The sequence below is a fragment of the Aquisalimonas asiatica genome, from assembly GCF_900110585.1.
Taxonomy (GTDB): Bacteria; Pseudomonadota; Gammaproteobacteria; order Nitrococcales; family Aquisalimonadaceae; genus Aquisalimonas; species Aquisalimonas asiatica.
Genome location: NZ_FOEG01000006.1, coordinates 1 through 56,808 on the forward strand (window position 1 = coordinate 1; position 56,808 = coordinate 56,808).

Here is a 56,808-nt window from a genome sequence, read left to right on the forward strand (position 1 = left end):
CGCACCTCGGACCAGGGCGCCCGACCGGTCAGGGTCAGTACGCCGGCAATCAACACCGCCAGCAAGGCGGCGTAGATCAGCCACCGCAGCGAGGCCGGGAGGAGCAGAGCGACGGCCGCCAGGCCATGGACAGAGCGGCGCCAAAGGAGGGAGTGCTGAGGGTGTTCGGCCACGGGGACATCCTTGTCCGGAAGGCGTTGTCAGTTCGGTCAGTCTAAAGGAACCCTGACCACAGGTGAACGGCTCAGGGGTGGAAGTGCTCGCGCCGGGCGGTGTAATCGTCGATGAAAGGCTGCATGCGGGACTCATCCCAAGGCTGGAGGCCACTGATCACCACCTTCTTGGAGCCTTCGCCCACCACGTGATCCCCATCGACCACCTGGAAGCGCAGCCACTCTTCGCCGCGCTTGCCGTTGACATCCAGGCTTGCCGTCTCCAGCACCATGTCGAGACCCGCCGTGACAGCGCCCTTCAGCTCGAACGCCATGCTGTCGTAGAGCACGAGCGGGCGGTCGGGGTTGAACATCATCTCCCGCTGGCGCATCAATGGTTCGAGAAACTCCGGGAAGTTGCGCCCGGAGAAGGCCGAGTACCGGCGCACGAAAGCGTCCACCACCTCGGCATCCCGAATCACTGCGCCGCTGCGCTCCACCTCCAGGTAGACCTTGCCGTCCACGTCCGCAATGGTCAGCGGGCCACCCTCGTCGGCCTCCGGAAACACCAGCGGCACGTCATCCCCCACCATACCGCGAAAGCGGAATGCCATCCGCTCCGACACGCCGTAGTAGCCGAGCACCAGGGCGAACAGCAGATCCCCGGGAACGCAGAACCGGCGCGCATCGGCGTCGTGAATCGGGTTGAAATCGCCAGCGACTTCCTTGGCGAAGCGGCTCGCCTGGCTGGCGGAAATCCGCACCACACCGTCCTGGAGCGCGTGGTAAGCATCGAGAAACATGGTCAAGGCCAACTCCCTGGTCGAGGTCGGGGTGAGCGTCAAGTGAGGAGGAGCGCGCTTAAGCCCCGCCTGGCACTGGCCCGGGAAAAATAACCGGCCAGTCGGTCAGTCACAACGTTGGAATGCCAAAACGGACCGGCTCGATTATAGTCGAGGATCGGGGATCACCATACGGGGTGGGAGGTAGCGCAATGAACGGTTCTTTTCTCAACGACCTGCTCACCAGTGTAACCCAGCGCTATGCCGGGCGCTTCCGGAGCCGGGCGGACCGAGCCGGACACGGCGCCGACGCCCTGCTCGAACAATGTGATGACCTGCTGGCCAGCGACGGTGAGGTCTCCGGCCTGGGCCGCGCACGCACCGCGCTCGCCACTTACGAGACGCTGGGCGACACCGAGCGACTCGCGTTCTTCCGCGGCCTCGCCGCACGCTACGCCCCGGCTCCCGAGCATGTTGCCGCCGCCTACGCCCGCTATACGGACAACCCCGACAGCAGCAACGCGCAGGCTCTCAGCATCGCGGCGCGGTCGGCACGGTCCGAGCTGCTGCGCCGCCTGAACACGCCCCCCGGGCATACGTTCGGCCTGGTGCGCATGCGCGCCGATCTGCAGCGCTACCTGCGTGAGGCGCCGGAGCTGCAATCCGTGGACACGGACTTCATGGAGTTGTTCCGTTCATGGTTCAACCGCGGTTTCCTGGTGATGCGCCGGATCGACTGGACCACGCCGGCGCATGTGCTCGAGAAGATCATTGCTTACGAAGCGGTGCACGCCATCCACACATGGGATGACCTGCGGCAGCGCGTCGGCCCGGACAACCGCCGCTGCTTCGGATTCTTCCACCCGGCAACCGGCGATGAGCCGTTGATCTTCGTGCAGGTGGCGCTCACGCGCGGGATACCGGATCGCGTCCAGCCCCTGCTGGGCGGCCCGACAGCGGAGGACGCGGCCGACACTCCCGCCGCCGACGCGGACACGGCGACGTTTTTCAGCATCAGCAACTGTCAGTCGGGGCTGCGCGGCATCTCGTTCGGCAACTTCCTGATCAAGCAGGTGGTCGAAGAGCTGCGCAAGGAGCTGCCCGGGCTGACGCACTTCGTGACGCTGTCGCCGATGCCGGGTTTCGCCGACTGGGTCCGCGCACTGCCACCGGCCGCACTGGAGGGGTTCGACGCCGCGGAACAGGAAGCCATCACGGCACTGGTCCGCGGCGACCCGGCCGCGACCCTCGGCGGCAGTGCCTCTGTCCTGCGCAAGCCCTTGATGCAACTGGCCACGCGCTACCTGGTGCTGGAGAAGAACCGGGACGGGCTGCCGCTGAACCCGGTGAGCCGGTTCCACCTGGGCAACGGCGCGGAGGTCCATCGGGTCAACTGGCTGGGAGATGCCTCCGCCAACGGGCTGCAACAAAGCTTCGGCATGATGGTGAACTATCTCTACCGCCTCGATGACATCGAGCGGAATCACGAGGCGTACGCCACGGAAGGCCGGGTTGCCTGCTCCAAGGACGTGCAGCGGCTGACCCGGCAGGCGAAGGCCATGCCGGTGCCCGCCTGAGGCGGAGCACGATCGGCTCAGCCGCCGACGTGGGACATCTCCACTTTCCACTGCAGCGGCGTGGCCTCGATGGGCGCCGTGTTGTTGGTGCGCATCTCGGAGTAGCGGTCCCGGCGGTTGCCCCAGATATCGCGGATGATCGCCGCAAGCTGGGCGTCGTCCACGGAGGGGTCGCGCAGGGGGGTGCGCAGGTCGTGCCCCTTGCCCGCGAACAGGCAGGTGAACAACTGCCCCTGGGAGGCCAGGCGGGCGCGGGTGCAGGTGCTGCAGAACGGTTCGCTCACCGACGAGATGATGCCGATCTCGCCGCCGCCGTCGGCATAGCGATACCGGCTCGCCACTTCGCCGGTGTAATTCGGATCCAGCGGCTCGATGGGCCATTCTGCGTCGATGGCGTCGCGGATCTGCGCGGCGGTGATGACGTCATCCAGGCGCCAGCCGTTGCTGTTGCCCACGTCCATGAACTCGATGTAACGCAGAATATGCGGCGTGTTCCGGAAATGCTCGGCCATGGGCACGATCTGGCCCTCGTTCATGCCCCGCTTGACCACCATGTTGACCTTGACCGGATTGAGCCCCACCTCCGAGGCCGCCGCGATGCCGTCCAGCACCGGCTGCACCGGATAGTTCACGTCATTGATGGCCTTGAACACGTCGTCGTCGATGGCGTCGAGACTGACGGTCACCCGGTTCAGGCCGGCGTCCACCAGCGACTGGGCGTGCTGGGGCAGCAGCGTGGCGTTGGTGGTGAGCGTGATGTCGTCGATGCCGTCGATATTCGCCAGCATCTCGATCAGCTCCGGGAGGTCTTTCCGCACCAGCGGCTCGCCACCGGTGATGCGCAGCTTGCGGACGCCCTGCTCGGCAAAGACGCGCGTCAACCGGGTGATCTCCTCGAAGCTGAGCAGCTCCCTGCGCGCAAGAAACGGGTAGTCCGAGCCGAAGATCTCCTTCGGCATGCAGTAGACGCAACGGAAATTGCAGCGATCCGTTACCGAAATGCGCAGATCCTGCAGCGGGCGTTCGTAAACGTCCTGCGTGGCCATGAAGCCGCCTCCCGACACGGTACGCCGCCGTGCTGAACCGATTAGCCGCACTCCCTGCACCCTTGAGCGGCGATCCGTCACCTGTCAGCGTCAGTGTGACACAGACATGTACCGGAAATGAATCAAACGTGCACCGCGCTGGTGCTTCCCGAACGGGCAGGATAACAGACACGGTGGCAACTCAGTCCTGCCCCCGGTAACGCCGCACGTGGGCCGGGTCATAGAGGGCGCTGTCGCGGAACAGCCCCGGCCCCAGCGCCGGCCCCACCAGAATCAGGGCGCTACGCCGCAGCGTCCAGCCCGCCGTGACCGCGGGCAGCTCGCCCAGGGGCGCCCGCACCACGGTCTCGTCCGGCCACGTCACCCGCAGTGCCACGGCTGCCGGGCAATCGGCACCATAGTAAGGCGTCAGTCGGGCCACCACGTCGTCGAGCGCGTGCAACGACAGGTGCAGGGCCAGAGTGGCGCCGGTGGCGGCGTACGCCTCCAGGGTCTCGGTCGGCGGCATGGAGGACGCCCGCCCCTGGGTGCGGGTCAGCACCACGGACTGGGCCACCTCCGGCACGGTCAGTTCCCGCTGCAGCGCCGCGGCGGCGGCACTGAACGCGGGCACGCCGGGCGTGAGGGTGTAGTCGATTCCGGCGGCGTCGAGCCGGCGCAACTGCTCGGCCACGGCGCTGTAGACCGACAGATCCCCTGAGTGCAGCCGCGCCACGTCGAGCCCCCTGGCGTGGGCATCGGTGAACTCCGCCATGATGCCGTCCAGGGTCATGGGTGCGGTGTTGACCAGCCGCGCATTCGGTGGCGCGTGAGTGAGGATCTCTTCGGGCACCAGAGAGCCGGCATACAGACACACCGGGCAGGCGGCGATACGGTCGCGCCCGCGCAGGGTGAGCAGGTCCGGGGCGCCGGGGCCGGCGCCGATGAAGTGAACGGTCATGGCGTCTCCGTTATCCAGTGGTCGGCATCAGTCAGCGCCAGGGCGCAGGTGGCGGGACCAGCCGTGCGGCGGGGAATGAGCAGCCGCGCGCCGGGGCCGGCGGCAGCCAGTGCGGCCGCCTCGGCAACGGCGGGCAGCCCCACCGCCGCCTCGGCCAGTCGCGAACGGGTGACCGTGGCCGGCTGCCACGCCGAGAGCTGGTCCCGGGTGACATAGACCGGTGACAACCCCACCCGTCCGGCTACCGGTTCCAGCAACCCGGCCGGCCGCTTGTGCGCCGGCGCCGCAAGGCGGGCGACACCCGCGTGGGCATCCAGCAACCCGGGTACCTCTTCCAGCACGGCCATCACCACTGCGGCCAGCTCGTTCTCGGTGCAGCGGCTGGCGAACCCGACCCCCAGGGCGATCACGGCCGCACCAGCGTCCAGATGGTCACCGGCCGCAGGGGCTGCCACCCGTGGAACCCGCCCAGGGGCTCGCTGCGGCTCACCGCGAGGCGGGTCAGCTCGCCGCCCCAGCGCGCGACCGCATCCGCGAGCACGGCATCGCCCTCCACGGTCACGCTGTTGGCCACCAGGCGGCCACCGGATGGCAGCGCCTCGTGGCAGGCGGTCAGCAGGCCGGCGGTGGTCAGGCCGCCACCCACGAATACCGCATCAGGCCGCGGCAACCCGGCCAGCGCTTCAGGCGCCCGGCCATTGACGCAGGCAAGATCGGGCACACCGCAGGCCCGGGCATTGGCCTGAACGCGCTGCGCACGCTCCGGATCCGGCTCGACCGCAACAGTGTGGTTGTGAGCATCCGCCAGCATCCACTCGATGCCCACGGCGCCGGACCCGGCTCCCACGTCCCACAGGGTCTCGCCACGGCGTGGCGCCAGTTGCGCCAGGGTCACGGCCCGCACCTCGCGCTTGGTGATCTGGCCGTCGTGCTCGAACAGGGCGTCCGGCCGCCCGGCCGTCGCGGATAGCACTCTCGCGCCGGAAGCGGCCTCGCAGGCAATGGCGATGGTATTGAGGTCCGCCGTGCGCGGCCGGTCCCAGGTCGCCGCCGTGGCCTCGATGCGGTGCTCGGCGCCGCCACCGAGATGCTCCAGCACGGTCATGGTGGATCCACCGAAGCCATCGGCGCATAGCAGCTCCGCCAGCGCCGCCGCAGTGGTGCCGTCCCAGCTGAGCACCAGCAGGCGTGCACCGGGCTGCAGCCAGGGACGCACCCGCTCCAGGGCGCGGCCGTGCGCCGACAGGCAGCGGGTTGTCTGCAGCGGCCAGCCCATGCGTGCCGCCGCGAGGCTGAAGGCGGACGGCGCCGGGTGGACCATCATCTCCGCCGCCGGCACCTCGTGCGCCAGGGTGGCGCCGATGCCGTACCAGAAGGGATCGCCACTGGCGAGCACGCAGGTGGGACGGCCGCGGCGACCGGCAATCCAGGGCAGGGCATCGCTCAGCGGCGATGGCCAGACGATGCGCTCCTGCCCCTCACGGGCCGGGACCAGATCCAGATGGCGCTGACCGCCGAACAGAGAGTCCGCCCCGGACAGCGCTTCCCGGGCGGCCGGCGCGAGACCGTCGACGCCATCCTCGCCGATGCCGATAATGGTGAGCCAGGGGGGTATGGTGGCGACGTCAGTCATGACGGCTCCCTGAGCGTTTCCACCATGCCTGTGGGAGCGGCTTCAGCCGCGACCGGTTTCCCCGTGGTGCCAGAGTCGTCGCGGCTGAAGCCGCTCCCACAAGGAGACGTTCCACAAGGCCCAGCGCGGGAGCACACTCATGCAGGTCCTCATCCTTGCCGGCACCAGCGACGGCAATGCCCTGGCAACGGCGCTGGCCGGGCACCCGGTGATCCGGGCGCAGGCATCGCTGGCCGGCCGCACGCGCACGCCCGGCAACCTGCCGGTATCCCACCGCGTCGGCGGATTCGGCGGTGCCGAGGGCCTCGCAACCCACCTGCGCGCTGACGGCATCGATGCGCTGGTGGATGCCACCCACCCCTTCGCCAGTGGCATCACGGCCAACGCGGCCGCGGCCGCGCGGCAGACGGGCATTCCCCTGGCCATCCTGCGACGGCCGTCGTGGACGCCCGGCCCGGGCGATCACTGGCTGCCGGTGCCGGACCTCGACACCGCCGCCGACGCCCTGCAGGACCTCGGCCACCGGGTGCTGGTCACCACGGGCCGACAGGGACTGGCTGCGTTCGAACGCACCCCGGACAAGCACTACGTCATCCGCACCATCGATCCGCCCGAGCCGCCACCGGCCCTGCCCGACGCTGTCTACCTGCAGGCGCGCGGCCCGTTCCGGCTGGCGGACGAACAGGCACTGATGGCCGGGCACGGCGTCGAGGTGCTGGTTTCCAAGGCGAGCGGCGGCGATGCCACCTGCGCCAAGCTCGGCGCCGCAAGGGCGCTGGGCATCCCGGTGGTGATGGTAGAGCGACCGCCGGAACCCGTCGGCGTGCCGGCGTTCACCGACGCCGCGGAGGTTGTCCGCTGGCTGGAGGGACTGCGTCGGTAACGGCCCCGCCGGGCCGCGGTTGGTGGACCTGAAGGTCCACCCTACGGGTTCGACGGGACCTGCGGGGCTGGGCATCGTCATGCACGCTCCTCCGGGTAGTACCGCGGCGTATACACGTACCGCCGGCCGCCGCGCTCGATCACGCGCGTTGTGGACGCCCCCACCAGCACCAGGGTGCGCATGTCCGCATCCGCCGGGCTCACATCCGCGAGCGTTGTCACGTGCACGCGCTCGCTCTCGCCCCGGCCGACCGCGGTCGCCAGCATCACCGGCGTGTCCGGCGCATGCACCGAGCGCAGCACATCCAGCGCGGCGCCCAGCTGCCAGGGCCGCGCCTTCGAGATCGGGTTGTAGAACGCCATGGCGAAGTCGCCCTCCGCCGCCAGGCGGATGCGCCGCTCCACCAGGGACCACGGCTTGAGATTGTCCGACAGGGACAGCACGCAGAAGTCGTTGCCCAGGGGCGCGCCGAGCCGGGCCGCGGCGGCCTGCATGGCGGAGACGCCGGGTTCGACGGTGACCTCCACCCCGGACCACCGGCCGTCGCGGTCGGCGTCCAGCGCTTCCATCACCGCCGCAGCCATGGCGAACACCCCGGGGTCACCACCCGAGACCACCGCCACCCGGCCGCCTTCACGGGCCAGATCCAGGGCGTGCCGGGCGCGGTCCAGCTCCTCGCGGTTGTCGGAGACATGGCGACGGGCGCCGGCGGTGCCAACCCGGTCCACGTAGGGGCCGTAGCCCACCAGATCCGTGGCGTCCTGCAGGGTGTTCGCCGTCTCCGGCGTAAGCCAGTCCGGCCCCGCCGGGCCGACGCCCACCACGCGCAGCCAGCCGCTCATCGCCGCTCCCCGGTGCCGGGCACCACGATCATGGAGAAATAGGGCGCCCTGTCCACACTGGCTTCCGGGAGCCGGCAGCAGTACTCGGCCGCCATGCTGGAGCGCTCCACGTACCAGGCGCGCTGGCACATGCCCAGCCGCTCGAGCACGGCGACGATGCGGTCGAGATTGCTGCCCACCTTCATGATCACGGCGGCATCAACGCTGGAGAGGCGTTCATGGAGCGCATCGTCCGGGAGCGTGCCCGGCACCACCGAGAGCACGTCGTCACGCATGGTCAGGGGGGTGGGCAGGAGCGCGGCACTGCTCATGATCGACGGCACGCCCGGGATGATCGTGGAGGGGAAGCGGTCCTTGAGGCGCAGGTAGACGTGCATGAAGGAGCCGTAGAAGAACGGGTCGCCCTCGTTGAGAACGACCACCGAGCGGCCCGCGGCAAGATGCCCGGCCAGCATGTCGGCGGAGGCATCGAAGAACGCCTCGATCCGGTCCCGGTAGGCCTGGGAGGTATGCGGCAACTCCGTGGTCACCGGATAGACCATGGGCTCTTCGCGCTGCCCGCCATGGATATGCGCGTCGGCGATGTCCCGCGCATTGCCCCGTTTGCCGCGCTTGCAGAAATAGGCCACCACGTCCGCCGAGGCGATCAGCCGCGCGGCTTTCAGGGTGATGAGCTCCGGGTCACCCGGCCCCGTACCGATGCCGTAGAACCGGCCACCTTCAATACTGTTCAGGGTCGTCATGCGTTCACCACCGATCCGTTGCCAGCGCGTTCACCGCCGCGGCCGCCATGGCACTGCCGCCCCGGCGACCGAACACCGTCAGGTATTCAATCTCCGGCGCACGCGCCGCCAGCGCCTCCTTGCTCTCGATCGCGCCGACAAAACCCACGGGAATGCCAAGCACGGCCGCCGGTCGCGGCGCGCCGGCTTCGAGCATCTCCAGCAGCCGAAACAGTGCCGTCGGCGCATTGCCGATGGCCACCACGGCGCCGTCGAGCTGATCCCGCCAAAGCTCCATGGCCGCCGCCGAGCGGGTGTTGCCGATGCGCTCGGCCAACGCCGGGACCCGTTCGTCCCGAAGGGTGCAGACCACCGGATTGTCCGCCGGCAGCCGCGCACGGGTGATACCGTGGGCGACCATCTGGCTGTCGCACAGGATGGGCGCACCGGCATCCAGGGCGCTCCGTGCGGCCGTCGCCACACCGGGCGAGAAGCCCACATCGGCGGCCAGATCGGTCATGCCGCAGGCGTGAATCATGCGCACCACCGCCGGCACCACGTGCTCCGGGAACCGGGTCAGATCCGCCTCCGCCTGAATGATGGCGAACGATTCCCGGTAGATGGCCGGTCCGTCCTTGATGTAGTCGTCGTGCACGCTGTCAGGCATGCCAGTCTTCCTCCTCCACGCGCCGGACCACACCATCGCGGCCCAGCCTGTTGATGAGATCGTTCAGGGTCTCCTGCGGCGTCTGCCGCTCCCGTGCGAACACTGCGTCCAGCGCCATGAGGCGGCGGTGCACCACAGCCAGCGGCGCCGCGGGCCAGTCCGGCGCGGCGGCGATACCACCGCTCAGGGTCACAGCGTAGTGCTCCCCGTCCGCGACCAGCATGACGGCGGCGCACGCCGGCGCACCGCAGCCCTTGCCGCAGCCGGAGACGTGCAGCCGCTCGCCGGCGGCGAGCAGCGCCGGCATCGCCGCCTCCAGCACCAGGGCGTCGTTCCGGGTCGCGGTGGTACCGGACGCACAACCTGGCGCACCGACGCAGGCACCGAGCCCGAGGCGGGGATCGGCCGGTTCGGTGATGACACCCAGCGCAGCCAGCGGCTCCAGCGCGGCGACGCCGACCCCCGCAAGCAGAACACTGCGCCAGGGCGTCAGTCGCAGCGTGGGTGTGCCGCCCGTCGCCGCGTGCCGCTCCGCCACCACGGCCAGCTGCCGCAGCTGCGCTGCATTGAGCGCACCGAACGGGAACGCCGCGTGTACCCAGGCCCCGTGGGGCGCGACTCCCGGTGCCGGAGGCCCCACCGCGGGCACCGGCACCGTGCCGGCGGGCTCGGCCAGCTCAGCCAGTGCGTCCTGGAACGGCGCGACACCGCGCTCGGCCAGGGCTGCAGCCATCCGCCGCGGCGGGTCGTCGTCCAGCAGTCGCGCCAGCACGCGCCGGGCAGCAACGGCGGCCTGCTCCGGAGCAACCCGTCCCAGCGGCACCGCGTCCGCCCCCCGGCCGCCAATGCTCAGCCGATAGCGCAGGCCACCGTGATCACAGGTCACGGCGTCCAGGCGCAGGTCGGCATGGACGCAGGCGATCCCTGTCACGCCACCGCCATCCACGACCACGCCGGTCTTGGCCGGCAGGCGGTGAAGTGCGGTGTCGGCGGCGATGCCGTCGGCCACGGCCCGCGCCACCGGCGTGATGTCGGTGACGGCATCGGGGTCCAGGTCGGTCGCGGGGGCGGCCAGCACGTTGCGTACCGCCTCCCGGTCGGGGTCACTGTCGGCGACGCCGGCCGCCACGAGCGCGTTCTGGGCGCCCGTCAGGGTTGCCGGGCGCACCCCACGCAGCTGCAGGTTGCCACGGACGGTGAGCTCCAGCGCGCCGTTGCCGTATTCTTCGGCCACCTGCGCCACGGCGCCCACCTGCGCCGGCGTCCAGCCACCGATGGGATGGCGCAGGCGCAGCAGCAGCCCGTCGCCACTGGCCATGGGCGCGGCCACCCCCGGGCAGGCACCGCGCACGGCGCCGTTATGGTTGGCGCGCGCCCCACTCATGGTTTCACCCGTGTGCCCCGGGCCACCAGCGTCAGGGCCACGGCGCCGGCGATGGCGGTGGCCACGCCGAGCATGGCAAACGTGGCCCACCACGGCACCGCACTGGTGCCGAGCAGGCCGTGGCGGAAGCCCTCGATCAGGTAGTACATGGGGTTGGCCAGCGACAGGCTCTGCCACGGTTCGTCCAGGCGGCTGACGGGGTAGAACAGCCCGCCCAGGTAGATCAGCGGCGTCAGCACGAACGTGGTGACCACCGAGGTGTGGTCGAAGGTGCGCGCATAGATACCGTTGATGAGCCCGGCAAAGGAGAACAGCAACGCGGCAAGCACCGCCATGCCGGCAATGCCCACCGGGTGGTGGAACTGCAGCCCGGTCAGTGGCAGCGCCAGCGCGGCCACCAGCAGCCCCACCAGCAATCCGCGCAATACGCCGCCGGTGACGAAGCCGGCAACGATCAGCCACGGTGGCATGGGCGCCACCAGGAGCTCCTCGATGTGACGCTGGAGCTTGGCGCCGAACACCGCCAGGGTCACGTTGCTGTAGGCGTTGGTGACCACTGCCAGCATTACCAGGCCGGGCATCAGGAACTCCGTGTAGCCCACGCCGCCGAGGGTGCCGATCTCCCGCCCGACCAGCTGGCCAAGCACCACCAGAAACAGGGCCGCAGTCACCACCGACGGCAACAGTGTCTGGATCCAGGTGCGCACAACGCGGCGAAGCTGCTTCACCACCATGCCGCGATAGGCATTCCAGTAGAGCGCCGCTGTCATGCCGGTGCCTCCTGCCGGCTGCGCAGGCGCTCCAGGAACAGCTGCTCCAGCCGGTTGCTCTTGTTACGCAGACTGATCACCTGCACCCCGGCCTCGGTGAGCGACGCGAACAGGGTATTGAGATGCCGGCCCCGGGGCACGTCCACCTCCAGGGTGCGGCTATCCACGGCGCGGACCGTGACGCCATCGAGACGGGGCGGTTCCGGGCAGTCAGCGGCCAGATCCAGCACCAGGGTGTCGTGGTCCATCCCCTGCAGCAGCGCAGTAGGGCTGCCGCGGGCGATGAGGCGACCGTCGTCGATGAAGGCGAGGTCGTCGCAAAGCTGCTCCGCCTCCTCCAGGTAGTGCGTGGTGAGCAGCACCGTGGTGCCGGCGGCGTTCAGCCGCTGCAGCACGGCCCAGAGGTCGTGGCGGGCCGCCACGTCCACCCCGGCGGTGGGCTCGTCCAGCACCAGCAGGCGCGGCTCGTGCGCCAGGGCGCGCGCGATCATGAGCCGCCGCTTGAGGCCACCGGACAGCCCCCAGGCGGTCTGCCGGGCACGGTCGGCCAGCCCCAGCAACGACAGCACGACGTCGGTGCGCTGGCGCGCGCGCCGTGGCGAAAGACCGTAGTAGGCAGCCTGGGTAGCGACGATCTCCGCCACCGGCTCGAAGCTGTTGAAGTTCACCTCCTGGGGGACCAGTCCGATGAGCCGCCGCGCGGCAACGGGCTCCCGCGCCAGGTCATGGCCGAACACGCGCACCGTGCCCTGTTCCAGCCGCACCAGCGAGGTCAGCAGGCCGATCAGCGTGGTCTTGCCGGCGCCGTTGGGGCCGAGCAGGCCGAAGAAACGGCCGGCATCCACCGTGAGATCCACCCCCGCGAGACCGGTGCGACCGCTGGCGTAGTGTTTGGTCAGGCCTTCCAGGGCGATTGCCGGCGCGCTCATGCCGCCACCCCAGTGGTCGCCGTGCCCACCAGGCGACCGCCTCGATCCACGGCGCAGACATCAAGCATAACGGCGTCGGGCAGCGTGCGGCGGGCCTGATCGTAGGCGCGGGCACAGATCCGGTCCGCCAGGGGAATCCCGGCGTTTTGACACAGCGAGAGGGCCTCGATGCTGGTGTTACAGGCTGTCATGCGTATGCGCAGGTGGGTGTCGGCACCCAGGGCCGCCGCTTCCCTGGCGAGGCCGTCAAGGTCGATGGCGCACTTGCGGCTATGGGTGTCGGCATGGCCGGCGGCGAACTTGCTGAGCTTGCCGAAACCGCCGGCCAGGGTGACCCGCGGCACCGGATGACGCTTGATGTACTTGAGCACGCCCCCGATGAGGTCACCCATCTCGATCAGTGCCATGTCACCGAGGCGGTAGCGCGCACGCGCCATGGCCTCGCTGGAGCCGCCGGTGCAGCAGGCGAGGTGGGTGATGCCGTTGGCGCGGGCCACGTCGATGGACTGGTGAATGGAGGCGATGTAGGCCGCACAGGAAAACGGCCGCACGATGCCGGTGGTACCGAGGATCGACAGCCCGCCCTGGATCCCCAGACGCCCGTTCATGGTGCGCTCGGCAATACGTTCGCCGTCGTCCACGCCGACAAAGAGGGAGAACCCCCCGCGATGACCCAGGGCGGCGGCGCATTCAAGAAGATGGTCGGTCATCATGCGCCGTGGCACCGGATTGATGGCCGGCTCGCCCACCGCGACAGGGAGGCCGGAGCGCGTGACAACCCCGACGCCGGCACCGGCATGGAAAGTGATACCCGACTCGCGGCGAGGCTCGACGCGTACCCACACCCGGGCGCCATGGGTGGCATCCGGGTCATCGCCACCGTCCTTGATGACGCCCGCTTCGGCGCCCTCCCCGGTGCGCCGGAGGTCATTGAGGACCAGCTCCACGCGCTTGCCCTTGGGCAGGACCACGGACTGGCGCTCGCCCACCTGATCCCCCAGCGCCAGACGCGCGGCGGCGGTCGCCGCGGCCGTCGCACACACCCCGGTGGTCAGGCCGGTACGCAACCGGCCATCGCCATCACGGCTCTCCGGACGCATGGAGGGCGCGCCGGTGGTTGTCTGTGGTTGCTGCGCGTCAGTCACGTCTTGCGGTCCCACGCCGGATGATTGCGCGACGGGAGCGGTGGCAGGGTGGATACCGATCTTGGGGGACAGGCGATCACCACCCGGTTCCGCCGCACCCCGCGGCACCAGGGAGTTCAGGCCGGTCTCCGGACTCGTGGCGCGGGGTCCGTCCCCGGCGGATCGCCTTCCCGACGCACCCGGGCGGGCATCGTCAGTGGCCTGTGATCCGGTTGTCACCACATACCGTTGCGGGGGCAGCGCCGGCCTTGCACAAAAAGGATGCGCACCGGCTTCCCGATTATCCCCGGCTGCACTCGGGGCACCTGAAGCTGGCTGTACCTTATGGGACCCCCGGGGGGTGGTCAACCGGGACTGCCAATACAATCTGCTTACACTAGTTATGCAATACTGATCATCCAAAGACGAATCCGAGAGCGGCATGCCATGGCAGACGACGACGCGCACGACCGGACAGTGGATGCGGATGAACTGGCGCGCTACCGCGCACTCGCGGACATGTGGTGGCAACCCGACGGCAAGCTGTGGCCCCTCCACGTACTCAACAGGCTGCGAACCGGGTACATCCGTGACCACCTGTGCGAGCGATACGGCCGCGACCCTGCCGGCCCGGCACCACTGGCGGGCCTGCGCATGCTCGACATCGGCTGCGGCGGCGGACTGCTCAGCGAGGCCATGGCCGGGCTCGGGGCCAGCGTTCACGGTGTGGACGTATCCGACAGCAACATCCAGGTGGCGCGCCTGCACGCCCGCGAACAGGGTCTGGCCATCACGTACGAGACTGCCACGGCCGAAGCGCTGGCCGGACGCGGCGCCCGCTACGACGTGGTGCTGAACATGGAGGTCGTGGAGCACGTGGCCGATCTGCCAGCGTTCATGGCTGCCGTGAACCGTCTGATATCACCGGGCGGACACACCTTCGTGGCCACCATCAACCGCAACGCGGTCTCGTTCGTCGTGGCCATACTGGGCGCGGAGTACATCTTCCGGTTGCTGCCAAGGGGCACGCACCAGTGGTCCCGCTTCCCCACGCCGGGGGAAATGGAGACGCTCCTGGAGCGGGACGGCATCACGACGGTTCGGCGCACCGGCGTCAAGGTCAACCCATTGACGCGGCGCATGTGGCTGTCACCCTCTGAGAGCGTCAATTACATGCTGCTGGCCAGGCGCCAGGCAGAGGGGGAGATATGAGTGACGAGCCACGGCCCGTCGCCCTGGTAACGGGCGGTGCGCAGGGCATCGGCCTTGGCGTGTCGCAAAAGCTGCTGTCGTCGGGGTGGCGCGTCTCGGTCATCGATGTGGACGGCGAAGCACTGGCGGCGCTGGACGAGGACAGCCGGGATGACGGGCGGCTGTTCACGGTGCAGGCGGACGTCGCCGACGAGGCGGCCGTGGAGAGCGCCGTGGATGCCACGCTGGTGCACTTCGGCCAGCTCGACGGCCTGGTGAACAATGCCGGCGTTGCCGATCCGCTGAGCGGGCCGGTGGAGGCGCTGGCCCTGTCAGACTGGCAGCGCTGGCTGGACGTCAACCTGACCGGCACCTTCCTGCTCAGCAAGCACTGCACGCCGCATCTGGCAGCGCGCCGGGGTGCCATCGTGAACATCGCCTCCACCCGGGCGTTGCAGTCGGAGCCCGACAGCGAGGCCTATGCGGCGAGCAAGGGCGGCGTGCTGGCGCTCACCCACGCGCTGGCGGTGAGTCTCTCCGGACGGGTTCGTGTCAACGCCATCAGCCCGGGCTGGATCGCGGTGGAGGACTACCGCAAGCCAAGCCTGCGCACGCCCCCCGCGCTGACTCCCGGAGACCATGCCCAGCACCCCGCGGGCCGGGTCGGCCGACCGGACGACGTCGCGGATCTCTGCGCCTTTCTGCTCTCGGACGCCGCCGGTTTCATCACCGGCGAGAACATGGTGGTCGATGGCGGCATGACCCGCCGCATGCAGTACGCCGACTAACCGCCGGTCACTAGCCCTCGGTCCGGTGCCCGGATTCCGAGGCATCGGCCTCCGGACGCGCCTCGATGATGCGCACCTGGCGACTGTCCACGTCCACGTCCAGGCGGTAGACACCCGGTTGCAGCACGTCGGTATCCAGCACCGACTCCGCCACATCCTGCTTGGCCTCCGGAAGGGCGTCGCCGCTCTCGGTCTCGAAGCGGATATCCTCCATCGCCACCGCCCCCAGGGACAGTGTCAGCCACCCGGCTGCCACCACCAGTGCGCCCGGGCCGGGCGTCGGTCGACCTGCTTTCATATCACGCTCCTCCTGGATGTGCTCATTCGAGGGCCCGTCACCGATCGTCCGTTGACCGTTTCCATGACAGGGCGTTCCGCATTCCTGCTATGGTCGGGTCTCCAACAAGAACGAAGAGGCCGCCCACCGTGGACACCAACGCCCGCCCTAACGCCGTGCTCACCGTGCTGTGCGGCGCCTTCACGGGATTGGTCGTGATCGTCTTCGCGCGCCTGGCCTTCGGCGTGCTGCTGCCGCCCATGCGGGCCGACCTGGGCCTCACCTACCAGCAGGCGGGCACCCTCGGCACCATCACCGCACTGGGGTACCTGCTGTTCGTGCTTGCCGGGGGTGCCGCCGCCGCGCGCTGGGGGCCACGCCGGGCCGTGGTATTCGGCCTGATCACGGTGGGCATCGGCTTCGCCGGGCTCAGCGTCGCCACGGCCTATCCGGCGCTGCTCGCACTCAAGGCGCTGCTCGGGTTCGGCACCGCCTTCAGTTTCGCCCCCATGGTCTCGCTGCTCGCCGCATGGTATCCGGAGAAGCGCGGCTTCGTCATCGGCTGCATGTCGGCCGGGATCGGCGTGGGCACGCTCCTGATCGGTTTCATGGTGCAGTGGCTGCAGACCCTGTTCGGCGACGCCGCCTGGCGGGTGAGCTGGGGCCTGTTCGCGGCGGCAGCCGCAGCCGTGGCGGCGCTGGTCATCGTGGTGGTCAGGGATCCGCCAAGCACGCGGGTCGCGGCGGGGGAGCGGCCGCCCTCAGCGGAGAAGTGGCTGATCTACCGCCACCCGCGCATGCTCATCGTCGGCAGCGTCTACGGCCTGATCGGGCTGACCTATATCGTGCAGGCGGTGTTCATGGTGAGCTTCGTGGTGGAATCGGGCCACCCGGAGCGGACCGCCGGCCAGCTACTGGCAATGATGGGCCTGCTGTCGGTGGCCTCCGGACCTGCCTGGGGCACACTCTCGGACCGCTGGGGGCGTGGCAATGCCCTGCTGACGGCCATGCTGCTGGTGACCGTCGCCACCATGCTGCCGCTCATTGACCAGAGCCTGCCCATGTTCTTCGCCCACTACCTGATCATGGGCTGCGCCGTGAACGGAACCTTTGCGCTGATCCAGGCGAGCAGCACCGATCAGGTGGCCCCCCGGTACATTCCCATTGCATTCAGCTTCGCCACGCTGGTGTTTGCGGCCGGTCAATTCGTCGGGCCGGCCATCGCCGGGTGGCTGATCGAGACCACGGGCGATTTCCGGTCGGCGTTCCTGTTCACCACGGCCGGGCTGATTCTCGGCTGCATTCTCACCGCATGGATCCGCCGTTTCCCGCGTGAACTGGCGGTCGGAGACCCGCCGGAGCCCACGGCATCCACGGCCCGGGACGGCTGATCAGAGCGCACTGAGGATTGCGCCCACGGCGGCCGCGGCCGAGACGCCCAACACCGCCGGGCGCAGCCAGTCCCGATCGAGCCAGCGCGCAACGCGGCCGGAACCCAGAAAGCCGAGCGCAATGGCGGGCAGCAGACTGACTCCCATGATCAGCTCCGCAAGCCCGAAGTGACCGGCCAACGCCAGGGCCGTGAGCACGATCACGCCACCGGGGACGAACACCGCCGACAGCGTGCCGCGCAGCCGGGCGCCGGAGAAACGCTGAAACGCCAGGGCCAGGGGCGGGCCGCCAATGGATGTGGTGGTCGCCATCAGCCCGGCAAGCCCCCCGGCCCCGAACAGGTGCGGCGGGCGTGGGCTGGCGACCCCGCCGGCCAGGCTCAGGACCACGGCCAGCAGCACCAGTGACCCGAACACCAGCCCCAGCATGTCCTGCGCGACGACGCCCAGAACCAGCCCGCCAAGGGCGGCGCCCGGCACCTGGCCGACCACCGCCCAGCCGGCATCGGGAAAATGCACGGCGCGCCAGTCACGCATGAGAATCAGTACCGGCAGGCACATGCCCGCCACCACCATGGCGCCGGGAATCAGCGCGGGCTGGATCAGGTACAGCAGCGGCGCCCCGACCATTCCGAGCCCGAAACCGATGGCGCCCTGCAACAGCGACCCGGCCAGAATCACGGCGCTGGCCAGCGCCCACTCACCGAGGCTCAGTGGCAACTCCACCCTTGCTCCCTGGACTGTTCCGACGACGCGTTGGAGTCTACCGGGGTTCGCGCGCGGCGGCGATGGCCGGGGCGGCAGCCGCTGATGCCGGTCGTCGCCCGACGCCTAACGGGCGTCCAGGAATCGGGTCAGGGCAGCGACCGTTGCCTCGGGCTGCTCCACGGGCGGCAGGTGGGCCGCGGCGGGGATGATCTCGAGCCCGGCGCCGGCGATGCGCGCCACAATGGCCTCGGAAGCCGCCACCGGCGTGCCCGGGTCGTTCTCGCCGACCACCACCAGCGTCGGCACATCAATGGCGTCCACCTGCGGCTCCAGGTCCATGCTGCCGATGGCCTCGCAGCAGCCGGCGTAGCCTTCGGGCGGCGTGCGCAGGAACATGTTGCGGATGCCGGCAACGGGGGTGGAGCCGAGGAAGGCGGGGGTGAACCAGCGCTCCATGGCACCGTCCACCAGGCCGTCCAGCCCGTCGGCCCGCACCTGGGCGGCGCGCTCGGCCCACATGGCCGGCTCCGGCATGCGCATGGTGGTGTCGCACAGGATCACGCTGTGCAGCCGCTCACCGTGGCTGCCGGCCAGCTGCTGGCCGACCATGCCGCCGATGGAGAGCCCGCAGAAATGCACCCGGTCCAGCCCCAGCCCGTCCATGAGCGCCACGCAGTCCTCCGCCAGCCCGGCAATGGTGTAGGGGCCGTCCGGCACCGAGGTCAGCCCGTGCCCACGCATGTCGTAGCGCAGCAGGCGGTAGCGGCCCCGGAGCCGTTCGGCGACGGCATCCCACATGCGGAGGTCGGTGCCCAGGGAGTTGGCGAACATCACCACCGGCGCATCGGCGGGGCCTTCGAGGGTGTAATGGATGACGCCGTTGTCGTGTTCCAGAAACTGCATGATCGGCTCCTGCGCTCAGCGGGTATATCCCGGGACGGGCCGATTCGGTGGACCTGAAGGTCCACCCTACGAGCCTGTGCCCCCAGCCGGGACGTATGGGCGTAGGGTGGACCTTCAGGTCCACCAACCGGAACCCGAACCTACTCCGGATCCTGCAACGGCGGCCGCACCGGCGGCAGGTCGGCGAACTCGCCGGGCCGCTGCTCGGCGTTGGCCTGCATGGCCTCGCGGATCTCGGCGTGCTGGAGCATGCTGGCGTTCCACACACCGATGTAGTCCAGGCTGTCCGCCACCGAGTGATCCCGGGCATAGTTGGCCATGCGCTTGGTGCCGTGAATGGCCAGGGGCGGCTTGGCAGCGATCTCCCGGGCGATGCCCATGACACCCTCCAGCAGGCTGTCCTGGTCCGGGAAGACGCGGTTGACGAGGCCCACGGCCTGCGCCTCCTCCGCGGGCATGCGCCGGCCGGTGTACGCCAGCTCCCGGGCCACGCCTTCCGGGATCAGCTTGAAGATGCGCGGGAACGTGCCCACATCGGCGGTCATGCCGATGTTGATCTCGTGGATGGTGATGAAGGCGTCCGCCGTGGCGTAGCGCATGTCGCAGGCGGTGATCAGGTCCACACCGCCGCCGATGCAGCCGCCCTGGATGGCCGCCAGCACCGGGACCCGGCATTGCTCCAGGCAGGAGAAGGTGTCCTGCATGGCGCGGACCGTGTGCTGGAATCGCAGCCCGGCCTGCCGCTTGGCCATGGGATCATCGTCACCACCGGCAATGGACTCGAACGCCTTGATGTCCAGCCCGGCCGTGAAGTGCGGCCCGGTGGACGAGATCACGATCACCCGGGCGCGGGCGTTGTGGTCGATATCGCGGATGATCGCCGGCAGCTCCGTCCAGAACGCCGGGATCATGCTGTTGCGCTTGTCCGGGCGGTTGAGCACCAGATGGGCGATGCCGCCCTCGATGGTCACCTGGAAGCAGTCGTGGCTCATGGCCGTCTCCCTTGCAAGGCGTCAGTACCCGCGCAGGCGGGCGAAACGCTGTGCGTGATAGCGCTGATCGCCGAAGGTCTGCTGGGCGGCGCGGGCACGCTTGAGAAACAGACCCACGTCGAACTCGTCGGTCATGCCCATGCCGCCGTGCAGCTGCACGCCCTCGTTGGTGGCCAGCTCGGCCACTTTCGAGGCCCGGGCCTTGGCGAGGCTGCAGAGCTGATCCGCATCGTCGTCGCCTTCGTCCAGTGCCGACAGCGCCGCGATCACCGTGGACTTCAACAGCTCGATCTCGCTGAACAGGTCCGCCGCCCGGTGCTGCAGCGCCTGGAAGGAGCCGATGGCGACGCCGAACTGCTTGCGCTCCTTGAGATACTGCACGGTGCGCTCGAACACCTCCTGGGTGAGACCAAGCAGCTCCGCGGCCAGGTGCGCGTTACCGATATCCAGCAGCTGCTGGAGCACGGGCAGCCCGTCGTCGACCTGCCCGAGCACCGCCTCAGCGGGGAGTTCCGCGTCGTTGAAGCGAACCTCCGCAGCATTGCGGGAATCCACCATGATGGTCCGCTCCACCTCGACACCCGCCGTGCCCGGGTTCACGAGGAAGAGGGTCACGCCATCGGTGGCACGGGCATCCCCGGACGTGCGCGCGGCGACGATCAACCGGTCCGCCACGTGGCCATCGAGCACGAACGTCTTGCAGCCGTTCAGGGTGTAACCGCTGCCATTATGCTCGGCGCGGGTGCGGATGCACGCGGGGTCATGCCGGCCGGATTCGTCCACGGCCAGTGCCAGCAGCAGCTCGCCCTGACCCAGCGCCGGGAGGAGCTCAGCCTGTTGCGCCTCGGACCCGGCCAGGGTAAGGGCGGAGACACCCAGCACGGCCGAGCTCAGCAGCGGCGACAGTGCCAGCGTCCGCCCGCTCTCCTCCATGATCTGTCCCATGCCGACGTGGCCAAAGGCGAAACCGCCGTGCGCCTCCGGGATCAGCGTGCCGGCGAAGCCCTGTTCGACCATGGCAGCCCAGACCTCGCGGGAGAACCCGGTGGCGTCACGCGCATCGCGCAGACGACGGAACTCGGTAACCGGCGCTCGCTCCTGCAGAAAGCCGCGCGCGGCATCCTTGAGCATCTGTTGTTCTTCATTGAGTACCAGCGTCGCCATGTCAGCCAAGCTCCAGGATGTTCTTTGCGATCACGTTGAGCTGGATCTCCGACGTGCCGCCCTCGATGGAATTACCCTTGGATCGCAGCCAGTGCCGCGGCAGGGACCCGTCAAAACTGCCCTTGCCTTCCCAGTACAGGGCGTCGGTGCCGTTCAGCGCCATGAGCAGCTCCTGCCGGCGCTTGTTCAGCTCGGTGCCGTAGTACTTGAGCATGGCCGAGGCCGCACCCACACCCTGGCCGGCCTTGGCCTGGGCGGAGACCCGCTCGGCGGTCAGCTCGAAGGCCCGGGCGTCCAGATCCCACTGGGCCACCTCGGCGCGCAGCATGTCGTCGGCCAGCCGGCCGTTGTCCAGGCCGACGGCGTCCACGGCCTGCTCGGCCAGCGTCTTGCTGCCGGCAGCCGTACGGCCGAAGCCGCCGATCATCTCGCGCTCGTGGGTAAGCAGGTACTTGGCGATGGTCCAGCCCTGATCCACCTCGCCGACCACCTGGTCCTTCTCCACGCGGACGTTGTCCAGGAACGTCTCGCAGAAGGGCGAGCTGCCGGAGATGAGGGTGATGGGCCGGGTGCTCACGCCCGGCGTTTCCATGTCGAACAGCACCAGGCTGATGCCCGCCTGCTTCTTGGCATCCGGGTTGGTGCGCACCAGGCAGAACATCCAGTCCGCCTTGTCGGCGTAGGAGGTCCAGATCTTCTGGCCGTTGACGATGAAGTGATCGCCCTTGTCCTCCGCCTTCGTCTGCAAGCCGGCCAGGTCGGAGCCAGCGCCGGGCTCGCTGTATCCCTGGCACCAGCGGATCTCGCCACGGACGATGGGCGGCAGGTGCTGGCGTTTCAGCGCCTCGGAGCCGAACTTCAGAATGGCCGGGCCGATCATCCACACGCCGAAGCTGTTCAGCGGCGAACGCGCCTGAATCCGCGCCATCTCCTGGCGCAGGATCTTGTGCTGGTCCTTGTTCAGGCCACCGCCACCGTATTCCGTGGGCCAGTCCGGGGCGGTCCAGCCGCGTTCGGCCATGCGCTCCAGCCACAGGCGCTGGTCCTCGCTCTTGAACGTCCACTTGCGCCCGCCCCAGCAGGCGTCATCGTCGCTCTGCATGGGGGTGCGCATGCTCTCGGGACAGTTCGCCTCCAGCCACTCCCGCGTCTCGCGGCGGAAGGTGTCAAGATCCGTCATGCCAATGCTCTCCTTCATGAGTCCACGCCGGAGCATGCCACGGCGAGACCGATTCGCGAACCCCTTCACCATCAAGACACTTTCGCGGATTCAGTCAATACTCCACCCAGTCATGCATTAACGCGTCCGGGGAGTTATCGAACCGACCGAGATGTCAGACTGCGTGGGCAGAGACGTCATACCCCCGCCGGGCAAGGCGCCGGGCGTGACATAACAACGATCCGTCACCAACGGAGGAGGACACAATGCGCGGACTCATGATGGACCGCCCGCTACTCATCTCGCAGATCATCGAATACGCGGCGAGCAACTTCCCGGACCAGGAAGTGGTCTCCCGCACGGTGGAGGGTGAACTGCACCGCTACACCTACCGGGACGCCGCCCGCCGCAGCCGGCAGCTGGCCCACGCGCTGCAGAAGCTGGGCGTGCAGAAGACCGACCGCGTCGCCACGGTAGCCTGGAACACCTACCGCCACCTGGAGATCTACTACGCCACCTCCGGGATCGGCGCCATCTGCCACACCATCAATCCGCGGCTGCCGGCTGACCAGTTCACGTACATCGTCAACCACGCCGAGGACCAGTACCTGTTCGTGGATCTGACGTTCGTCCCGCTGCTGGAGAAGCTGCAGGACCACCTCAAGGGGCTCAAGGGCGTGGTCATCATGACCGACCGCGCGCACATGCCCGAGACCGGCATGAGCAACGTGCACTGCTACGAGGACCTCATCGCCGACGAACCCACCGAGTTCCAGTGGCCGGAGTTCGACGAGCACACCGCCTCGTCCCTGTGCTACACCTCCGGTACCACGGGCAATCCCAAGGGCGTGCTCTACTCGCACCGCTCGACGGTGCTGCATTCGTTCTTCGTGCTCTCGGTGCCGGGCCTGACCATGGACGAAGAGAGCGCCATGCTGCCGGTGGTGCCCATGTTCCACGTCAACGCCTGGGGCGTGCCCTATTTCGGCCCCATGGTGGGCGCCAAGCTGGTGTTCCCGGGGCCGCGTCTGGATGGCGAGAGCCTCGAGGAGCTCATGAACAGCGAGGGCGTCACTGACGCCTGGGGCGTGCCCACGGTCTGGCTCGGTCTGCTCAAGCACATGCGCGATGCCGGCAAGCGCTTCAAGAGCCTCAAGCACGTGCTCATCGGCGGCTCCGCCGCACCACGCGCCATGCTCAAGGAGTTCAAGGAGACCTACAACGTGGAAGGCCTCCAGGGCTGGGGCATGACCGAAATGAGCCCCATCGGCACCGTGTCGCTGGTGCGTCCGGGCGATCAGGGCCGTTCGGCGGAAGAGCAGCTGGACATCAAGTGCAAACAGGGCCGTGCCGTGTTCGGCGTGGAGATGAAGATCGTCGATGCCGACGGCAACCGGCTGCCCCACGACGGCGACGCCTTCGGCGAGCTGCTGGTCCGCGGTCCGGCGATCCTGTCCGGCTATTACGAGAACCCCGAGGCCAACGCCAAGGCGTTCGACGACGAGGGCTGGTTCCGCACCGGGGACGTGGCGAAGATCGACCCCGAGGGGTACATGGAGATCGTCGACCGCACCAAGGACGTGATCAAGTCGGGCGGCGAGTGGATCAGCTCCATCGACCTGGAGAACGCCGCCGTGGGGCACCCGGAGATCGCCGAGGCCGCGGTTATTGCCGCCGCGCATCCGAAGTGGGACGAGCGCCCGCTGCTGGTGTGCGTGCGCGTCGAGGGCGCCAGCGTGGACAAGGACGGCGTGCTGGAGTACCTGAGCGAGCACGTGGCGAAGTGGTGGCTGCCGGACGACGTGGTATTCGTGGAGGAGCTCCCCCACAGCGCCACGGGCAAGCTGCAGAAAGCCCGGCTGCGGGAGGACTTCAAGGACTACACCCTGCCCACTGCGTGACGGCCTCTGGCGGGCTCCGGCGGCTTGCCGGAGCCCGCACCGCCCGGCGCGGCACCGCCCATGCAGCTTGGCGGCCCCATCGGGCTTGTGTACTCTCAAATAGGTAGACTGGCGCGGGCAACCACCGAGGCACCGAATGGTCATCAACTGGCAGGCGTACGAGAATCCCGGGTTTCACGACGAGCTCATCGATTCCAGCGGCCAGGTCCGCCCCCCCGCGCGGGAACTCCTCACCTACCTCGACTCCCTCAGCACCGACGAAATCCACGAACGCCAGCACGCCGCGGAACTGGCCATCCTGGAGATGGGCATCACCTTCACGGTGTACTCCGAGGGCGAGAACATCGACCGCGCCTGGCCCTACGACATCATCCCGCGGATCATCGATGCCGCCACGTGGCGCCGCGTGGACGCCGGGCTGCGGCAACGGGTGAAGGCGCTGAACCTGTTCATCGCCGATATCTACGGCGAGCAGGCGGTGATCCACGACGGCGTGTTCCCCCGCACCCTGCTCGAGAATTCCGCCAACTTCCGCAAGGAGTGCGTGGGCGTGCGGCCGCCCCAGGACGTGTGGGCCCACATCTGCGGCTCGGACCTGATCCGCGACCATGAAGGCCGCTTCATGGTGCTGGAGGACAACCTGCGGGTGCCGTCGGGCGTCTCCTACATGATGGAGAACCGGGTGCTCACCAAGCGGGTATTCGGCGAGCTGTTCGAGAACACCAGCATCCAGCCCGTGGGCGACTACCCCACCAAGCTGTTCGACATGCTCGCCGCCCTGTCACCCCGCCCCATGGACTACCCCGAGGTGGTGGTGCTGACCCCGGGCATCTACAACTCCGCCTATTTCGAGCACTCGTTCCTGGCCCAGCACATGGGCGCCGAGGTGGTGGAGGGGTCGGACCTGGTGGTGGGCAGCGACGACTGCGTCTACATGCGCACCATCGACGGACCACGGCGCGTGGATGTGATCTACCGCCGCATCGATGACCTGTTCCTGGACCCGGAGGTGTTCCGCAAGGATTCCGTGCTGGGGGTCCCCGGGCTCATGCGCGCCTGGCGCAAGGGCAACGTGGGCCTGGCCAACGCGCCGGGGGCCGGTGTTGCCGATGACAAGGTGGTCTACGCCTTCGTGCCGGACTTCATCCGCTACTACCTCAACGAGGAGCCGATCCTGCCGAACGTGCCCACCTACCGCTGCTACCTGGAGGACGAGCGGCAGTACGTGCTCGACCACCTGGACGAGCTGGTGGTGAAGCCGGCCAACGAGTCGGGGGGCTACGGCATGCTGATCGGGCCCACCGCCACCAAGAAGGACCGCAAGCACTTCGCGCGGCTGATCCGCAACGAACCGCGCAACTACATCGCGCAGCCGCTGATCCGCCTGTCCACAGTGCCCACGGTGGTGGACGGCAGCGTCGAGCCGCGCCACGTGGACTTGCGGCCGTTCATCCTTCAGGGCGACGACATGTACGTCACCCCTGGCGGCCTCACGCGCGTGGCACTGCGCAAGGGCTCCACCGTGGTGAACTCCTCCCAGGGCGGTGGCAGCAAGGATACCTGGATCGTGGACAACGGAGACGCCTGAGCCATGCTGTCGAGAGTTGCGGAACGGGTTTACTGGATGGGGCGTTACCTGGAGCGCGCCGAGAGCATGGCGCGGCTGGTGAGCGCCCACAGCAACGAAGTCATGGACCTGCCGGTGAGCATGCGCGGCGGCTGGGAGAGCCTGGCGGACATCACCGGCGCGCGGGACGCCTTCGCCGGCCATTACAAGAACTACGACGAGCGCAACGTGGTGAAATTCCTGCTCGCCGACACGTTCAACCCCGGCTCGGTGCTGACCTCGGTGCGCGCCGCACGCGAGAACGTACGCACCACCCGCGAGCTGCTGCCCACGGAAGCGTGGGAGGACATGAACCGCCTCTATCTGTACGTCCGCGACCACGTGCAGCGCTCCCTGGCCCGGCGTCACCGGTTCGAGTTCCTGCACACGGTGGTCTTCCGCTGCCAGCAGATCAGCGGTGCGCTGGCGGGCACCATGAGCCACGACTCGGCGTACGACTTCGTGCGGCTGGGGCAGAGCCTGGAGCGGGCGGACATGACCACGCGTATCGTCGACAGCGCCGTGGCCGTGCTCATGCCCCGGGAGGATATCCCGGAGGAGTACGCCAACGTGCTCTGGGTGCACGTGCTGAAATCCCTGTCCGCCTACCAGATGTACCGCCAGCACGTGCACCCGCGGGTGGTCAGCCACGACGTGGTGCGGTTTCTGCTGCAGGACACGCCCTTCCCCCGCTCCGTGGACCACAACATCACCGTGGCCGAGGCGTGCATCCAGGCCCTGCCCCGCAACGAGGCCACCCTGCGCCGCGTGGGCCGGCTGCAGCGGCGCATCAACGAGGCGGAGCCGCGGGACATGAGCATGGACGACCTGCACGCCTACATCGATGTGCTCCAGGCGGGGATCGGCGAAATCCACGAACAGCTCACCAGTACCTGGTTCCATCTGGATCCGGACACGGTGCCCGTGGACGCCTGACAGGTAGCACACGCCCGCCCCATCCACGTTATGCTGTCCGGACCACCGCCGCACGGCCAGCACGCCCATGTCTGCAATACCGTCGTCCACGCTCCTGTCCGGCTACCGCCCCCTGCACGGGCATCACGACGAAATGGTCGACGGCAGCGGGCAGGTGACGGATACCTGGCGCTATCTGGCGGACGCCCTGGATGCGCTGGGCCCCGACGCACTCCGGCAAAGGCGGGAACAAGTCCGCCGCATGCTCAGGGAACGGGGGGTCACCTACAACGTCTACAGTGACCCCCACGGCCTGCAGCGGACATGGGACCTGGACCCGGTCCCGGTGCTGCTCGACAGCACGGAGTGGGGCCGGGTGGAGCACGGCCTGCAACAGCGCGCGGAGTTGCTGAACCGCATCCTGCAGGACCTGTACGGCGAGCAGGAGCTGCTGACCCGCGGCCTGCTGCCGCCGGAGCTGGTGCACGGACACGACGGCTTTCTGCGCCCCTGCCACCCGTACCGCACCGACCTGGCGCACCCGCTCACGCTGTACGCCGCCGACCTGGCACGGGGGCCGGACGGCACCGTGCGCGTCATCGGCGACCGTACCCAGTCGCCGTCCGGTGCGGGCTACGCGCTGGAGAACCGGGTCGTCATGGCGCGGGCGCTTCCGAGTCTGTTCCGGGAGTCGCACGTCCACCACCTGGCGCTGTTCTTCCAGAATCTGCGCGCCACCCTTGCCGGTCTCGCGCCCGATCGTGACACCGACGACCCGCACGTGGTGGTGCTGACGCCAGGCCCGCTCAACGAAACCTACTTCGAGCACGCGTTTCTCGCCAGCTACCTGGGTTACACCCTGGTGGAAGGGGGCGATCTCACCGTGCGCGACGGCCGGGTCTGGCTGCGCTCCATGGGCCGCCTGGAACCGGTGGACGTCATCCTGCGCCGCCTCGACGACGACTACTGCGACGCCCTGGAGCTGCGACCCGACTCGCTGCTGGGCGTCCCGGGACTGACCGAAGTCGCCCGCCGGGGGCGAGTCGCCATCGCCAACCCGCTCGGTTCGGGCATCCTGGAGAACCCGGCGCTGAACGCCTTCCTGCCGGCCATCGCACAGCATCTGCTGGGCCAGGAGCTGGCGCTGCCCGGCCTGCCCACCTGGTGGTGCGGTGACAGCGAATCCCGCGAGCACGTGCTCTCGCGGCTGGACTCCCTGGTGGTCAAACCCATCGACCGGCGCTCGGGTGAGCCCACCATTTTCCCGGGAACCCTGGATGCCGCCGGGCGGGACGCTCTGATCGCCCGCATCCGCCAGGCTCCCCATCGCTACGTGGGCCAGGAGCAGGGCCGCTTCTCCTCGGTACCCACGCTCGGCGAGCCCGGGCTCGAACCCCGGCTGGCCGTGCTGCGGACGTTCCTGGTGGGCCGCCCCGACGGCTACACCGTCATGCCCGGCGGTCTCACCCGGGTCGCGGGCCACCCCCACGACGCCAGTGTCTCCAACCAGGCCGGCGGGCTGTCCAAGGACACCTGGGTGATCGCCTCCGAGCCGGTGCGCGAAGCCGCGCTGCTGACGCCGGAAGTCACCGAGGACGGGCCCATCGACCGTTCGGCGGCCCTGCCCCCGGCGGCCACCGAGAACCTGTTCTGGATGGCACGCTACGCCGAGCGCGCGGAACAGAGCCTGCGCCTGCTACGCACCATCCGCCGCCTGCGCGCCGGCGGCGCGACGGCAGACGCCTGCCAGCGGCAGCTCATCGCCGGCCTGGGCGCCATCAGTGGCCAGGCCGTGGACGCGCGACAGGGCGACGGCGATGACTCGGCGCTGATCGCCCTGCTGCAGGACGACAGCCGGACCGGTACCGTGGCGTTCAACTTCAACGCCATGATGGCCGCCTCCCACGCCGTGCGCGACCGACTCGCCCCCGACACCTGGCGGGTCATCGGCACCATCCGCCGCCACCTGGCGGAGTTGCCATCACCACTGCCGGTGGACGACCTGCCGACGGTGCTGGACACGTTCATTACCCTGCTGGCCGCACTGCGGGGCCTGCAGGAGGACACCATGGTGCACAGCCGCTCCTGGAGCTTCCTGGAGACGGGCCGCTGCCTCGAGCGCGGCCTGCTGACCAGTGCCTTCCTGCGCGCGGTGCTGGTGACACCACTGGGCGCGCGGGACGAGCCGCGCCTGCTGGATGCAGTCCTCGAGCACCTGGAGAGCCTCAATGCCTACCACCGGGAACATCATCGCCAGCCCCGACCCGGCACCGTGCTGGAGCTGGTGCTGTTGAGCGAGAGCAACCCCCGTGCGGTGGGCTTCCAGCTGGCGCGGCTGGAAGCCCGGCTCGCCTCCCTTCCAGGGGCCGGGGCACCCGACCGCCTCACCGCCCATCAGCGCCCCGTGCTGGAGGCGCGCACCAGCCTGCGTCTGAGCGATCCCGAGACGTTGCTGCAGGGGGACGGAACCCGCCGCGACGCGCTGGACGCACTGCTCAGGCAGACCAGTGCCCGGCTCGATCACGCCGCCCGTACCCTGGCCAGCGTCTACTTCTCCGATCCACAGGGACCGCGCCAGCTGGATCCGGTGCGCAATCGCGGGGGCGAGCCGGCATGAAGTACCGCATCACGCACCGCACCGAATACCACTACCCGCGGGCCATCAGCCGCAGCTACAACGAGACGCACCTGGCGCCCCGGACCACCCCCGACCAGCAGGTCCTGGCGCACAGCCTGACCATCGCCCCGCGACCCGACTACACGTCGGAGCGCACGGATTACTACGGCAATCGCGTCACTCATTTCACGATCCAGCGACCACACGACCAGCTCGCGGTCACGGCCACCACCGATGTCGCCCTGGAGGCGCCCGCCGACCCGGTCGCCCACGGGCAGGGACTGCCATGGGAGCAGGCAGTGGCGACCACGGGCAGCGGCACTGCAGCCACGGCACTGGCGGTGCGCGAGTTCCTGCTGGATTCACCACTGGTGGAAACGCGGCCGGATCTCACCGACTATGCCCGGGCGTCGTTTGCGGCCGGCCAACGCCTGCCCGAAGCGGTCCACCACCTCATGGGCCGGATCCACCGGGATTTCGCCTACGACCCCATGGCCACCACCATCAGCACCCCGCTCGAGCGGGTGTTCCGTGAACGCCGCGGCGTCTGCCAGGACTTCGCCCATCTGGCCATCGCCTGCCTGCGCGGTCTCGGCATCGCCGCTCGCTATGTTTCCGGCTACGTGGAGACGGCCCCGGCGGACGGCACCGCACGGCTGATCGGCGCGGATGCGTCACACGCGTGGTTCGCCGCCCACGACCCGTCGCTGGGCTGGATCGACTTCGACCCCACCAACAATCGCATGCCCGGGACACAGCACATCACCACGGCCTGGGGGCGCGACTACGCCGACGTGTCACCGTTGAAGGGTGTCATCTTCGGCGGTAGCCGGGGCCAGCGGAGCCACGTGGCCGTGGACGTGCAACGACTCCCCAGCGAGGACGAACCATGACTGCAGCACGGGAACTGACCATCGGCGTCCTCAGCGGCGACCCGGACCTGCCCTACAGCTACGGCGTCGACGGCCGCTTCAGCGCGGAGGACATCGCCGCGGCAACGACCGTGGCGACGACGGTCAACGCCCTGGACGGCTACCGCGCCGTGGCGTTCAACAATCACTCGGAGCTGCTGGACACCCTGCGGCAGAATCCGCCGGATCTGGCACTCAACTTCTGTGACACCGGTTACCGGAACCTGCTGCACCATGAGCCCAATGTGCCGGCGCTGCTCGAGCTGCTGGACATCCCCTACACCGGCGCCACACCTGCCAGCATGGCCCTGTGCGCGGACAAGGCCCTGGTGCGGCTGCTGGCCGCGAGCCACGGGATTCCGGTGCCCAACGAGACCGTGGTGGACCTGCACGCCGACCCGCTGGTGCTGCCGGACCTCTACCCGGCGATGATCAAGCCCAATGACGGCTGCGGCAGCCTGGGTGTGTCGCCGCAGTCGGTGGTGCACGATGCCGCCGAGGCGCAGGCCTGCCTGCGCCGGCTGGCGGAGGAGGCCACCGCCGTCAGGCCCCGGGCGCTGATCCAGGACTTCCTCACCGGCGCGGAATACACCCTGGGGCTGGTGGGCAATCCGGACACGGGCCTGACCGTGCTCCCGCCCCTGGAGATCGACTACAGCCAGCTGGATCCGTCCCTGCCACCGATCCTCTCCTACGGTTCCAAGGCCGATCCCGACTCCCCCTACTGGCAGGCGCTGCAGTTCCGGCGCGCGGAGCTGGACACCGGCACCCGGGCGGCCATGGTGGAGCAGGCCATCTGGCTGTTCGAGCGTCTGGGGTTCCGCGACTACGCGCGACTCGACTTCCGCGCCGGCGCCGACGGTGTGCCCCGGCTGCTGGACGCCAACTTCAACCCCACGTGGAACCACGACGGCAAGATGGCGATCATGGCCGGCTGGGCGGGCCACAGCTACGGCGACCTGCTGCGCATGATCCTGGAGGCGGCACGCCGCCGCTACGGCCTGTAGAGGCCGTGACGCCGCCCGGGCGCGCCGGAGGCCGTGGTTACAGCAGCTGGCGCGGCACCACCTCGTCCCATTCGCGGCTGGAGATCCGCTCGCCGGACTCGAACGCGTCCTGGGTCGCCTGCACCCGGAAGTTGTGGGCATCGGCGCTGAGCGTGGTCCGGCACTCGATGCGCACCGACCACGCGCCCCGGCGCAGGACGGTCTTCTGCTCCACCTCGGCCCGGGCAGAGAGCGGGTCGTGTTCGCCGATGCGGAACGTCCGGCGGATGGTGTAGCCGATGGTGAGGTCGATATCCTCGATGCGTGCCAGCGCCGCGCCGCCGAAATCGCCGCCGTCGCCGAAGGTGGTGTAGACCGTCTCGTCCGTGGCCAGATCCAGCTCCACCATCCGCTGCGCCTGGGCCCACTCCAGCGGCGTATGGTCGGAGACCGGGCCGCGCTCGGGTGCGTCGAACGGGCGCAGCGTCTCGTCATCGACCCGCGGCGGCCGCACCGGCAGCGCCAGGGTGCTGGCGCCGGTGAACAGGGTCAGCTCCACCGGCTCCGGCGCCGGCCACAGCATGGGCCAGTAGGTGGTGGACACGGCCACGCGGATGGTGTGGCCGGGCGCAAACGAGTAACCGATATCGTTCAACCGGATGGGCACGCGGTAGCGCTGGCCCGGAACCAGCGGCTCCGGGTGCTCGTGGCTGTTGCGATGGGTGAGGTTGAGCACGCCGTAGCTGACCCGGCTGGAGCCGCCGTCCGGCGCCACATCGTTGAGGCGGACGATGACGAAGGCCACCGGCTGGTCCACCGCGAGATCGAGGGTGACCACCGGCGCGCCGAGGATCTCCACCGGCTCGGCCAGCGGATCGGAGTCGAACACCAGCGACTTGCCGTCGTCGGCCCGCTGATCCAGGGGCGCGTCGCCGTCGGCGCCGTAACCGTAGAAATCGCCGCCCCGCAGCCCCGTGGTCTGCGGCGCACGCACCCGTACCGCGTCCTCGTCGGCAGCCGTGTCGCCCAGCGACAGCACGTTCAGGAACCACTGCCGGGTGCCGATGCGCGGCGACGGCCAGGCCTCCTCCGCCACCCAGCGCCCGGGCCGTTCGGCGTGGTAGGGCGCGGGCTGGATCCAGCTCTCCATCCAGGCACGCACCATGGGCTCGTCCATGATCCCCGTATCAATGCCCTTCAGCCAGTAGTCCCACCAGCGCACCGCCTCCTGAAAGAATCCGATCTGCGGCCCCGGCTCCGCCGCATGGGGGAAGGCGTGTGGCCACGGACCGATCAGCGCCTTCTTCGGGGCGTTCAGGCCCTCCATCAGCCGCGGGATCGCGTTCACGTAGCCGTCCGCCCAGCCGCCCACGGCGTAGACGGCGCACTGGATGGCGTCGTAGTCCTCACAGACGGAACCGTGCTTCCAGTAGTCGTCCCGGTGGGGGTGGCGCATCCACAATGCCGGGAACAGGCGGTTCTTCTGCAGCCGCTCCAGCCATTGCTCCCGCCAGCGGTCGCCACTGATCACCGGGTCGGGCGGGCACGCGTTCAGGGAGAAGAAGGCGGAACCCCAGACGAAGTTCTCGTTGAGCAGGCAGCCGCCCTTGTAGTGGGCATCGTCGGCGTAGCGATCGTCGGTGGAGCACATGGTGATGATCGCCTTCAGCGCCGGCGGGCGACGGGCAGCCACCTGCAGCGAGTTGAAGCCGCTCCAGGACAGCCCGATCATGCCGACGTTACCGTCGCACCAGGGCTGCCGGGTGAGCCAGTCGATGGCGTCCACGGCGTCGTCCTGCTCCTGCTCCAGGTATTCGTCCCGGAGAATGCCTTCCGAGTCGCCGGTGCCGCGCACATCCAGGCGCACACCGACGTAGCCGTGGCCGGCAAAGTAGTGATGCAGGGGCTCGTCGCGCAGACGGGTGAAATCGCGCTTGCGGTAGGGCATGTATTCGAGCACCGCCGGCACCGGGTTGTCTTCGGCGTCCTCCGGCATCCACAGGCGGGCGGCCAGGTGCACGCCGTCACGCATGGGAATCCAGACGTTCTCGATCACCTTCACCCCTTCGGGGAAGGACTCAACCACCTTCATGGCGCTTCTCCTGTAACGATGACCCGCCCCGCCAGGGTGCCGGGGGATGCCGGACGGACGCTACCGGCACCGCTACGGAACCGCGTCGTCAGGGACGAGCTTCATGGTCGCCGGGTCCATTTCCAGCAGGCGCTCGGTGGTCTTCACCAGCGTGCGGGCGACCTTGTAGGTGGCTTCCAGGGAGACGGACTCGTTGGGGGCATGGGCCAGGTCGATCTCGCCCGGCCCGTAGATGACCGTCGGCACACCGGCCAGCCGCACCCAGCCCGACATGTCGCAGCCGTAAGGGACCGCGGCCACCTCGGGCGTGCGACGGAACTCCTCCTCCGCCGACTCGGCCAGCGCTTCCACCAGCGGATGGTCACGGCGCGTCTGGGCGGAGCCGAACCCGGATGCCAGCCGGGTGATGCGGGGCGGATTCTCCCGCAGCCACGGGTCGTCCTTGATCTGCGCCATGACGCCGTCCCGGAACCGCGCCTCCGCCTCGTCGATGGTCTCGTCCAGGGCGACACCCACGCGCACCTGCGCCTCCAGGTGATCCATGACGCTGGATGACCACAGACCGCCCTGGATGGTGCCGACGTTGGTGGCGTAGGGCAGGGGATGCACGCCCATGAGGGGGTGTTTCTCGCGCTCGTTGAGCCGGCGCTCGTCCTCGCGCATGGCCTGGTAGATGGTGAAGAAGTGGTCCAGGGCGCTCTCGCCCTGCAGCCGCTTGCTGGCATGCGCGGACTTGCCCGGCACCTCGACCTTGAGCGACATGGCCCCGGCGTGAGCGATCACCAGCTCCGGCACGCCGCTGGCACCGGTGGTGGGCTCGGGGATGATACAGGCGTCGGCCTGCCAGCCGCCGCGGATGGCGGCCAGGGTGCCAAGCCCGCTGTCCTCCTCCGCCGGCACGGCGGCAAAGATGATACGCCCCGGGAAGTTGCGGCCGCTCTCGGCAAAGGCCTCGAAGCAGGCCATGGCGGCCACCAGCCCGGATTTCATGTCGGAGGCGCCGCAGCCGAACACCCGGTCGCCGCGGGTGACCCCGGAGAAGGGCTCGTCCTGCCAGCGGGTGTAGTCCCCGGGCGGCACCACATCCACGTGCCCGGTCAGCAATACGCTCGGCCCGGGCTGCTCACCCCGCAGCACCCCCACCACCACCGGCGCCCAGGCGCGCTCCACCTCGTGGCCGGGATAGCGCGGGTCTCGCTGGAGCGAGGCGATGCCGTCGTTCCAGTAGTCGATCTCGGCGTCGAACTGCTGTAACCAGTTGGCGATGTGGGAGACGATGGCGTCTTCCTCGCCGGTGATGGAAGGAATGCGGATCAACGACACCAGGCGGTCGCGAATCCTGTCGATATCAACATAGGAGCTTCGTCTCGCCATGGTGCGCAATCCTCGTCAGGGGCACGGCTTCCAGTATTGGTCGGACCAGGCACGGCGGTCAATTTCCACGGGGCGCGGCGGTGGTATCCTGACGCCATGAGCAGTGCAGACACCGACTCCACCACCCCGCCGCCGATCCGGCGCGGCGCCATGACCCTGCGAGCCACCACGCCGGAGGACTGCCCCTTCGTGGTCGAGGTGGAGCGCCATCCGGACAACGCCCCCCACGTTGAGCAGTGGAGCGAGGCCGAGCACCGTGCCGCGCTGAGCCGGCCGGGGGTGAGGCACTGGCTCATCGAGCACCGCGACACGCCCATCGGCTACGTGGTGCTGGAAGACACGGATGACCCCAACGGCAGCATCCTGCTGCGGCGCATCGCCATTATCAGCAAGGGGCGCGGCCATGGCCGCACCGCGGTGCTGCTGGCCGCGCACGACTGCTTCGACGTACTGGGGTGCCACCGCCTCTGGCTGAACGTCGCCCGGAACAACCGCCGCGCCTTCAACCTCTACCGCCGGCTCGGCTTCGTGGAGGAAGGCATCGCCCGCGAGAGCGTGCGCAAGGGCGACCGGTTCATCTCCATGCACGTGCTCTCCATGCTCGACCGGGAATACCGCGCCACCCATCAGCTGTAGTTGGTGGGCACCACGTCGGCGAACTGGAAGTCCAGCACTTCCATCACGTAGCGGAACTTCTCGTGCATCTGCTCTTCGGTCTCCGCCCCCAGGAAGACATCGGCGATCTCGAAGCTGTAGCTGTCCTGGGCGACCAGCTCCGACAGGCGCATGCCCTCGGTTACGCCGACGTGGACAATCACCTCCGGGTGCTGCTTCTGCAGCATGGCGATATCGTCCGCCGACGGCACCCGCGTGACCACGGTGTCGCCGAACACCCGGGGCATGAACTTGCCGGCCATGGGGAAACGCCCCTCGGCGCGGGGAAAATCGGGCTTGCGACCAAGAGCGATGTCGATGGCCACCTCGTGGTGCGACGACCCGGTGGCGATCTGGAAGATGGGGCAATGGGACTTGGAGATGCGCGGGTTGATCTCCAGCAGCCAGAGCTTGTCCGTGGCCTCGTCCCAGAAGAACTCCATGTTGAACGGCGTGTGGTCCATGCCGATGTGATCCAGAATCCGGCCCGCATGGGCGATCATGCGGTTCTGCACCCCGGGCGGCAGGTGTGACGGATACTGGTAGCTGTAGAAGCTCACCTGGTTGGACGCGCGCAGCGAGTCGATCACCGCGTAGACCACCACCTCGCCATCATAGACATACCCCTCCAGCGTGCACAGGCGCCCGCTGATCAGCCCTTCGGCGATGCAGGTGGCACCACTGCCGCGGTTCGGCAGTGCCCCGGGGTTCTCGCAGGAACGCATGATGGTGTCGAAGGGCTCCGCGAACACGTGGATCCGCTCGCGGATGGTCTGCATGGCCTGCAGGTACTGCTGCTCGTTCTCGATGCGAAAGCCCAGGTAGGACGAAAACGCCACGGAGGGCTTCAGCCAGAAGGGGTAGTCCATGTCCAGGTCGCCCAGGGGGTCGTCGGAGTAAGGGTCCAGCCCCTGAAAGTCCGGCGTGCACTCTGGCAGTGCCTCTTCCCCGGCCAGCCGGTTCCAGTACTTGTTCTCGCAGTAGAGCACGCTCTCCAGGGTCGGCGTTGGCAGCCCCCACTCGCGCCGGAGTATCGGCAGCATGGAGGTGGTGGGGAAGTCCCAGTGACCGATGATGGCGTCCACGGCCGGCGCGGCGGCCAGGGTCTCCCGGGCCTCCGCCATGATGGCGTCCATGGGGTAGCTGGGCGGGTTGACCATGGTGTCGTAGTCCACCAGGCCGTGGAAGGTGTAGTCCCCGGCGTTGTGGACCGTCTCCAGCTCGCTGAGGTTGAAGTCGTCCAGGCCGATCACGAAGATGTGCTTGCTGTCGGTCATGCCAATGAGCTCCCTGAGCAGTGGGCCTGCCTTGAGCATACCCCCTATCGGGCGAGGTGACAGCGGCGGGCACAAGTGATCGACAACGCCGGTCAGTTGGGGTAGCGTCCAGAGTCTACTCGCCGGAGCGCGTCGCGCTTCAGGCACCATGGCCGCTCTGGACGAGCTCGATGATCCGGCGCCGATGCCGTGTACGGAGCACTCAGCCGTCATGCACCAGCCCCACCGGCCGCCGTCAGACCCGCCCCGAAAGGGCGCCGGAGGAGGCGGCGGAGGTAGCGACAACCCGGCGTTTACCGCCGACGAACTGGCCGCGCTCCTGGGCAGCACCCGCGAACGACTTCTGCTGCTGGACGGCAGTGGCCGGCTGCGCAAGCGCGCTCCGGGCGATGAAGACCCCGCACCGGCAGACGACGCCACCATTCCGGCCGCGGACCGTGAGCAGATCGCCCGGGCGGTGGCCGGGTGTGTCGCCGACGGCATGCAACGGGAAGTGACCTACCGCACCATTCACGGCAGCCGGCAACACCACTTCAGTGCCCGGATACAACCCGCCGGCAGCGACCGCGTGCTGTTCGCGTCCCTGGATGTCACGGCCCACCGCGACGCCGAACACGCCCTGGCCACGGGCTATGCCATCGATCAGCTGGTGGCGCGCCTGGCGGACGAATTCATCAACATGGCCCCGGATACCATCGACGGCGCCATTGATACGGCCCTGGCCGAACTGGGCCGGTACAGCGACGCCGACCGGGCCCATCTCTACCAGCTCGTGGACGGCCACAGCCGGATCGTCAATACCCACGGCTGGCGCAGGGCCGGCGTCAGCAGCCACGGCGAGCATTACCGGCGCATGCGCAGCAACCAGATCCCGTGGATTCTGCAGCGCATGCGGGAGGGGGGGCTGCTGCGCCTGGAGTCACTCACCCAGGTCCCGGCGGACTCGCCCGACGAGCGCCTGCTCGCGGCCACCGGCGTGCGTTCCACGGCGCTCGCACCCATTACGTTCGGCGGCGAACTGCAGGGCTGGATCGCCATCGAGACCGTGACCGAATCACGCCGCTGGCGCGGCGACCAGATCACCCTGCTCACCCGTCTGGCATCGGTGTTTGCCACCGCCCTGCTGCGCAAGCAGTCGGAGCAACGTATCTTCCGCCTGGCCTACTACGACCAGCTCACCGGTCTGCCGAACAGGATGCTGCTGCGCAACCGGCTCCATGCGTTGCTGCGCAACCGGCGGCGCGCCTTTGCGCTGGTGCTGATCGACCTGGACGACGCCAGCGTGCTCAACGACCTCATGGGCCACGACGTGGGCGACCTGCTGCTACGCACCCTCAGCCACCGGCTGGACAGCCTGGCCAGCGCCGGCGAGACCCTGGCCCGCTGGGGAGGGGACGCTTTCATGCTGACCATTCCCCTGGAGCGCAACGATATCGCCGCAGCGGCCGCCAGCCGTCTCAAGACGATCCGGCGGACGCTATCCTCACCCGTGCGCATCGACGGCCACGAGCTGCGCCTGTCGGCGTGCATGGGCATGGCCTGTCACCCTCTGCATACCGACGACGTGGACGAAATGATCCGGTTCGCGGAGCTGGCGCTCCACGAGGCCAAGCGCCAGGGCCGGGACTCGCTGGTCGTCTTCGACGGCACCATGCAGGAGCGCGCCGCGCGCCGCAGCTGCATCGAGCACCGGCTCCGGCGCGCAGTGGATGAGCGCGCCTTCGACCTTCACTACCAGCCGCAGATCTGCCCCGATACAGGCCGCCTGGTTGGCACCGAGGCGCTGATCCGCTGGTTCGATCCGGAACTCGGCCATGTTCCACCGGACGAGTTCATCGAGCTGGCGGAGGACACCGGCATGATCCTCCCCATCGGCGAGTGGCTGGCGGAGCGCGCCTGTCGCGACATGGCACAGTGGCGACGAGAAGGCCTGCACGTGCCGTGCGTGGCCATCAACATCACCACCCAGGAGTTGCTGGATGAGCGGCTGCCCGAGGCGCTTGCGGCCGCACTGGCCCGCCATGACCTCCCGGCCACCGCGCTGGAGCTGGAGATCACCGAAAGCGCGCTGATGGAACGGCGCGACAGCAGCGTGTCGCTCCTCAATCGACTGCGCAAACTGGGGATCGGCATTGCCATCGACGACTTTGGCACCGGTTATTCGTCCCTGAGCCAGATCAAGCACCTGCCCGTGACCAAACTCAAGATTGACCGCTCATTCATCCAGGACGTGGTCAGCAACCGCGATGACCAGGCCATCGTCGCCGCCATTATCGCCATGGCGCACCAGCTCGGGCTGCGGGTGGTCGCGGAAGGAGTGGAGACCGACGAACAGCTCCGCTTTCTCAGCCGGCAGGGCTGCGACGTGGTACAGGGATACATCTACGGGCAGGCCACCGCACCAGCGAGTTTTCTGCGCCGCATGCGGCCGGGGACGCCATCGTCACCGCGGCGCTCCCGCGACCACAGGCGGCGCTGATGCATTCCCGGGCGGTGAACCCGCAACCACCGATGCGAGTAGCGACACACACGCTCACGGCGGCCGACGGCGGCCGTTTCGAGGTGACCCGGGTCGCGGCTGAGGCCCCGGCGCACCATCAACCCATCGTCTACCTGCCCGGCATGTTCAGCGGCCGCCGTTTCTGGTTGTCTGATCGAGGGGTCGGCCTCGCGGCCCACCTGGCGGGATACGGGTTTCCCGGCCTGATCGTGGAGCGCCGCCGGGGCGGGCCGGGGCGGCCCGGGCTGGAGGATCACCTGCAGCACGACCTGCCGCTGGTGCGGGACTGGATCCGCTCCGAGTGGAACCGGCCCGCGTTCTGGATCGGGCACTCCTTTGGCGGCGTTCTCGCCAGCCGCGCCGCCGCGGAGCTGCTGGACGCCGGGGACCTGGCGGGGCTGGTGCTGTTCGCCGCCCAGTTCGAGGACGGTAAACGCATGCTGGACTGGCCCGGCAATCTGCTGCTGTCGGGTTTTCTGCGTATCCAGCGACGCTTCCCCGCACCACTGCTGGGTATGGGACCCAACGACGAGCCCAGGGCGGCCATGCGCGACGCCATGCAGCTGGTCACCCGCGGCCGCCGGGAACCGGGCCTGCGGGAGGCGCTCGCCCGCATCCACGCCCCGACGCTGGCCCTGTCCGGACTGGGCGATACCGTCGACCCGCCAACCGGCTGCGAGAAGCTGATCATGCACTTCGGCAGCGCGGACCGGCGGTTCATCGCCGCGGGCCGAGCCACGGGATTCCGCGAGGACTACACCCACCCGGGCATCGTGGTCAGCAAGGCGGCCCAGGCCGAGATCTGGCCCCTGGTGACGGACTGGCTGCTCGCCCGCGCAGGTGCCGGCCCACTCAGGGCAGCAGAATGATCGACTCGGGCAGGCGCACGTCCATGGCCACGGGGAGGTGGTCCGAGACCGCGTAATCCAGCACCTCGGCGCGCTCCACGGTCAGCGACGATGACACGAGGATGTGATCCAGGTGGTGGAGGGGCCGCCAGCTGGGGTAGGTGGGCAGCAGCAGCTTCGGTTCCGAGAGATTGGTGTTCACCAGCAGCGCCTGGAACTCCGGGCTGTCCACGGCGCAGTTCAGATCGCCCATGACCACCACGTGTTCGAGACGCTCGATGAGATTCCCCACGTAGGCCAGTTGGCGCATACGCGTCCGGGAGCCCAGTGCCAGGTGCAGCAGGATCACGTGCAGGGAGTCGCCGGGGCCGCCAAAGGTCATGTGCAGCGCCCCGCGCCCCGGGATCATGCCGGGGAGCGCATGCTCGCGGATCTCCAGCGGGCGGAAGCGGCTGAGAATGCCGTTGCTGTGCCGGGCCAGCCGGCCGATGTTGCGATTGGTCTGGTCGTGCCAGTAGGGAAAGCCGCCGGCCCGGCTGACGAACTCCGTCTGGTTCATGAAGCCGCTGCGGAGGCTGCCGCCATCGACCTCCTGCAGGCCCACCAGATCGTAGCCGCGCGTGACCCGGGCAAAACGCCGCAGGGTGCGCGGCCGCTCCGCGTGGGGGAAGAGGTGCTGCCAGCTGCGGGTGAAGTAGTGCCCGTAATGACTGCTCTGAATGCCGGTCTGGACATTATAGGTCAGCAGCCGCAGCCGATTCGGTTGCTCCTCGTCCGGCTGCGGCGCCTCGCGCGGCTCCAGTTCGGCGCTATTCTCGCTCACTCGTCGGTCACTGGGCTTGTTCGTATTCCTTCTCGACCAGGTAACGGATGATCTCGATCATGCGTTCCTGCCCACCCGCATCACGCACGTCAACCAGGTACTTGCCGGCCACGGCAACGGTGGGCGTGCTGCGTACGCCGTATGTGCTGGCGATACGGTCACCCTGGCGCATGGCCGAGTCGACGGAGAACGAGTCCCAGGCATCGCGAACGGCGTCTTCATCCACACCCTGCTCGCCCATGACCTCCGCGACATCATCGACCCCGCCAATGCGCCGGTTGTCCTGGTGCAGGGCATTGAACACGGCGTTGTGGGTGTCATCGGTCACACCCAGCGCGCGGCTGGTGTAGTACGCCCGGGCCAGCGGCTCCCAGCTGCGGTTGAACACCACCGCCGTGTGCACCAGCTCGGCCTTGTCGTCCAGATCCGCCATCAGGGACTGGATCAGCGGGTTGAACGTATGACAGTGAGGACACGCGTAGGAGAAGAACTCCCGCACCTCGACCTTGCCGTCCTCCACATCCGTGGATACGGGCTCGTCGAGCTCCTGATAGTGGTTACCCGCCTCGAAGGACTGCCCCATCACCAGCGCCGGGGCCAGCAGCAGCCCGGCCAGCAACGCTCGAATCACGGTCATGCAGTTGCTCCTCTCCGTCTCAACCGGCGCCCGTTGCGCCACAGGATCAGACCGTGCCGGAACGCAGACGTTCCGGCCGCCGTCTTACAGTTCGCCGTACGAGTGCAGGCCACTCAGGAAGATGTTCACACCGAGAAAGGTGAACGTGACCACGAACAGGCCGGCCACGGCCCACCACGCCATGGGCGTGCCACGCCAGCCCTTGGTAAAGCGCAGGTGCAGCCACGCCGCGTAATTCAGCCAGGTGATCAGCGACCAGGTCTCCTTGGGATCCCAGCTCCAGTAACCACCCCAGGCCTCCGCCGCCCACAGGGCGCCCAGAATGGTGGCAATGGTGAAAAAGGCGAAGCCCAGGGCGATGTTCTTGTACATCAGGTCGTCCATGACCTCCGCCGACGGCAGGCCGCGACGGGCCCACCCTTCGGGAAAACGGGCCTGGATCAGGTAGGCGACGCCGATCATCGCCGCGATGGCAAAGGCGCCGTAAGCAACGAAGTTGGTGGGCACGTGGATCTTCATCCACCAGCTCTGCAGCGCCGGAATCAGCGGATCGATCTCGTAGGCGCCCTGGACGAAGTGATACCACAGGAGAAAGCCGATGGACGCGCTGATGATCAGCCCGACGAAGCCGCCCATGGCACGAGTCTGGTAGCGGTACTCGTAGTACAGGTAGATCAGCCCCGTGGTGAAGGCGAACAGGACGAAGACCTCGTAGAGGTTGGTCACCGGGATCCGCCCGATGTCCGGCCCCATGAGGTAGGACTCCCACCAGCGCACCAGCAGCCCCACCAGGCCGGCACCACTGGCCAGCCAGGTCAGCGCGGTGCCCAGCTTGTTCAGAAACTCGGAGCGTAGCAGCAGCCCGGCGAAGTACACGGGCGTCGCCGCCAGGAACAGGGCGCACATCCACATGATGGCGGCCTGGCTCGAGAGCAGGTAATTCAGGAAGAAGTCGCTTTCGCCGGCGGCCAGGTCCGGGTAGCGCATGACCGCGAACAGGGTCACCACCGCCACGGCAATGGTGTACACCCGTGCAGGCTTCCACATCCAGCCGATGGCCACCGTGGACGCCCACGTGATGTACAGGATGGCGTGCTCGTAGCGGTCCATCCATTGCGCGAAGTGATAACTCGCGTAGATGCTGCCCACCAGCAATGCCGCCGCCCATAGCCAGTCGAACCAGGACAGCCGTGCAAAGAAACCGCGGTCGTCAAAGGTCTCCCGCCCCAGGACCTGTTGTGTGCTCATGACCTTTCTCCATTCGTGTCAGCCGGGGGCTGCCCGTCGCCGCCAAGACGGTGATCCAGCTCTGCGCCGAGGCTATCGAACGCCTTGGCGAATCCCAGCGGATCGCGTTGACTGCTACCCGCCAGCAGCACCCGGGTCCCGTCACCTTCCGGCCGGATCAGGCACCACGCGCGCCGGTGCGATACGTAAAACAGCAGAAACAGGCCGATGGTCAGCAACAACGAACCGAAGTAGACGATGTTCTGACCCGGCGCCCGGGCAATCTGCAACCCGGTGGCCTGCCGGTGATCATAGTCGGTCAGTTCCAGGAAGACCGGCGCATCGTAATCGGCCAGCGCAGTCATGGCCGACAGGGCGTCACGGTAAAAGACCAGATCCTCGTCCGCGGGTTCCCCGGGATCAATACCTTCGTCCGCGAGAACCTGGGCGTACCCTTCCCAGAGCGTGCGCTCGATGATCATGCGGTAGAAATCCATCAGCCGCTCGGGGGTCTCTCCGCCGCGTTCCTCGGCCCGGGCCTGCTGTTCCGCCATGACCGCGTCGAACCCGGATTCCAGCAGCGTGTCGATCATGTCGTGGACCTCGGCGGCGATGCGGCCGCGAACCTGGTCGTCTTCCACGCCGATGGCGTCGAGGGCCCGGTCAGCGGCGGCGGCAACGCCCTCAGGCTGGCGCAGCTGCTGCAACAGGCCCATGAAGCGGTCAAGCCCGCCGTTGGGGTCGGCCGGGATGTACAGGTAGCGAAAGTCCTCGGCCGGCGACCGTCTTACGCCGCTCAGGAAATACCGCCCCCCGTCCATCTCGATGGGCAGCATGTAATTCTCGTACTCCAGCGCCTCACCGGTCGGGCGCCGCAGCCGGAAAGTGAAACTGGGGCCGACGTTGCGCACCTGCCGGCGGTCCGTTGCCTCCGGCTCGGGGTGAATGTTGAAGACCTCGAAGTCGGTGATCTCCACGCGCCGCGCACCCCGCTCGCCGTCGATCTCCAGTTCCTCGTTGACCCGTGTCTCGAGCTCTTCCGGATCGCCTCCATCCAGGGGCCAGGCACGCAGACCGAGCCGGGAGCCCCCGTCACCGAAACTGGCCTGGTAAATGGCATGGCCGTTGTGGACGAGCGGCTCGTTTACGCGAATGGTCTGGCGGATGGGTTCGTCCAGCTCCGGATCATGCAGCACCAGATCGCTCTCGTAGGAGCGGGGCTCTCCCGTATCATAGTGCTCGATCCGGAAGTCCTCCACTTCGATGCGGAACGGGAGTTCCTGCACCACGTACCCCTCACCGAGCTGCAGGAACACCACGCTGGCACGCCCCTGCTCGGGAATGGTCACGTTGCCGCGGAACGCGGTCTGCCGGGGTGGCAGCTTGCTGCTGTCATCGATCTGGGAGACCGGGATGTTGCGGGTCTCCACCAGCAGGTCGCCGGTCCAGTACTTCCATTGCATCAGCAGGTTGCCGTCGATGAGGCCGCCGATGCAGATGATGACGATCGCCAGGTGGGTGAAGATGTAACCGAGTCGGTTGCTGGTGCCCCGCATGGCGGAGACCAGCCGGGCGTCCGGCTTGTTCTTGTGGCGTGTACGATAACCATTGCGGCGGAGCGTGGCGTCGGCCGCGGCTGCGGCGTCCTCCGGCGACATGGCCACGAACCACTCCCGCTTGTGGCTGAATGCCCGCAGCGAGCGCTCCTGCTGATGATCGCGGAAGCGGGTCATCTCCTTCCACATCACGGGCGTATGCCGTGTCAGGCAGACCGAGGTGGACACCACCAGGAAGGCCAGCATGAACAGGAACCAGGGCGCACTGTAGACGTCGTAGAGCGACAGCCGCTCGTACACCTCGAACCAGAACGGCCCGAACTTGATCAGGTAATCCTGATACGGCTCGTTCTGGTGCAGCACCGTGCCGATCACCGAGGCAATGGCCACGGCAACCAGCAGGGTTATCGCCAGATTCATGGAACCGAGGAACGTCAGCAGGATGGATGCAGTGCTCTTGCGCTGCCGTCCACCTCGCTTCGTGCTGTCAGCGGCTGTCGCCATACGCTTGGATCACCCGGTGCCGTGGAGCCGGCGCCTGAGACGCGGCCGCCAGAGTGGCGGCTGCTAGATGATGAACCACGCCCGGGAGCGCGGCGTGTCGAACCGGGCGCCCGTCAGCGCGGGCGCCCCGCAGGAGCGCTTACTCCGATTCCCGCTTGTGAAGGCCGGAAATGTAGGAGGACACGGCCTCGATCTCCTCATCGGACATCCGCTCGGCGATATCACGCATCATGCGGTTGCGGTCGGTGGTGCGCTCACCGTCCTTGTACTTGCGCAACTGGTCTGCCGTGTACTCCGCGAGCTGACCACTCAAGCGGGGGTACCCGGCACCGGCCATGCCTTCACCGGCCGGGCCGTGGCAGGCCATGCAGGCAGCGACGCCCTCGTCCGGAAGGCCGCCACGGTAGATGGATTCACCCAGGTCCTTCAGGTCCGGGTCCACGCCGCCGGAGATGCCGCCTTCCTGCGAGGCGAAATAAGCCGCCAGATCCCGCAGGTCCTGGTCGTCCATATCGGCGACCTGACTCTGCATCACGGCGTTTTCGCGGTCACCGCTCTTGTACGCCTGCAGCTGCTCGTACAGGTAGCGCTTGCCCTGGCCGTGGATGATCGGCCATTCAGGGTTGTCCGTGTTGCCTTCGGCAGCGTGGCAGGCCATGCACTGGCCGGAGAGGTCTTCCCCGCGTGACACGTCGCCGGCCTGCAGGAACGGGGTGGCGATCAGCGCCGAACCGGCGATAACAACCTTGATCCAGTTGTTCATGGAATTGGTTACTCCTGGCGAAGCGGAATCTCTGGATATGAGAGTCTCTGGTGCCGGGCCGATGCCCGCCACTTCACGGGAACGGCACCCTGACGTGTCTGCGGCACCCGACGCTGTCAGCAAAACGACCCGAAGTTATACCAGCCACCCCCGACACGGTCAATTTAGCCCACCCCATGGTAGTGGATGGATACCCTGGCAGTGCAACGGGTAGCATACCCCAACCGTCATCCCGCAAATCCGGAAGAAGGTCACACCATGTCAGACCGCTACACCCAGACCCGGTTCCTCAAGAGCGCCAACGAGCTCTCACAGCTGCCCCCGGATACCGGGCTCGAGGTGGCCTTCGCCGGACGCTCCAATGCCGGCAAGTCGAGCGCCCTGAACGCGCTGACCGGGCAGAAGCGCCTGGCCCGGATCAGCAAGACGCCGGGGCGGACGCAGCTCATCAACATCTTCCCGGTCGACGAGGATCGGGCACTCATCGATCTGCCCGGCTACGGTTACGCCAAGGTGCCGGCGGCCATCAAACACCACTGGGACCGGGTGCTGCCGCAGTACCTGGATCGCCGGCAGGCGCTGCGCGGCCTGATGCTGATCATGGATATCCGCCACCCGCTCAAGGACTTCGACCGCCAGATGCTCGCCTGGTGCGATCACGCCGGCCTGCCGGTGCACGTGCTGCTGAACAAGGCCGACAAGCTCAAGCGCGGCGCGGCGGCGTCCGCTCTCATGGCAGTGCGGCGCGCACTGGAGGAGGAGTTCCCGGACACCTCGGTGCAGTTGTTCTCGGCCCTGCGGGCCACCGGCGTGGAAGAGGCACGGGATGTTCTGGATGCCTGGTTCGCGGCGGATCCGGACTGATGCCGGCCCGGAATTTCCGCGATGAAACGGGAACTTCCGATACATGAAATGGTCTGACAAAGTGCGCCAGTGCCCGGCGCCGCCCGCTCACCCCCCTGTATGCTGAGCGGGCTGACGCGACTCTCCCCAGAGTCGCATGTTGGTCCCGGTCTTTCCCCCCGAGAGCCGGGACCTTTTCTTTCATTGATCAGCATAACCTGTCCGCTGCAGCGGATTCAGTGCGCTTCCTCCCAGTTCTGCCCCACACCGATGTCCACGTCCAGTGGCACGTCGAGGGTGGCGGCGTCGACCATGAGCTCCCGCACGCGTGCCGCCACCGCATCCACCTCGCTCTCGGGGACTTCGAACACCAGTTCGTCGTGGACCTGCATGACCATGAGCACATCCGGCTCGTCGGCACGCAGCCATTCATCCACGCGGATCATGGCGCGCTTGATGATGTCAGCCGCCGTCCCCTGCATGGGTGCGTTGATGGCGGTGCGCTCGGCGTACTGCCGCCGCTGCTGGTTGCTGGCGTTGATCTCGGGCAGATACAGGCGGCGGCCGTAGACGGTCTCCACGAAGCCCTGTTCCCGGGCCCGGGCGCGGGTGCCGTCCATGTACGCCTTCACGCCCTGGAAGCGGTCGAAATAGAGATCCACGTATTGCTGCGCCTCACCGCGCTCCACGCCGATCTGCCGCGCCAGCCCCCAGGCGGACATGCCGTAGATCAGGCCGAAGTTGATCGCCTTGGCGGCGCGGCGCTGCTCGTCGGTCACCTGCCCGGGGCTCGCGCCGAAGACCTCCGCGGCGGTGGCTCGGTGGATGTCCTGGCGCTCGGCAAAGGCGCGCTTGAGGGTCTCGTCGCCGGAGAGGTGCGCCATGATGCGCAGCTCCACCTGGGAGTAGTCCGCCGCCATCAAACGGTAACCGGGCGCGGCAATGAACGCCTTGCGGATGCGCCGCCCCTCCTCGCTACGTATCGGGATATTCTGCAGGTTCGGATCGCTGGAGGAGAGCCGGCCGGTGGCGGCCACCGCCTGATGGTAGGAGGTGTGCACCCGGTTGGTGTGCGGGTTGACCATCTGCGGCAGCTTGTCGGTATAGGTGGACTTGAGCTTGGACAGGCCACGGTGCTCGATGATGAGCCTGGGCAGCTCGTAGTCCGCCGCCAGCTCCTGCAGCACCGACTCGGCGGTGGAGGGCTGCCCCTTGGGGGTCTTCTGCAGCACCGGCAGCCCCTGGCGCTCGAACAGGATCTCCTGGATCTGCTTGGGCGAACTCAGGTTGAAGGGGCCACCGGCGGCGTCGTGAGCGGCCTGTTCCAGCCGCTGCATGCTCTTCGCCAGCTCGGTGCTCTGGGTGCGCAGCAACTCGCGGTCCACCAGCACGCCGTGGCGCTCCATGCGCGAGAGCACCGGCAGCAGCGGCACTTCGATTGCCTCGTAGACCGCCTGCAGCGACGGAATGGCCTGCACCCGCGGCCACAGGGTCTGGTGGAGCTGCAGGGTCACGTCGGCGTCCTCGCAGGCGTAGTCCGTGGCCTCGTCCACACCCACCTGGTTGAAGGTGATCTGCCTGGCTCCCTTGCCGGCCACGTCTTCGTACTTGGTGGTGCCGCGCCCCAGGTACTTGAGCGCCAGGGAGTCCATGTCGTGGCGGGTGGCGGTGGAGTCCAGCACGTAGGACTGGAGCATGGTGTCGTGGCGCACACCCTGCAGATCGATGCCGTAGCGGGCCAGAACGCTCATGTCGTACTTCAGGTTCTGGCCGACCTTGGGGTGCTCCGGGTCTTCCAGCAGCGGTTTGAGGGCGTCCAGCACCTGCTGGCGGTCGAGCTGCTCGGGCGCGCCCGGGCCGTCGTGGGCCACGGGGATGTAAATCGCCTCACCGGCCTCGATGGCGAACGACAGGCCGACGATGTTGGCTTCCATGTAGTTGAGGCTGTCCGTCTCCAGATCGAAGGCGAACAGCCCGGCATCCCGCAGCCGCGCCAGCCAGGCGTCGAACTCCGCCTGCTCGGTGACCATGCTGTAGTCGCCGCCGGGCGCATCGGCGTCGCCCGCCTCACCGCCGTCATCGCCGAGCTGGGACAGCCAGCCGGAGAACTCCTGCTGGCGGTAGAGTTCGCGCAGGCTGGCGGTGTCCGGTTCACCGCGCTGCAGGTCGTCCGGGCTCTGGTCCAGATCCAGTTCGCAGCGGATGGTGGCCAGATCCCGCGACAGGGGCAGGTCGTCCAGGTGCTCGCGCAGGCTTTCACCCACCTTGCCCTTGATGGCATCGGCGTTGGCCACCACGCCGTCCAGATCGCCGTAGGCGTCCAGCCATTTCACCGCGGTCTTGGGCCCTACCTTGGGGATGCCGGGGATGTTGTCGGAGGTGTCACCCACCAGGGCCAGGTAGTCGATGATGCGCTCCGGCGGCACGCCGAACTTCTCGCGCACGCCGTCCATGTCCAGGGACGTGCCGCTCATGGTGTTGAGCAGGGTCACCCGCTCGGTGACGAGCTGGGCCATGTCCTTGTCACCGGTGGAGATGATCACGTCGCGGCCGTCGGCGGCGGCCTGCCGGGCCAGGGTGCCGATGACGTCGTCCGCCTCGACGCCGCCCACCTCCACCAGGGGCAGCCCCATGGCGCGGACGATCTGCTTCAGGGGCTCGATCTGCGGGCGCAGATCCTCGGGCATGCCCGGGCGGTTGGCCTTGTACTGCTCGAAGAGGTCATCCCGGAAGGTGCGCCCCGGCGCATCGAACACCACGCCGATGTGGGTGGGTTCGTACTCTGTCAGCAGCTTGCGCAGCATGTTGACCACCCCGTAGACGGCCCCGGTGGGGTCGCCCGCGGAGTTGGTCAGGGGTGGCAGAGCGTGGAAGGCCCGAAACAGGTAGGAGGAGCCGTCCACCAGAATCAGGGGTTGCCCGTCGCTGCGCTCTGCCATTGGTCCTCATCCGTTCAGAAGCGTGCCGAGACCCCCATGTAAGGGCCTTCGATGGTGAGGTCGGCGTCCATGTCGTCGAAGTCGTCCAGGCGGATGTTCTGGTGTTTCCAGCCACCTTCCACGGCCACGGACGCGAGACCGATGCCGGTACGGTACCCGGCGCGGAGAGCAAGATCCACAATCCGATGGCCATCGAAGCTCAGATAGCTCACCTCGCCGCCGCCGAACAGGCCGGTGCCGGGCAGGCGCGCCTCGGTGCGCACGTACAGCAGCGGCAGCGGGCCGTCGAAGGCGACGCGCTCGCGATCACCTGTGGTGCTGTCCTCGACCTCCACCTCGCCGTCGATGTACTTGACGTTCAGGCCGACGTCCAGATCCACGAACAGGCTCCAGGGCGACCAGTAGATGATGAAGTCGGTCTGGTCCAGGGTGATCTCGGATTCGTTATCGCTGGCGAACGTCTCGCCGGCGAACTCAAACTCACTGTCACCCTCGCCCTCCAGGTTCACCGGCGTGTGCTGCAGCTTCAGCCGCGGCAACAGGGGCACCGGGTGGCGCAGATCCGCCCAGACGAAATAGCCCAGCTCGGAGTCCATGTCCAGGTCATCTTCCACGTCCACGCGATTGCCGTCGGACTGCACGTGGCCGCTGGGCGACTGGTTCCAGATGCCCACGCCGACGCTGGCGCCGGTGAGGCCCGCCTTGGCGGACAGGGGCAGCGCCATCAGCACCGCTACCAATACACCCTGTTGCACAACTCGCATATGCCCTCCCATGGAGCGTTTCTTGTTGATTGCCGGCATCCACACCGCGCCGGATGCCACACAGGCGGCGCCATGTTACATAATGGGGCGGCGGCCTCGCCGTGCACGGCTCACGGTTCGCGACCGCGTCGCATCGATTCGCAACAACGGCGCAAGCCACTGGAGCAGCATGATCACACCCGACAAGTTCGCGGGGCGCGCCCCGATCAATGATTCCCTGATGACGCGGGAGTCCTGGAAGATCTTCCAGGTCATGGCGGAGTTCGTGGAGGGGTTCGAGCGCCTGGCGCAGATCAAGCCCTCCGTCAGCCTGTTCGGCTCCGCACGCACGCCGCCGGACCACCCCTGGTATGCGCTGGCGGAGGAGACCGCGTATCAGCTCTCGGAGGCGGGTTTCTCGGTGGTCAGCGGTGGCGGCCCGGGCATCATGGAGGCCGCCAACAAGGGCGCCTACCGCGGCAAGGCGCCCAGCATCGGCCTGAACATCCAGCTGCCCATGGAGCAGGGGGGCAATCCGTATCAGGACATCAGCCTGAACTTCCGCCACTTCTTCTCGCGCAAGGTGATGTTCGTGAAGTACGCCTCCGCCTACGTGGTGCTGCCCGGAGGGTTCGGCACCCTGGACGAGCTGGCGGAGATTCTCACCCTGGTGCAGACGGGCAAGACCCGGCGCATCCCCATCATCCTGGTCAATGAGCAGTTCTGGCGCGGGCTGGTGCAGTGGTTTCAGGACGTGCTGGTGGCCCAGGGCACCATCAACGCCGAGGACATGGATCTGTTTCACGTGGTGGAGGAGCCGAAGCAGGTGGTGGATGCCATCTTCGACCACTACGAGGAGCGCGGCTTCGAGCCCTCGGCGCGGGAGCGGGAGATTCTGCTGGATCTTTAGACATGATGGTGGACCTGAAGGTCCACCCTACGCACTCTCCAGCTTGGCGTAGGCCGCCACCAGCCACTTGGTGCCGGCGTCGGTGAAGTTCACCTGCACGCGGGCACTGGGCCCCTGGCCTTCGTACTGCAGCACGATACCGTCGCCGAACTTCGGATGGTGCACCCGCTGCCCCAGGCTGAACGCCGTGGCGTCACCGCCGGCATGCTCGTCCAGCCCGGAACGCACGGCCATCTGGGGCCGGCTGACGGTCATGCGCGTGCGCACGTGCTGCAGGCAGTCCTCGGGCATTTCGCTGAGAAAGCGTGAAGGCGCACCGAAGGTCTCCTTGCCGTGCAGTCGCCGTTTCTCGGCCCAGGTGAGCACGGCGTGCTGGCGCGCGCGGGTAAGCCCCACGTAGCAGAGCCGCCGCTCTTCCTCGAGCCGGTCCGGATCCTCGGCGGACATCCGGTGCGGAAACAGCCCCTCTTCCAGACCCGTGAGAAAGACCACCGGGTACTCCAGCCCCTTGGCGGAGTGCAGGGTCATGAGCTGCACGCAGTCTTCCCAGGCGTCGGCCTGGCCCTCGCCGGCCTCCAGCGCCGCGTGGGAGAGAAAGGCGGTGAGCACGGCCATGTCGCCGTCACCTTCCCACTCCTGCTCGAAATGCCGGGCGGCGCTGACCAGTTCGTCCAGGTTCTCCAGGCGCGACTCGCCCCGGTCGCTGCCGTCCTTCTGGAACAACTCGCGCAGGCCGGAGCCGCGGATCACCACGTCGATGCGCTCGGCCAGGGGCTGGTCACCGGCTTCCTCGGCCAGGGCGTCGATCAGCGCCAGGAACTTCGTCACCGCCGTGGCCGCGCGTCCGGGCAGGCTGCGATCACCGATGGCGCCCCGGGCGGCCGCCCACATGCTCACGCCGTGGCGACGGCCCAGCTCGCGGATGGTGTCCACGGTCTTGCTGCCGATCCCCCGGGTGGGCGTGTTCACCACCCGTTCGAAGGAGGGGTCGTCGTCGCGGTTGTCGATGAGCCGCAGGTAGGCGAGCGCATCCTTGATCTCGGCGCGCTCGAAAAAGCGCAGACCACCGTAGACGCGGTAGGGCAGGCCGCGCGCCAGCAGCGCTTCCTCGAACACGCGGGACTGGGCATTGGAGCGGTAGAGAATGGCCATCTCGCGCCGCGAGAAGCCGTCGTCCAGCAGCGAGGCGATGCGCTCCACCACGTAGCGGGCCTCGTCCAGTTCGTTGAAGGCCGCGTAGACAGCCACCGGATCGCCATCGGCCCCATCGGTCCACAGGTTCTTGCCCATGCGACCGCTGTTATGGGCGATGAGCGTGTTCGCGGCGTTGAGAATGGTCGCGGTGGAGCGGTAATTCTGCTCCAGGCGCATGACCCGCGTGCCGGGGTAGTCATGGCTCAGCTGGCGGATGTTCTCCACCCGGGCACCGCGCCAGCCGTAGATGGACTGGTCGTCGTCGCCCACGATGAACAGGTCCGCCTGCTCGCCCGCGATCATGCGCAGCCAGCTGTACTGGATGCCGTTGGTGTCCTGGAATTCGTCCACCAGCACGTGGCGCAGCTGCTCCCGGTAATGTCCCTGGATGCCCGGGTTGTCGCGCAGCAGCTCGAAGCTGCGCAGCAGCAGCTCGGCGAAGTCCACCTGGCCGGTGCGTTCGCACGCCTCCTGGTAGGCGGCGTAAATCCGGACCATGCGGTCGGTGTGCGGATCGTTGCCCTCGCCGATGTCACCGGGGCGCTGGCCGTCATCCTTGCGGGCGTTGATGTAACCCTGGACCTGGCGCACGGGGAACCGGCTTTCGTCGATCTCCAGCAACCGCATGACCCGCTTCACCAACCGGCGCTGGTCTTCGGAGTCCAGGATCTGGAACGCTTCCGGGAGCTTCGCTTCACGCCAGTGGCGGCGTAGCAGGCGGTGGGACAGGCCGTGGAAGGTGCCCGTCCACATGCCGGCGGCCGAGTAGCCCAGCAGGCTTTCGATGCGCCCGCGCATTTCCGCCGCCGCCTTGTTGGTAAAGGTAACCGCCATGATGCTGTAGGGGGACGCGTTCTCCACGCGGCCCAGCCAGGCGGCGCGGTGCACCAGCACGCGGGTTTTGCCGCTGCCGGCGCCGGCCAGCACGAGATTGTGGCCCAGAGGCGCGCTCACGGCCTCGCGCTGGGCATCGTTCAACGGGTCGAGAATATCGGAGACGTCCATGGGGGCGCAGTGTAGCAAGTGCGGCGCCGGAGAGCAGTGACTACCGTTCCCAGAGCGCGCGTACTTCCGGGAGCCCACGGATGACGTCGGCGATCGCCCGCACTGTCGGCTCCCGGGCGGAGCCCTTGCGCCAGAGGATGGCCACCTGGCGGCGCGGCTCCGGGGCGCTGAAACGCCGCAGCAGCAGCCGACCATTGCCCATCGGGTTCGCATCCGCCAGAGCGGCCATCTGCGGCAGCAGGGTGATGCCCGCGCCGGCGGCCGCCATCTGCCGCAGCGTCTCCAGGCTGGTGGCGCGGAACTCCCGCGCCTCCCGGGCGCCCACGGTCTGGCACACGCTCAGTGCCTGATCCCGCAGGCAGTGCCCCTCCTCCAGCAGCAGCACCCGCTCATCCGCCAGATCCTCCAGGGTGATGGCGCTACGCTCGGCGAGCGGGTGGCCGGCGGGTGCGGCCAGGACAAAAGGCTCGTCGTACAACGCCACCTGCGCGAAGGCGTCCGCGCCCTCGAAGGGCACCGCGATGACGGCCACGTCGATGGCACCGTTGCGCAGTTTCTCCAGGCAGGCGGCGGTCTGCTCCTCGCGGAGCAACGGCCGCAGGCGCGGCAACTCGCGCTCGAAGGCGGGCGCCAGATACGGGAGCAGGTAGGGCGCTACGGTGGGGATGATGCCCAGGCGCAGGTCACCGGCGAACGGGTCGCTGGCAGCGCGGGCGACCTCCACGATGTCATCGGCCAGGTTGAGCATGCCCCGTGCGCGGCGGGCCACGTCGTCGCCGATGGCGGTCAGCATGATCTGCTTGCTGGAGCGCTCCACCAGCTGGACACCCAGGAACTGCTCCAGCTTCTTCAGCTGGGCGCTGAGGGTGGGCTGACTGACGTGGCAGGCTTCTGCGGCCCGGCCGAAGTGACGGTGGTCGGCGACGGCGACCAGGTAGCGGAGGTCGCGCAGATTCATACAGCCCTCCCTTGTAGGCGGCGTTCGGGGCACCGGATTTGAGCGTTGCGACAGGCCGGGGCCTGACAAATGGCTTGAACAGGTTAGTATGATACGCGGGAAAAGGGGGCGGCCGGGCCGAATATCATCAAACCACCCGCCGCCGGTGACGACGACACAGGACTGTTGGCATGGCGTCAGACCGGATAGAGCCGGTTTCCATCGTGGTCGTGGACGACGCGAAGTTCACGCTTGAAATGCTGCGACGGGTGCTGGAGACAACGGGCTACACCGACATACGCATTGCGCGCTCCGCCGCCGAGGCCCTGGCGATGCTGGGCGAACGTCAGGCGGACATTCTCCTGGCCGACTGGCTGATGCCGGAGATGGACGGTCTGGGGCTCACCCGTGAGGTGCGGGCGCAGGACGCGGGCAGCGGCCACCGCACGTCGATCATCCTCCTCTCCGGGAAAGAAGAGGCCGGCGCGCTGACGGAGGCGTACGCCAGTGGCGTTGATCACTTCGTCACCAAGTCGCCGGACAGCGAAGCGCTGCTCGAGGCGGTGCGCGTTGCGGTCGACCGTATCGGTGGCAGTCCGAAGTAACCGGGCACTCACTCGACGGTGACGGATTTCGCCAGGTTCCGCGGCTTGTCCACGTCGGTGCCCTTCAGGACCGCCACGTGGTAGGCGAGCAGCTGCAGGGGCACGGTGAATACGATGGGCGCCACCACCTCGGCCACCGCCGGCACGGGCAGGACGATCAGGCCGGGGCGCTCGGAGAAGCGCACCGCGTCGTCGGCGAACACCAGCAGCTCCCCCCCGCGCGCCTGGACTTCCTGCAGGTTGGATTTCAGCTTCTCGAGCAGCTCGTCGTTGGGCGCCACGGCAACCACCGGCATCTCGGCGTCCACCAGTGCCAGCGGACCGTGCTTGAGTTCGCCGGACGGGTAGGCCTCCGCATGGATGTAGGAGATCTCCTTGAGCTTCAGCGCCCCCTCCAGCGCCACGGGATACTGCGGCCCACGCCCGAGGAAGAGACTGTGGCGCTTGTCGACGAAGCGCTCCGCCAGCTCGGCGATGCGCGGCTCCAGTGCCAGGGTGCGCTCCACGGCGGCGGGCAGATCGTACAGGGCCGCGACCAGTTCACGCTCCGCATCCGCGCCCAGTGCATGGCGCCGGCCCAGGCCGGCGACCAGCAGCAGCAGCCCGGCAAGCTGGGTCGTGAACGCCTTGGTGGATGCGACCCCGATCTCCGGCCCCGCACGCGTCATGAGCGTGAGATCCGACTCGCGCACCAGGGAGCTTTCCGGCACGTTGCAGATCGCCAGGCTCGCGCTGTAGCCCAGCCGCTTCGCCTCCCGCAGCGCCGCCAGGGTATCGGCGGTCTCGCCTGACTGGGAGATGGTGACGAACAGGGTATCGGCGGCCACCACGTGTTTGCGGTAGCGGAATTCGCTGGCCACTTCCACGTCACAGGGCAGCCCGGCCAGCGCCTCGAACCAGTACCGCCCGATCAGGCCGGCGTGGTAGCTGGTGCCGCAGGCGACGATCTGCACACGGCGCACGCTGTCGAAGATGGGTGTGGCGTCGGGACCGAAGATCTCGGGCAACACCCGCTCCCGGGACAGCCGCCCCTCCAGGGTTTCCGCCAGGGCGTTCGGCTGCTCGTGGATCTCCTTGAGCATGAAGTGGCGGTAGCCGCCGCGTTCCACGGCATCCGGGGAGACCTCGGAGACGCGCACGGGCCGCTCCACTTCCCGGCCCTCGGCGTCGTAGATGCGGACACTGTCGCGGCGGACATCGGCGATATCTCCCTCCTCGAGGAAGATGAACCGCTGCGTCACCGGCAACAGGGCGAAGACGTCAGAGGCGATGAAATGCTCGCCGATCCCGATCCCGATCACCAGGGGGCTGCCCCGTCGCGCAGCCACCAGGCGGTCCGGTTCGTCGGCACTGAGCACCCCGAGGGCAAATGCCCCTTCCAGCCGGGCCGCGCTCGCCCGCACGGCCGCGAGGAGATCGTGGCCTGCGGCCACGTGCCGGTGCACCTCGTTGACCACCACCTCGGTATCGGTCTCCGACTCGAAACCGTAGCCGAGGCCTGTCAGCTCGCTACGCAGCGCTTCGTAGTTCTCGATGATGCCGTTGTGGACGATGGCCACCCGATCCAGTGCCATGTGCGGATGGGCGTTGGCGTCCGTGGGCCGGCCGTGGGTCGCCCAGCGGGTATGGGCGATCCCGGTGGTGCCCTGGACCGGGTCGGCGCCCAGGGCCTCCTCCAGGGCGGCCACCTTGCCCACGGCGCGCCGCCGGCCAATGGCCCCGCGCGCGTCGATCAGCGCCAGCCCGGCGGAATCGTAACCCCGGTACTCCAGCCGTTTCAGTCCTTCGAGCAGAATGCGCGAGACTTCGCGCTCGGCGACCGCGCCGACGATTCCACACATGGTCTGGCTCCCTCAGATCAGATCAGCGACGCGCGCGGCACCATGAGCACGGACTGGGTGGCACGCCGCACCACGTTCTGCGCCGTGCTGCCCAGCATCAGCTCGCGGATCGGGCTGCGGCCGCGCTTGCCGATGATCATCATGGTGCTGCCTTCCTCCTCGGCCACATCGGCGAGGACCCGCGAGGGGTTTCCGTACTCGATGCGCGTCAGGAGCCGATCCCTGTGGTTCGCGAACTGGTCGGCCAGCGCGGCGAGCCGCTTCTCCGCGTCCGCCCGGGCGGCGTTCTCGCCCATGGCGTCCACCACGTCATCTTCCAGTACATGGCAGAGCACGATCTTCTCGGCCGACGCTGCCAGCTCCGCGGCGTGCCGCTCGGCCTCGTAGCAGGATTCGGAAAAGTCGGTGCCCAGCAACAGCGAACGGAAACCACGGCCACCCACGCGACGGGCCCCGCCACCCACCGGCTCGATCAGCGTCGGTGTGGCGGTCTTGCGGATCAGCTGCAGGACGGTGGAACCGCGCAGGAACTCCCGGAAATGGCCTTCGCCCCGCGAACCCACGAGAATCAGCGAC

At 68.2% G+C, this 56,808-nt stretch carries 49 protein-coding genes and 1 riboswitch (1 of these 50 only partly in view); of the genes, 17 read left to right on the top strand and 32 right to left on the bottom strand.

The features are described 5' to 3' along the window. Positions 1-244: 244 nt before the first annotated feature. Positions 245-955 carry a DUF3581 family protein gene (locus BMZ02_RS12950; protein WP_091644955.1) on the bottom strand — a complete coding sequence of 237 codons (711 nt, stop codon included), beginning with the start codon at positions 953-955 and terminating at the stop codon, positions 245-247. Positions 956-1,146: 191 nt separating this feature from the next. Between BMZ02_RS12950 and BMZ02_RS12955 the strand changes: the two genes are divergently transcribed. Then, the gene (locus tag BMZ02_RS12955; RefSeq protein ID WP_091644626.1) at positions 1,147-2,511 is read left to right on the top strand and encodes a malonyl-CoA decarboxylase; all 1,365 of its coding nucleotides are present in this window, start codon (positions 1,147-1,149) and stop codon (positions 2,509-2,511) included. Between the two features lie 17 nt (positions 2,512-2,528). Here the strand turns inward: BMZ02_RS12955 and moaA are convergent, their stop codons facing one another. The 4 genes from moaA to cbiE form a co-directional block, all read right to left on the bottom strand. Beyond that, positions 2,529-3,557 (bottom strand): GTP 3',8-cyclase MoaA, encoded by a 1,029-nt coding sequence (gene moaA, locus BMZ02_RS12960; protein ID WP_091644629.1) that lies wholly within the window; start codon positions 3,555-3,557, stop codon positions 2,529-2,531. Positions 3,558-3,738: 181 nt separating this feature from the next. Further along, positions 3,739-4,497: a precorrin-4 C(11)-methyltransferase gene (gene cobM, locus BMZ02_RS12965; protein WP_091644632.1), complete on the bottom strand. Its 759-nt coding sequence runs from the start codon at positions 4,495-4,497 to the stop codon at positions 3,739-3,741. Continuing rightward, on the bottom strand, positions 4,494-4,952 hold the full coding sequence (locus BMZ02_RS12970) for a cobalamin biosynthesis protein (protein ID WP_171909924.1): 459 nt from the start codon (positions 4,950-4,952) through the stop codon (positions 4,494-4,496). Before BMZ02_RS12970 ends, cobM begins: the two co-directional genes overlap by 4 nt. Then, entirely contained in the window at positions 4,904-6,130 is a 1,227-nt protein-coding gene (cbiE, locus tag BMZ02_RS12975) for a precorrin-6y C5,15-methyltransferase (decarboxylating) subunit CbiE (protein WP_091644637.1), read from the bottom strand. The genes BMZ02_RS12970 and cbiE overlap by 49 nt, the downstream gene beginning before the upstream one ends. 139 nt (positions 6,131-6,269) lie before the next feature. Here cbiE and BMZ02_RS12980 point away from each other — a divergent pair, with 139 nt between their 5' ends. Beyond that, a complete protein-coding gene (locus tag BMZ02_RS12980; RefSeq protein ID WP_091644639.1) occupies positions 6,270-7,013 on the top strand; it encodes a cobalt-precorrin-6A reductase in 744 nt (247 codons plus the stop codon). A 77-nt stretch (positions 7,014-7,090) separates the two neighbouring features. Here the strand turns inward: BMZ02_RS12980 and cobJ are convergent, their stop codons facing one another. The 7 genes from cobJ to BMZ02_RS13015 are packed head-to-tail and all read right to left on the bottom strand — an operon-like array spanning position 7,091 to position 13,427. Continuing rightward, the gene (gene cobJ / locus BMZ02_RS12985) at positions 7,091-7,855 is read right to left on the bottom strand and encodes a precorrin-3B C(17)-methyltransferase (RefSeq protein ID WP_091644642.1); all 765 of its coding nucleotides are present in this window, start codon (positions 7,853-7,855) and stop codon (positions 7,091-7,093) included. Then, the gene (locus BMZ02_RS12990) at positions 7,852-8,598 is read right to left on the bottom strand and encodes a precorrin-2 C(20)-methyltransferase (protein WP_091644645.1); all 747 of its coding nucleotides are present in this window, start codon (positions 8,596-8,598) and stop codon (positions 7,852-7,854) included. Before BMZ02_RS12990 ends, cobJ begins: the two co-directional genes overlap by 4 nt. A 4-nt stretch (positions 8,599-8,602) precedes the next feature. Then, positions 8,603-9,244, bottom strand: coding sequence for a precorrin-8X methylmutase (locus BMZ02_RS12995; protein WP_091644647.1), 642 nt, complete (start codon positions 9,242-9,244; stop codon positions 8,603-8,605). Next, a complete protein-coding gene (gene cobG / locus BMZ02_RS13000) occupies positions 9,237-10,628 on the bottom strand; it encodes a precorrin-3B synthase (RefSeq protein ID WP_091644649.1) in 1,392 nt (463 codons plus the stop codon). Before cobG ends, BMZ02_RS12995 begins: the two co-directional genes overlap by 8 nt. After that, positions 10,625-11,398 carry an ABC transporter permease gene (locus BMZ02_RS13005; RefSeq protein WP_091644652.1) on the bottom strand — a complete coding sequence of 258 codons (774 nt, stop codon included), beginning with the start codon at positions 11,396-11,398 and terminating at the stop codon, positions 10,625-10,627. The genes cobG and BMZ02_RS13005 overlap by 4 nt, the downstream gene beginning before the upstream one ends. Continuing rightward, positions 11,395-12,327 (bottom strand): ABC transporter ATP-binding protein, encoded by a 933-nt coding sequence (locus BMZ02_RS13010; protein ID WP_091644654.1) that lies wholly within the window; start codon positions 12,325-12,327, stop codon positions 11,395-11,397. Before BMZ02_RS13010 ends, BMZ02_RS13005 begins: the two co-directional genes overlap by 4 nt. After that, a complete protein-coding gene (locus BMZ02_RS13015; protein WP_091644657.1) occupies positions 12,324-13,427 on the bottom strand; it encodes a cobalt-precorrin-5B (C(1))-methyltransferase in 1,104 nt (367 codons plus the stop codon). Before BMZ02_RS13015 ends, BMZ02_RS13010 begins: the two co-directional genes overlap by 4 nt. 147 nt (positions 13,428-13,574) lie before the next feature. After that, positions 13,575-13,796, bottom strand: a riboswitch (cobalamin riboswitch). A gap of 102 nt (positions 13,797-13,898) precedes the next feature. Between BMZ02_RS13015 and ubiG the strand changes: the two genes are divergently transcribed. Then, positions 13,899-14,663, top strand: coding sequence for a bifunctional 2-polyprenyl-6-hydroxyphenol methylase/3-demethylubiquinol 3-O-methyltransferase UbiG (ubiG, locus tag BMZ02_RS13020; RefSeq protein WP_091644659.1), 765 nt, complete (start codon positions 13,899-13,901; stop codon positions 14,661-14,663). Continuing rightward, on the top strand, positions 14,660-15,430 hold the full coding sequence (locus BMZ02_RS13025; protein ID WP_091644662.1) for an SDR family oxidoreductase: 771 nt from the start codon (positions 14,660-14,662) through the stop codon (positions 15,428-15,430). Before ubiG ends, BMZ02_RS13025 begins: the two co-directional genes overlap by 4 nt. 10 nt (positions 15,431-15,440) lie before the next feature. Here the strand turns inward: BMZ02_RS13025 and BMZ02_RS13030 are convergent, their stop codons facing one another. After that, positions 15,441-15,728, bottom strand: a complete 288-nt coding sequence (locus tag BMZ02_RS13030) for a hypothetical protein (RefSeq protein WP_091644664.1) — start codon at positions 15,726-15,728, stop codon at positions 15,441-15,443. A 128-nt stretch (positions 15,729-15,856) separates the two neighbouring features. Between BMZ02_RS13030 and BMZ02_RS13035 the strand changes: the two genes are divergently transcribed. After that, positions 15,857-17,098, top strand: a complete 1,242-nt coding sequence (locus BMZ02_RS13035; RefSeq protein ID WP_171909925.1) for an MFS transporter — start codon at positions 15,857-15,859, stop codon at positions 17,096-17,098. Here the strand turns inward: BMZ02_RS13035 and BMZ02_RS13040 are convergent, their stop codons facing one another. The 5 genes from BMZ02_RS13040 to BMZ02_RS13060 all read right to left on the bottom strand — a co-directional run bounded on the left by BMZ02_RS13040 (position 17,099) and on the right by BMZ02_RS13060 (position 22,045). After that, entirely contained in the window at positions 17,099-17,824 is a 726-nt protein-coding gene (locus BMZ02_RS13040; RefSeq protein ID WP_091644669.1) for a sulfite exporter TauE/SafE family protein, read from the bottom strand. Positions 17,825-17,929: 105 nt separating this feature from the next. Continuing rightward, complete coding sequence (pcaD, locus tag BMZ02_RS13045; protein WP_091644672.1) at positions 17,930-18,709, bottom strand: 3-oxoadipate enol-lactonase; 780 nt, start codon at positions 18,707-18,709, stop codon at positions 17,930-17,932. 140 nt (positions 18,710-18,849) lie between these two features. Next, on the bottom strand, positions 18,850-19,701 hold the full coding sequence (locus BMZ02_RS13050) for a crotonase/enoyl-CoA hydratase family protein (protein ID WP_091644675.1): 852 nt from the start codon (positions 19,699-19,701) through the stop codon (positions 18,850-18,852). A 21-nt stretch (positions 19,702-19,722) separates the two neighbouring features. Continuing rightward, positions 19,723-20,865, bottom strand: coding sequence for an acyl-CoA dehydrogenase family protein (locus BMZ02_RS13055; protein ID WP_216110841.1), 1,143 nt, complete (start codon positions 20,863-20,865; stop codon positions 19,723-19,725). A gap of 1 nt (position 20,866) precedes the next feature. Further along, positions 20,867-22,045: an acyl-CoA dehydrogenase family protein gene (locus BMZ02_RS13060; RefSeq protein WP_091644678.1), complete on the bottom strand. Its 1,179-nt coding sequence runs from the start codon at positions 22,043-22,045 to the stop codon at positions 20,867-20,869. Between the two features lie 245 nt (positions 22,046-22,290). Here BMZ02_RS13060 and BMZ02_RS13065 point away from each other — a divergent pair, with 245 nt between their 5' ends. From BMZ02_RS13065 to BMZ02_RS13090, 6 genes are all read left to right on the top strand, one after another. Further along, positions 22,291-23,925: a 3-(methylthio)propionyl-CoA ligase gene (locus tag BMZ02_RS13065; RefSeq protein WP_091644680.1), complete on the top strand. Its 1,635-nt coding sequence runs from the start codon at positions 22,291-22,293 to the stop codon at positions 23,923-23,925. 136 nt (positions 23,926-24,061) lie between these two features. Continuing rightward, positions 24,062-25,513 carry a circularly permuted type 2 ATP-grasp protein gene (locus BMZ02_RS13070; RefSeq protein ID WP_091644683.1) on the top strand — a complete coding sequence of 484 codons (1,452 nt, stop codon included), beginning with the start codon at positions 24,062-24,064 and terminating at the stop codon, positions 25,511-25,513. Between the two features lie 3 nt (positions 25,514-25,516). Next, on the top strand, positions 25,517-26,467 hold the full coding sequence (locus BMZ02_RS13075) for an alpha-E domain-containing protein (RefSeq protein ID WP_091644686.1): 951 nt from the start codon (positions 25,517-25,519) through the stop codon (positions 26,465-26,467). 67 nt (positions 26,468-26,534) lie between these two features. After that, the gene (locus tag BMZ02_RS13080; protein WP_091644688.1) at positions 26,535-29,063 is read left to right on the top strand and encodes a circularly permuted type 2 ATP-grasp protein; all 2,529 of its coding nucleotides are present in this window, start codon (positions 26,535-26,537) and stop codon (positions 29,061-29,063) included. Next, the gene (locus BMZ02_RS13085) at positions 29,060-29,956 is read left to right on the top strand and encodes a transglutaminase family protein (protein WP_091644691.1); all 897 of its coding nucleotides are present in this window, start codon (positions 29,060-29,062) and stop codon (positions 29,954-29,956) included. The genes BMZ02_RS13080 and BMZ02_RS13085 overlap by 4 nt, the downstream gene beginning before the upstream one ends. Beyond that, entirely contained in the window at positions 29,953-30,981 is a 1,029-nt protein-coding gene (locus tag BMZ02_RS13090; protein ID WP_091644694.1) for a D-alanine--D-alanine ligase family protein, read from the top strand. The genes BMZ02_RS13085 and BMZ02_RS13090 overlap by 4 nt, the downstream gene beginning before the upstream one ends. A gap of 37 nt (positions 30,982-31,018) precedes the next feature. Here BMZ02_RS13090 and BMZ02_RS13095 read toward each other — a convergent pair whose 3' ends face one another. Next, on the bottom strand, positions 31,019-33,052 hold the full coding sequence (locus BMZ02_RS13095) for a CocE/NonD family hydrolase (protein WP_091644697.1): 2,034 nt from the start codon (positions 33,050-33,052) through the stop codon (positions 31,019-31,021). A 72-nt stretch (positions 33,053-33,124) separates the two neighbouring features. Further along, the gene (locus BMZ02_RS13100) at positions 33,125-34,426 is read right to left on the bottom strand and encodes an ArgE/DapE family deacylase (protein ID WP_091644700.1); all 1,302 of its coding nucleotides are present in this window, start codon (positions 34,424-34,426) and stop codon (positions 33,125-33,127) included. Positions 34,427-34,522: 96 nt separating this feature from the next. Here BMZ02_RS13100 and BMZ02_RS13105 point away from each other — a divergent pair, with 96 nt between their 5' ends. Next, positions 34,523-35,062, top strand: coding sequence for a GNAT family N-acetyltransferase (locus BMZ02_RS13105; RefSeq protein WP_091644703.1), 540 nt, complete (start codon positions 34,523-34,525; stop codon positions 35,060-35,062). On the opposite strand, the gene BMZ02_RS13110 is transcribed toward BMZ02_RS13105, so the two are convergent. After that, entirely contained in the window at positions 35,053-36,357 is a 1,305-nt protein-coding gene (locus tag BMZ02_RS13110; protein WP_091644704.1) for an ATP-grasp domain-containing protein, read from the bottom strand. The two genes, BMZ02_RS13105 and BMZ02_RS13110, sit on opposite strands and share 10 nt — an antisense overlap. A 211-nt stretch (positions 36,358-36,568) precedes the next feature. Here BMZ02_RS13110 and BMZ02_RS13115 point away from each other — a divergent pair, with 211 nt between their 5' ends. Together BMZ02_RS13115 and BMZ02_RS13120 are read left to right on the top strand one after the other, a co-directional pair. Next, positions 36,569-38,836 carry a putative bifunctional diguanylate cyclase/phosphodiesterase gene (locus tag BMZ02_RS13115; RefSeq protein WP_139209213.1) on the top strand — a complete coding sequence of 756 codons (2,268 nt, stop codon included), beginning with the start codon at positions 36,569-36,571 and terminating at the stop codon, positions 38,834-38,836. Between the two features lie 32 nt (positions 38,837-38,868). Beyond that, entirely contained in the window at positions 38,869-39,726 is an 858-nt protein-coding gene (locus BMZ02_RS13120) for an alpha/beta fold hydrolase (protein WP_216110842.1), read from the top strand. Here the strand turns inward: BMZ02_RS13120 and BMZ02_RS13125 are convergent. The 5 genes from BMZ02_RS13125 to BMZ02_RS13145 all read right to left on the bottom strand — a co-directional run bounded on the left by BMZ02_RS13125 (position 39,710) and on the right by BMZ02_RS13145 (position 45,215). Further along, positions 39,710-40,528, bottom strand: coding sequence for an endonuclease/exonuclease/phosphatase family protein (locus BMZ02_RS13125; protein ID WP_245754039.1), 819 nt, complete (start codon positions 40,526-40,528; stop codon positions 39,710-39,712). The two genes, BMZ02_RS13120 and BMZ02_RS13125, sit on opposite strands and share 17 nt — an antisense overlap. Before the next feature lie 7 nt (positions 40,529-40,535). Beyond that, a complete protein-coding gene (locus BMZ02_RS13130; RefSeq protein WP_091644709.1) occupies positions 40,536-41,165 on the bottom strand; it encodes a thiol:disulfide interchange protein DsbA/DsbL in 630 nt (209 codons plus the stop codon). Between the two features lie 84 nt (positions 41,166-41,249). Then, entirely contained in the window at positions 41,250-42,413 is a 1,164-nt protein-coding gene (gene ccsB / locus BMZ02_RS13135; RefSeq protein WP_091644710.1) for a c-type cytochrome biogenesis protein CcsB, read from the bottom strand. Continuing rightward, entirely contained in the window at positions 42,410-44,452 is a 2,043-nt protein-coding gene (locus BMZ02_RS13140) for a cytochrome c biogenesis protein ResB (RefSeq protein WP_091644712.1), read from the bottom strand. Before BMZ02_RS13140 ends, ccsB begins: the two co-directional genes overlap by 4 nt. Positions 44,453-44,591: 139 nt before the next feature. Continuing rightward, complete coding sequence (locus BMZ02_RS13145; RefSeq protein WP_091644715.1) at positions 44,592-45,215, bottom strand: c-type cytochrome; 624 nt, start codon at positions 45,213-45,215, stop codon at positions 44,592-44,594. 258 nt (positions 45,216-45,473) lie between these two features. Here BMZ02_RS13145 and yihA point away from each other — a divergent pair, with 258 nt between their 5' ends. Then, a complete protein-coding gene (yihA, locus tag BMZ02_RS13150) occupies positions 45,474-46,079 on the top strand; it encodes a ribosome biogenesis GTP-binding protein YihA/YsxC (protein WP_091644719.1) in 606 nt (201 codons plus the stop codon). A gap of 215 nt (positions 46,080-46,294) precedes the next feature. Here yihA and polA read toward each other — a convergent pair whose 3' ends face one another. After that, entirely contained in the window at positions 46,295-48,997 is a 2,703-nt protein-coding gene (gene polA / locus BMZ02_RS13155) for a DNA polymerase I (RefSeq protein ID WP_091644721.1), read from the bottom strand. A 14-nt stretch (positions 48,998-49,011) separates the two neighbouring features. Continuing rightward, entirely contained in the window at positions 49,012-49,761 is a 750-nt protein-coding gene (locus BMZ02_RS13160) for a TIGR04219 family outer membrane beta-barrel protein (protein WP_171909926.1), read from the bottom strand. A gap of 169 nt (positions 49,762-49,930) precedes the next feature. On the opposite strand from BMZ02_RS13160, the gene BMZ02_RS13165 reads away from it, so the two are divergent. After that, positions 49,931-50,650 carry an LOG family protein gene (locus BMZ02_RS13165; RefSeq protein ID WP_091644728.1) on the top strand — a complete coding sequence of 240 codons (720 nt, stop codon included), beginning with the start codon at positions 49,931-49,933 and terminating at the stop codon, positions 50,648-50,650. Positions 50,651-50,677: 27 nt separating this feature from the next. On the opposite strand, the gene uvrD is transcribed toward BMZ02_RS13165, so the two are convergent. Both uvrD and BMZ02_RS13175 read right to left on the bottom strand, forming a co-directional pair. Next, positions 50,678-52,849, bottom strand: a complete 2,172-nt coding sequence (gene uvrD / locus BMZ02_RS13170) for a DNA helicase II (RefSeq protein ID WP_091644731.1) — start codon at positions 52,847-52,849, stop codon at positions 50,678-50,680. A 40-nt stretch (positions 52,850-52,889) separates the two neighbouring features. Continuing rightward, positions 52,890-53,807 (bottom strand): LysR substrate-binding domain-containing protein, encoded by a 918-nt coding sequence (locus BMZ02_RS13175; RefSeq protein ID WP_091644735.1) that lies wholly within the window; start codon positions 53,805-53,807, stop codon positions 52,890-52,892. Positions 53,808-53,977: 170 nt separating this feature from the next. Here BMZ02_RS13175 and BMZ02_RS13180 point away from each other — a divergent pair, with 170 nt between their 5' ends. Further along, positions 53,978-54,391 carry a response regulator gene (locus tag BMZ02_RS13180; protein ID WP_091644738.1) on the top strand — a complete coding sequence of 138 codons (414 nt, stop codon included), beginning with the start codon at positions 53,978-53,980 and terminating at the stop codon, positions 54,389-54,391. An 8-nt stretch (positions 54,392-54,399) separates the two neighbouring features. Here BMZ02_RS13180 and glmS read toward each other — a convergent pair whose 3' ends face one another. Both glmS and BMZ02_RS13190 read right to left on the bottom strand, forming a co-directional pair. Further along, positions 54,400-56,232: a glutamine--fructose-6-phosphate transaminase (isomerizing) gene (glmS, locus tag BMZ02_RS13185; RefSeq protein WP_091644741.1), complete on the bottom strand. Its 1,833-nt coding sequence runs from the start codon at positions 56,230-56,232 to the stop codon at positions 54,400-54,402. A 17-nt stretch (positions 56,233-56,249) separates the two neighbouring features. Next, on the bottom strand, positions 56,250-56,808 hold the 3' portion of the coding sequence (locus BMZ02_RS13190) for a universal stress protein (protein WP_091644743.1). 284 nt of this gene lie beyond the right edge of the window; only the last 559 of its 843 coding nucleotides appear in the window; the start codon falls outside the window, past its right edge — the gene reads right to left on this strand; its stop codon occupies positions 56,250-56,252.

Coding starts and splice junctions, on each gene's coding strand:
- BMZ02_RS12950 (WP_091644955.1), bottom strand. CDS start 955: ATGTTTCTCGATGCTTACCACGCGCTCCAGGACGGTGTGGTGCGGATT.
- BMZ02_RS12955 (WP_091644626.1), top strand. CDS start 1,147: ATGAACGGTTCTTTTCTCAACGACCTGCTCACCAGTGTAACCCAGCGC.
- moaA (WP_091644629.1), bottom strand. CDS start 3,557: ATGGCCACGCAGGACGTTTACGAACGCCCGCTGCAGGATCTGCGCATT.
- cobM (WP_091644632.1), bottom strand. CDS start 4,497: ATGACCGTTCACTTCATCGGCGCCGGCCCCGGCGCCCCGGACCTGCTC.
- cbiE (WP_091644637.1), bottom strand. CDS start 6,130: ATGACTGACGTCGCCACCATACCCCCCTGGCTCACCATTATCGGCATC.
- BMZ02_RS12980 (WP_091644639.1), top strand. CDS start 6,270: ATGCAGGTCCTCATCCTTGCCGGCACCAGCGACGGCAATGCCCTGGCA.
- cobJ (WP_091644642.1), bottom strand. CDS start 7,855: ATGAGCGGCTGGCTGCGCGTGGTGGGCGTCGGCCCGGCGGGGCCGGAC.
- BMZ02_RS12990 (WP_091644645.1), bottom strand. CDS start 8,598: ATGACGACCCTGAACAGTATTGAAGGTGGCCGGTTCTACGGCATCGGT.
- BMZ02_RS12995 (WP_091644647.1), bottom strand. CDS start 9,244: ATGCCTGACAGCGTGCACGACGACTACATCAAGGACGGACCGGCCATC.
- cobG (WP_091644649.1), bottom strand. CDS start 10,628: ATGAGTGGGGCGCGCGCCAACCATAACGGCGCCGTGCGCGGTGCCTGC.
- BMZ02_RS13005 (WP_091644652.1), bottom strand. CDS start 11,398: ATGACAGCGGCGCTCTACTGGAATGCCTATCGCGGCATGGTGGTGAAG.
- BMZ02_RS13010 (WP_091644654.1), bottom strand. CDS start 12,327: ATGAGCGCGCCGGCAATCGCCCTGGAAGGCCTGACCAAACACTACGCC.
- BMZ02_RS13015 (WP_091644657.1), bottom strand. CDS start 13,427: ATGCGTCCGGAGAGCCGTGATGGCGATGGCCGGTTGCGTACCGGCCTG.
- ubiG (WP_091644659.1), top strand. CDS start 13,899: ATGGCAGACGACGACGCGCACGACCGGACAGTGGATGCGGATGAACTG.
- BMZ02_RS13025 (WP_091644662.1), top strand. CDS start 14,660: ATGAGTGACGAGCCACGGCCCGTCGCCCTGGTAACGGGCGGTGCGCAG.
- BMZ02_RS13030 (WP_091644664.1), bottom strand. CDS start 15,728: ATGAAAGCAGGTCGACCGACGCCCGGCCCGGGCGCACTGGTGGTGGCA.
- pcaD (WP_091644672.1), bottom strand. CDS start 18,709: ATGCAGTTTCTGGAACACGACAACGGCGTCATCCATTACACCCTCGAA.
- BMZ02_RS13050 (WP_091644675.1), bottom strand. CDS start 19,701: ATGAGCCACGACTGCTTCCAGGTGACCATCGAGGGCGGCATCGCCCAT.
- BMZ02_RS13055 (WP_216110841.1), bottom strand. CDS start 20,865: ATGGCGACGCTGGTACTCAATGAAGAACAACAGATGCTCAAGGATGCC.
- BMZ02_RS13060 (WP_091644678.1), bottom strand. CDS start 22,045: ATGACGGATCTTGACACCTTCCGCCGCGAGACGCGGGAGTGGCTGGAG.
- BMZ02_RS13065 (WP_091644680.1), top strand. CDS start 22,291: ATGCGCGGACTCATGATGGACCGCCCGCTACTCATCTCGCAGATCATC.
- BMZ02_RS13070 (WP_091644683.1), top strand. CDS start 24,062: ATGGTCATCAACTGGCAGGCGTACGAGAATCCCGGGTTTCACGACGAG.
- BMZ02_RS13075 (WP_091644686.1), top strand. CDS start 25,517: ATGCTGTCGAGAGTTGCGGAACGGGTTTACTGGATGGGGCGTTACCTG.
- BMZ02_RS13080 (WP_091644688.1), top strand. CDS start 26,535: ATGTCTGCAATACCGTCGTCCACGCTCCTGTCCGGCTACCGCCCCCTG.
- BMZ02_RS13085 (WP_091644691.1), top strand. CDS start 29,060: ATGAAGTACCGCATCACGCACCGCACCGAATACCACTACCCGCGGGCC.
- BMZ02_RS13090 (WP_091644694.1), top strand. CDS start 29,953: ATGACTGCAGCACGGGAACTGACCATCGGCGTCCTCAGCGGCGACCCG.
- BMZ02_RS13095 (WP_091644697.1), bottom strand. CDS start 33,052: ATGAAGGTGGTTGAGTCCTTCCCCGAAGGGGTGAAGGTGATCGAGAAC.
- BMZ02_RS13100 (WP_091644700.1), bottom strand. CDS start 34,426: ATGGCGAGACGAAGCTCCTATGTTGATATCGACAGGATTCGCGACCGC.
- BMZ02_RS13105 (WP_091644703.1), top strand. CDS start 34,523: ATGAGCAGTGCAGACACCGACTCCACCACCCCGCCGCCGATCCGGCGC.
- BMZ02_RS13110 (WP_091644704.1), bottom strand. CDS start 36,357: ATGACCGACAGCAAGCACATCTTCGTGATCGGCCTGGACGACTTCAAC.
- BMZ02_RS13115 (WP_139209213.1), top strand. CDS start 36,569: ATGCACCAGCCCCACCGGCCGCCGTCAGACCCGCCCCGAAAGGGCGCC.
- BMZ02_RS13120 (WP_216110842.1), top strand. CDS start 38,869: ATGCGAGTAGCGACACACACGCTCACGGCGGCCGACGGCGGCCGTTTC.
- BMZ02_RS13130 (WP_091644709.1), bottom strand. CDS start 41,165: ATGACCGTGATTCGAGCGTTGCTGGCCGGGCTGCTGCTGGCCCCGGCG.
- ccsB (WP_091644710.1), bottom strand. CDS start 42,413: ATGAGCACACAACAGGTCCTGGGGCGGGAGACCTTTGACGACCGCGGT.
- BMZ02_RS13140 (WP_091644712.1), bottom strand. CDS start 44,452: ATGGCGACAGCCGCTGACAGCACGAAGCGAGGTGGACGGCAGCGCAAG.
- BMZ02_RS13145 (WP_091644715.1), bottom strand. CDS start 45,215: ATGAACAACTGGATCAAGGTTGTTATCGCCGGTTCGGCGCTGATCGCC.
- yihA (WP_091644719.1), top strand. CDS start 45,474: ATGTCAGACCGCTACACCCAGACCCGGTTCCTCAAGAGCGCCAACGAG.
- polA (WP_091644721.1), bottom strand. CDS start 48,997: ATGGCAGAGCGCAGCGACGGGCAACCCCTGATTCTGGTGGACGGCTCC.
- BMZ02_RS13160 (WP_171909926.1), bottom strand. CDS start 49,761: ATGCGAGTTGTGCAACAGGGTGTATTGGTAGCGGTGCTGATGGCGCTG.
- BMZ02_RS13165 (WP_091644728.1), top strand. CDS start 49,931: ATGATCACACCCGACAAGTTCGCGGGGCGCGCCCCGATCAATGATTCC.
- uvrD (WP_091644731.1), bottom strand. CDS start 52,849: ATGGACGTCTCCGATATTCTCGACCCGTTGAACGATGCCCAGCGCGAG.
- BMZ02_RS13175 (WP_091644735.1), bottom strand. CDS start 53,807: ATGAATCTGCGCGACCTCCGCTACCTGGTCGCCGTCGCCGACCACCGT.
- BMZ02_RS13180 (WP_091644738.1), top strand. CDS start 53,978: ATGGCGTCAGACCGGATAGAGCCGGTTTCCATCGTGGTCGTGGACGAC.
- glmS (WP_091644741.1), bottom strand. CDS start 56,232: ATGTGTGGAATCGTCGGCGCGGTCGCCGAGCGCGAAGTCTCGCGCATT.